General features: G+C 70.8%; 43 protein-coding genes (2 of these 43 running past the window's edge). 22 read left to right on the forward strand and 21 right to left on the reverse strand.

What is annotated here, in order from left to right; genetic code table 11:
* Positions 1-501, forward strand: partial view of a pectate lyase family protein gene (locus ACYVLT_RS15645; RefSeq protein ID WP_461120901.1) — the 3' portion only. 438 nt of this gene lie to the left of the window's left edge; the window shows 501 of its 939 coding nt (coding positions 439-939); its start codon lies off the left edge, out of view; it ends in the stop codon at positions 499-501.
* A 104-nt stretch (positions 502-605) separates the two neighbouring features.
* Here ACYVLT_RS15645 and ACYVLT_RS15650 read toward each other — a convergent pair whose 3' ends face one another.
* From ACYVLT_RS15650 to ACYVLT_RS15670, 5 genes are all read right to left on the reverse strand, one after another.
* Positions 606-1,358, reverse strand: coding sequence for a sulfite exporter TauE/SafE family protein (locus ACYVLT_RS15650; RefSeq protein ID WP_461120902.1), 753 nt, complete (start codon positions 1,356-1,358; stop codon positions 606-608).
* Positions 1,355-2,701 (reverse strand): MBL fold metallo-hydrolase, encoded by a 1,347-nt coding sequence (locus ACYVLT_RS15655; RefSeq protein WP_461121132.1) that lies wholly within the window; start codon positions 2,699-2,701, stop codon positions 1,355-1,357. The genes ACYVLT_RS15650 and ACYVLT_RS15655 overlap by 4 nt, the downstream gene beginning before the upstream one ends.
* 102 nt (positions 2,702-2,803) lie before the next feature.
* Positions 2,804-3,541, reverse strand: coding sequence for a GntR family transcriptional regulator (locus tag ACYVLT_RS15660; RefSeq protein ID WP_461120903.1), 738 nt, complete (start codon positions 3,539-3,541; stop codon positions 2,804-2,806).
* A 286-nt stretch (positions 3,542-3,827) separates the two neighbouring features.
* Positions 3,828-7,649: a galactose-binding domain-containing protein gene (locus ACYVLT_RS15665; RefSeq protein WP_461120904.1), complete on the reverse strand. Its 3,822-nt coding sequence runs from the start codon at positions 7,647-7,649 to the stop codon at positions 3,828-3,830.
* A gap of 209 nt (positions 7,650-7,858) precedes the next feature.
* On the reverse strand, positions 7,859-8,032 hold the full coding sequence (locus ACYVLT_RS15670; RefSeq protein ID WP_461120905.1) for a hypothetical protein: 174 nt from the start codon (positions 8,030-8,032) through the stop codon (positions 7,859-7,861).
* Between the two features lie 155 nt (positions 8,033-8,187).
* Here ACYVLT_RS15670 and ACYVLT_RS15675 point away from each other — a divergent pair, with 155 nt between their 5' ends.
* On the forward strand, positions 8,188-10,617 hold the full coding sequence (locus ACYVLT_RS15675) for a tetratricopeptide repeat protein (RefSeq protein WP_461120906.1): 2,430 nt from the start codon (positions 8,188-8,190) through the stop codon (positions 10,615-10,617).
* Between the two features lie 70 nt (positions 10,618-10,687).
* Here ACYVLT_RS15675 and ACYVLT_RS15680 read toward each other — a convergent pair whose 3' ends face one another.
* From ACYVLT_RS15680 to ACYVLT_RS15700, 5 genes are all read right to left on the reverse strand, one after another.
* The gene (locus ACYVLT_RS15680; RefSeq protein WP_461120907.1) at positions 10,688-10,855 is read right to left on the reverse strand and encodes a hypothetical protein; all 168 of its coding nucleotides are present in this window, start codon (positions 10,853-10,855) and stop codon (positions 10,688-10,690) included.
* 365 nt (positions 10,856-11,220) lie between these two features.
* Complete coding sequence (gene yjfF, locus ACYVLT_RS15685; protein WP_461121133.1) at positions 11,221-12,177, reverse strand: galactofuranose ABC transporter, permease protein YjfF; 957 nt, start codon at positions 12,175-12,177, stop codon at positions 11,221-11,223.
* Positions 12,178-12,242: 65 nt separating this feature from the next.
* Positions 12,243-13,223 (reverse strand): ABC transporter permease, encoded by a 981-nt coding sequence (locus ACYVLT_RS15690; RefSeq protein ID WP_461120908.1) that lies wholly within the window; start codon positions 13,221-13,223, stop codon positions 12,243-12,245.
* The gene (locus tag ACYVLT_RS15695; protein ID WP_461121134.1) at positions 13,220-14,731 is read right to left on the reverse strand and encodes a sugar ABC transporter ATP-binding protein; all 1,512 of its coding nucleotides are present in this window, start codon (positions 14,729-14,731) and stop codon (positions 13,220-13,222) included. Before ACYVLT_RS15695 ends, ACYVLT_RS15690 begins: the two co-directional genes overlap by 4 nt.
* Positions 14,732-14,838: 107 nt before the next feature.
* Complete coding sequence (locus tag ACYVLT_RS15700) at positions 14,839-15,822, reverse strand: ABC transporter substrate-binding protein (RefSeq protein ID WP_360460028.1); 984 nt, start codon at positions 15,820-15,822, stop codon at positions 14,839-14,841.
* Between the two features lie 356 nt (positions 15,823-16,178).
* Between ACYVLT_RS15700 and ACYVLT_RS15705 the strand changes: the two genes are divergently transcribed.
* The 16 genes from ACYVLT_RS15705 to ACYVLT_RS15780 all read left to right on the forward strand — a co-directional run bounded on the left by ACYVLT_RS15705 (position 16,179) and on the right by ACYVLT_RS15780 (position 38,350).
* Complete coding sequence (locus tag ACYVLT_RS15705) at positions 16,179-18,278, forward strand: immunoglobulin-like domain-containing protein (protein WP_461120909.1); 2,100 nt, start codon at positions 16,179-16,181, stop codon at positions 18,276-18,278.
* 30 nt (positions 18,279-18,308) lie between these two features.
* The gene (locus tag ACYVLT_RS15710) at positions 18,309-20,786 is read left to right on the forward strand and encodes an alpha-L-arabinofuranosidase C-terminal domain-containing protein (protein ID WP_461120910.1); all 2,478 of its coding nucleotides are present in this window, start codon (positions 18,309-18,311) and stop codon (positions 20,784-20,786) included.
* A gap of 67 nt (positions 20,787-20,853) precedes the next feature.
* Positions 20,854-22,320, forward strand: a complete 1,467-nt coding sequence (locus ACYVLT_RS15715; RefSeq protein ID WP_461120911.1) for a family 43 glycosylhydrolase — start codon at positions 20,854-20,856, stop codon at positions 22,318-22,320.
* Between the two features lie 161 nt (positions 22,321-22,481).
* Positions 22,482-23,468 (forward strand): LacI family DNA-binding transcriptional regulator, encoded by a 987-nt coding sequence (locus ACYVLT_RS15720; RefSeq protein ID WP_461120912.1) that lies wholly within the window; start codon positions 22,482-22,484, stop codon positions 23,466-23,468.
* A gap of 226 nt (positions 23,469-23,694) precedes the next feature.
* On the forward strand, positions 23,695-25,350 hold the full coding sequence (araB, locus tag ACYVLT_RS15725; RefSeq protein ID WP_461120913.1) for a ribulokinase: 1,656 nt from the start codon (positions 23,695-23,697) through the stop codon (positions 25,348-25,350).
* A gap of 3 nt (positions 25,351-25,353) precedes the next feature.
* Complete coding sequence (locus tag ACYVLT_RS15730; RefSeq protein WP_461120914.1) at positions 25,354-26,028, forward strand: L-ribulose-5-phosphate 4-epimerase; 675 nt, start codon at positions 25,354-25,356, stop codon at positions 26,026-26,028.
* Between the two features lie 20 nt (positions 26,029-26,048).
* A complete protein-coding gene (araA, locus tag ACYVLT_RS15735; RefSeq protein WP_461120915.1) occupies positions 26,049-27,557 on the forward strand; it encodes an L-arabinose isomerase in 1,509 nt (502 codons plus the stop codon).
* A gap of 46 nt (positions 27,558-27,603) precedes the next feature.
* On the forward strand, positions 27,604-28,716 hold the full coding sequence (gene chvE, locus ACYVLT_RS15740; protein ID WP_461120916.1) for a multiple monosaccharide ABC transporter substrate-binding protein: 1,113 nt from the start codon (positions 27,604-27,606) through the stop codon (positions 28,714-28,716).
* 11 nt (positions 28,717-28,727) lie between these two features.
* The gene (gene mmsA / locus ACYVLT_RS15745; RefSeq protein ID WP_461120917.1) at positions 28,728-30,254 is read left to right on the forward strand and encodes a multiple monosaccharide ABC transporter ATP-binding protein; all 1,527 of its coding nucleotides are present in this window, start codon (positions 28,728-28,730) and stop codon (positions 30,252-30,254) included.
* A complete protein-coding gene (mmsB, locus tag ACYVLT_RS15750) occupies positions 30,251-31,471 on the forward strand; it encodes a multiple monosaccharide ABC transporter permease (protein WP_461120918.1) in 1,221 nt (406 codons plus the stop codon). The genes mmsA and mmsB overlap by 4 nt, the downstream gene beginning before the upstream one ends.
* A gap of 232 nt (positions 31,472-31,703) precedes the next feature.
* A complete protein-coding gene (locus ACYVLT_RS15755) occupies positions 31,704-32,828 on the forward strand; it encodes a hypothetical protein (RefSeq protein ID WP_461120919.1) in 1,125 nt (374 codons plus the stop codon).
* A 37-nt stretch (positions 32,829-32,865) separates the two neighbouring features.
* Positions 32,866-34,005, forward strand: a complete 1,140-nt coding sequence (locus ACYVLT_RS15760) for an ROK family protein (RefSeq protein WP_461120920.1) — start codon at positions 32,866-32,868, stop codon at positions 34,003-34,005.
* 235 nt (positions 34,006-34,240) lie between these two features.
* On the forward strand, positions 34,241-35,272 hold the full coding sequence (locus ACYVLT_RS15765) for a LacI family DNA-binding transcriptional regulator (RefSeq protein WP_461120921.1): 1,032 nt from the start codon (positions 34,241-34,243) through the stop codon (positions 35,270-35,272).
* A gap of 44 nt (positions 35,273-35,316) precedes the next feature.
* Entirely contained in the window at positions 35,317-36,558 is a 1,242-nt protein-coding gene (locus ACYVLT_RS15770) for an ABC transporter substrate-binding protein (RefSeq protein WP_461120922.1), read from the forward strand.
* Positions 36,555-37,499 (forward strand): carbohydrate ABC transporter permease, encoded by a 945-nt coding sequence (locus ACYVLT_RS15775; RefSeq protein ID WP_461120923.1) that lies wholly within the window; start codon positions 36,555-36,557, stop codon positions 37,497-37,499. The genes ACYVLT_RS15770 and ACYVLT_RS15775 overlap by 4 nt, the downstream gene beginning before the upstream one ends.
* Positions 37,496-38,350 (forward strand): carbohydrate ABC transporter permease, encoded by an 855-nt coding sequence (locus ACYVLT_RS15780; RefSeq protein ID WP_461120924.1) that lies wholly within the window; start codon positions 37,496-37,498, stop codon positions 38,348-38,350. The genes ACYVLT_RS15775 and ACYVLT_RS15780 overlap by 4 nt, the downstream gene beginning before the upstream one ends.
* A gap of 81 nt (positions 38,351-38,431) precedes the next feature.
* Here the strand turns inward: ACYVLT_RS15780 and ACYVLT_RS15785 are convergent, their stop codons facing one another.
* From ACYVLT_RS15785 to ACYVLT_RS15810, 6 genes are all read right to left on the reverse strand, one after another.
* On the reverse strand, positions 38,432-41,119 hold the full coding sequence (locus ACYVLT_RS15785) for a lectin (protein WP_461120925.1): 2,688 nt from the start codon (positions 41,117-41,119) through the stop codon (positions 38,432-38,434).
* Between the two features lie 199 nt (positions 41,120-41,318).
* Positions 41,319-42,425 carry a pentapeptide repeat-containing protein gene (locus ACYVLT_RS15790; RefSeq protein ID WP_461120926.1) on the reverse strand — a complete coding sequence of 369 codons (1,107 nt, stop codon included), beginning with the start codon at positions 42,423-42,425 and terminating at the stop codon, positions 41,319-41,321.
* Positions 42,426-42,472: 47 nt separating this feature from the next.
* Complete coding sequence (locus ACYVLT_RS15795; RefSeq protein ID WP_461120927.1) at positions 42,473-43,429, reverse strand: TolB family protein; 957 nt, start codon at positions 43,427-43,429, stop codon at positions 42,473-42,475.
* A complete protein-coding gene (locus tag ACYVLT_RS15800; protein ID WP_461120928.1) occupies positions 43,426-44,637 on the reverse strand; it encodes an MFS transporter in 1,212 nt (403 codons plus the stop codon). The genes ACYVLT_RS15795 and ACYVLT_RS15800 overlap by 4 nt, the downstream gene beginning before the upstream one ends.
* Before the next feature lie 67 nt (positions 44,638-44,704).
* Positions 44,705-46,099, reverse strand: coding sequence for a CBM96 family carbohydrate-binding protein (locus tag ACYVLT_RS15805; RefSeq protein ID WP_461120929.1), 1,395 nt, complete (start codon positions 46,097-46,099; stop codon positions 44,705-44,707).
* Between the two features lie 211 nt (positions 46,100-46,310).
* A complete protein-coding gene (locus tag ACYVLT_RS15810; RefSeq protein WP_461121135.1) occupies positions 46,311-47,171 on the reverse strand; it encodes a LysR family transcriptional regulator ArgP in 861 nt (286 codons plus the stop codon).
* Positions 47,172-47,243: 72 nt separating this feature from the next.
* On the opposite strand from ACYVLT_RS15810, the gene ACYVLT_RS15815 reads away from it, so the two are divergent.
* Complete coding sequence (locus ACYVLT_RS15815) at positions 47,244-47,861, forward strand: LysE/ArgO family amino acid transporter (RefSeq protein WP_461121136.1); 618 nt, start codon at positions 47,244-47,246, stop codon at positions 47,859-47,861.
* Positions 47,862-47,865: 4 nt separating this feature from the next.
* Here ACYVLT_RS15815 and ACYVLT_RS15820 read toward each other — a convergent pair whose 3' ends face one another.
* Complete coding sequence (locus ACYVLT_RS15820; RefSeq protein ID WP_461120930.1) at positions 47,866-48,939, reverse strand: epoxide hydrolase family protein; 1,074 nt, start codon at positions 48,937-48,939, stop codon at positions 47,866-47,868.
* 114 nt (positions 48,940-49,053) lie between these two features.
* Between ACYVLT_RS15820 and ACYVLT_RS15825 the strand changes: the two genes are divergently transcribed.
* Complete coding sequence (locus ACYVLT_RS15825) at positions 49,054-49,443, forward strand: MmcQ/YjbR family DNA-binding protein (RefSeq protein ID WP_461120931.1); 390 nt, start codon at positions 49,054-49,056, stop codon at positions 49,441-49,443.
* A gap of 43 nt (positions 49,444-49,486) precedes the next feature.
* Here the strand turns inward: ACYVLT_RS15825 and ACYVLT_RS15830 are convergent, their stop codons facing one another.
* Both ACYVLT_RS15830 and ACYVLT_RS15835 read right to left on the reverse strand, forming a co-directional pair.
* On the reverse strand, positions 49,487-50,683 hold the full coding sequence (locus tag ACYVLT_RS15830) for a hypothetical protein (protein WP_461120932.1): 1,197 nt from the start codon (positions 50,681-50,683) through the stop codon (positions 49,487-49,489).
* Positions 50,684-50,691: 8 nt separating this feature from the next.
* Positions 50,692-52,203 (reverse strand): alkaline phosphatase D family protein, encoded by a 1,512-nt coding sequence (locus ACYVLT_RS15835; RefSeq protein ID WP_461120933.1) that lies wholly within the window; start codon positions 52,201-52,203, stop codon positions 50,692-50,694.
* 381 nt (positions 52,204-52,584) lie between these two features.
* Here ACYVLT_RS15835 and ACYVLT_RS15840 point away from each other — a divergent pair, with 381 nt between their 5' ends.
* Entirely contained in the window at positions 52,585-52,902 is a 318-nt protein-coding gene (locus ACYVLT_RS15840; RefSeq protein WP_461120934.1) for a GYD domain-containing protein, read from the forward strand.
* Here the strand turns inward: ACYVLT_RS15840 and galK are convergent.
* A complete protein-coding gene (gene galK / locus ACYVLT_RS15845; RefSeq protein ID WP_461120935.1) occupies positions 52,899-54,026 on the reverse strand; it encodes a galactokinase in 1,128 nt (375 codons plus the stop codon). The genes ACYVLT_RS15840 and galK overlap by 4 nt on opposite strands.
* Entirely contained in the window at positions 54,023-55,024 is a 1,002-nt protein-coding gene (locus ACYVLT_RS15850) for a LacI family DNA-binding transcriptional regulator (RefSeq protein ID WP_461120936.1), read from the reverse strand. The genes galK and ACYVLT_RS15850 overlap by 4 nt, the downstream gene beginning before the upstream one ends.
* A 146-nt stretch (positions 55,025-55,170) precedes the next feature.
* Between ACYVLT_RS15850 and ACYVLT_RS15855 the strand changes: the two genes are divergently transcribed.
* Positions 55,171-57,671, forward strand: the 5' portion of a protein-coding gene (locus tag ACYVLT_RS15855; RefSeq protein WP_461120937.1) for an AbfB domain-containing protein. 223 nt of this gene lie beyond the right edge of the window; only the first 2,501 of its 2,724 coding nucleotides appear in the window; the start codon lies at positions 55,171-55,173; its stop codon lies beyond the right edge, outside the window.

Below are 57,671 nucleotides of genomic sequence, written 5' to 3' on the forward strand. Positions count from 1 at the left end.
TACGACGGCGCGATCGACATCAAGCGCGCGTCCGACTGCGTGACCGTGTCGTGGAACAAGATCAGCGCCCACGACAAGTCCATGCTGCTGGGCCACAGCGACGACAACGGCAGCGAGGACCGCGGCAAGCTGCGGGTCAGCTACCACCACAACTGGTTCGACGGCACCAACCAGCGCCACCCGCGGGTCCGCTTCGGCAACCCCGTGCACGTCTACAACAACTACTACGGCGGCGTGACGTCGTACGGTGTGGCTTCCACGGAGGAAGCGGGCGTGCTCGTGGAGTGCAACTACTTCGAGAACACCAGGGACCCGTTCCACCGCGGCGAGGGCAGCTCCGACCCCGCCAACCTGGTGGCGCGCAACAACCACATGGTCAACTCGGGTTCGGGTGACCAGGGTGGCAGCGTCAAGGCGATCCCGTACGGCTACGCGCTCGACTCGTGCTCCGGTGTGAAGTCGGTCGTGCAGGGCGGTGCGGGCGTGGGCAAGGTCGGCTGACGTCCTTGCCTGATCGGCGGCGGCCCCTGGTTCCCTCTCCCGGCCAGGGGCCGTCCCCGTGCGTTAGCCGTGCGCCAGCTGGGCGTGCGTCGGCTGGGAGTGCGTCAGTTCAGCGCGTGGCGTACGGCGTCGGTGCCCATGAGTACCGCGATGGCCAGCAGTGCCGCTGCGAACACGCGTTGCAAGGTCGTGGTGCGGACCTTGCCCGCGAGCCGCTTGCCGTCCCAGGCGCCCAGGAGGGCGGTGGCGGCGAACGGGCCGATCAGCGTCCAGTCCAGCAGGGCCAGGTCGCCGAGCCGGGCGGAGAGGGCGGCGCCCGCGTTGACCGTGATCACCAGCAGGCTGGTGCCGACGGCGGCCGTCATCGGGACCGAGAGCACCGCGACCAGTGCGGGCACGGTGAGGAAGCCGCCACCCACGCCCAGGAACCCCGTCATCGCGCCCAGACCCGCACCTACGCCGGCGGCCCGGACCGGGCGCACGTCTCCTGCGGGTGCGCGGGACTTGCGCAGCATCGACGTGGCCGCAGCGGCGGCCACGACGCTGAACGCGCCGGTGACGAAGGCGGCCGGGACGTGTCGCGTGAGCACGCCGGCCGCGACGGCGGGCACCATGCCCGCGGCGGCGAACACCGCGCCGAGCCGCCAGCGGACGGCGCCGGCGCGGGCGTGCGTCGTCAGGGCGGTCAGTGACGTCCCCACGACGACCACCAGGCTCGCGGTGGTGGCGTGCTCCGGGCTGAAGCCCATCAGGTAGATCAACGCGGGGACGGCCAGCACGCTGCCACCGCCGCCGAGCGCGCCGAGCGACAGGCCGACGACGGCGCCGGCTACCAGGGCGAGGATGAGCGCCGTCACGGTGTCGTGATCGGCACGCCCGCGGCGGCGGCGCTGGTCCACTCGTCGTCGAGGTGCACCACCGTGCGGCCGGCCCGGTGCAGCAGGCTGGCCGCGATCCCGGCCCGGTAGCCCGAGGCGCAGTGCACCCAGACCTCGCCGGGCGGCACCTCGTCCAGGCGGCGGATCAGGTCGTGGAGGGGGATGTTGGTGGAGTCGGTGACGTGGCCCGCGTGGTGCTCGTCGGGGCGGCGGACGTCGAGCACGACGGGCTGGGTGGTTCGGCCGGCGAGGTCCGGCCACGTCGCGCGGCGGTAGGCGACCACCGGGTGGCCGGGCGCGATCCCCGTCGGGTCGTCGCCCATCGCGGCGGCGGGGCGGTCGATGCCGATGCGGGACAGGTCGCGGATGGCCGCGCGCACGGCCTCCTTCGAGCCGACCAGCGTGACCGGCTCGTCCCACGGCAGGGTCCAGCCCAGGTACGTGGTGAAGCTGCGGCCGTACTCGACGCTCACCGTGCCGGACAGGTGCCCGGCCGCGAACGCCACCCGGTCGCGCAGGTCGACCACCCACTGGCCGGCCTCGATCCGCGCGGTGAGCTCGTCGGCGCGCAGCGGTTCGGGCACGGACAGGTCGGGCGTGCCCGGTCCGCTCCGGTTCAGCGGCGCCATGTGGGAGTAGTACGACGGGTACGCGGTCAGGTTGGCGATCAGGGTTCGCACGAAGTGGTGCTCGTCGTCGTCGGTGAGCGCGTGGTTGGACCGGCGTTGCTCGGCGATGGTGGACGCGTCGGCCCCGACCGCGGGCCCGGACGAGCAGAAGCTGCCGAACCCGTGCGTCGGGTGGAGGGTCGCGTCGTCGCCGGCGTGGTCGGCCAGCGCGCGAGCGGAGCGGTACTGGGCGTGGGTCAGGTCGGTGGTGAGCTCCGGCGCGACGAGGTCGGTGCGGCCGACCGAGCCGTACAGCAGGTTGCCGCCGGAGAACACGGCCCGTCGCCCGTCGTGCTCGACCACGTAGGCCAGGTGGTGCTCGGTGTGGCCGGGGGTGGCGACGGCGGTGAGCCTCATCGAGCCGACGTCGAACTCGTCGCCGGGGCGCACCGGGTGGCGGTCGAAGGCGACGTCCTCGGCGGCGGCGACGAGGTAGGTGGCGTGGTGCCGCCGGGCCAGCGCGAGGCCGCCGGTGACGTAGTCGTTGTGGATGTGGGTCTCGGCGACGTGGGTGATCCGGACGCCCAGGCGGGAGGCCAGGTCCTCGATCCGGTCGAAGTCGCGTTGAGGGTCGATGACCAGGGCTTTTTCACCGTCGTGCACGAGGTAGCCGCGATCGCCCAGGGCTTCGGTGCTGATCGTCTCGACGTTCATCCGCGCCTCCGTCATTTGTCCGTACATTAGGGCGGACGGTGTGGGGAGGGCAAGGCGGGGTGGGGAGGGCGTGGGGAGGGGAGGGTGTGCGGAGGGTGCGGTTCAGCGGCGGGTGGCCTTTGACTCGGTCGACACCGTGTAGCGGTCGCCGCGCACCATCGTGTGGCGCCACTCCACGGGGCGGCCCTGGGCGCGGCCGAGCCGGTGGATCGACAAGCACGCCACGTCCGGCCCGCAGTGCAGCAGCGCCCGTTCGGCGGCGGTCGGCACCACGGCCTTGATCGTCTCCCGGCTGTGGTCGAGCCGGACCCCGGTCCGCTCGGCCAGCACGGCGTAGAGGCTGGTGCGGGTGAAGTCGGCGCCGAGCAGCGGCGTGGCCAGGTCGGCAGGCAGCCACACCCGGTCGATCGCCAACGGCTCGCCGTCGGCCAGCCGCAGTCGTTCGAGGTGCACCAGCGGTGTGGAGCCCTCCAGGTCGAGCTGGTCGGCGATCACCCCGTCCGCCCGGATGTCGAGCACCCGGACCACGCTGCGCTGCTCCAGCCCGGCCGCCTCGACGGAGGCGAACAGGCTGTAGAGGGTGTCCAGCGGCTGCTCCACGTCGGAGGCCGGGCTCACCCTCGGCTGGCGGCCGCGTTCGGCGACCACCAGGCCGTCGGCGCGCAGCTGGTGGAGGGCTTGGCGGACGGTGTGGCGGCTGACGCGGTAGTCGTCCACGAGGGCGAGCTCGCCGGGGAAACCGGTGTCGAAGTCGCCCGATCGGAGACGGGTGATGAGGTCGTCCTGGAGTTGCCGCCAGAGCGGCGCGTCGGCGGATCGGTCGAGTGGGCGCGCGGCCATGGCACCTCCTGCGGGCTTGGCAGTGTGGCTCGAATGTACGGGGGTGGGGGTGGGATGGGTGGATTAGGTGGAGGGGGTGGGGTGGGCGCTTCCGGCTCGATTTGACATGGGGCCCTTACGGGCACCCCAGGCAGGCCAAAGCCGGGCAGGCCTGGCGGATAAATCGCCCGCCAAGCCTGCCCGGCTTCGTCCAGCCTATGGCACCCGAACCCATGTCAAATCGAGCCTCGGTGGGGGTGCGCCGGGTCCGTTGTGGGTGGGTTAGGGGTGTTGGGGAAGGGGTGGGTCAGGGGTTGATGGTGATGGTGAAGGTCGAGGTGCGGTTGCGGATGTTCTCGGCGTTGTTGCTGAACCTCAGGTTGTTGAAGGTGACCGAGCCGACGGCGGGGCCTTGACCTGCCTCCGGCATCTCGTTGGCCCAGAGGCCGATGCCGGACTTGTGCTCGAACTGGTCACCGCTCAGTCGTGCGCCGGAGATGGAGATGTTGGTCAGGACGGTGTCCTGGATCGGGTTCTCCGGTGTCGACCCGGTGTACTTGGTCTGGAACATGATTCCGGAGTAGGTCGGGTCGATGATGTCGACGTCGTTGACCCGGATCCCCCGGAACGGCTTGGAGGCCGAGAACATCCAGATGCCCGGGAACGTCTGACCGTTCCAGAAGTGGCCGCCGGTGCGCACGAGTGTGAGCCCGCTGAACGTCGTCGGCTCCGGGCCGAAGCCGTTCATCGGGTAGCCGAAGTCCAGCGAGCTGATCGTGACACCGGAGTAGGTCAACGTGTCGGCGACGTAGATGTTGCGGAACGTGTTGAGGAAGCCGCCGTAGACGGCCAGGCCCGCGGCCCGCCAGGTGGTGAGCGACGACAGGTTCTCGTAGACGTTGTTCTTCTCGTCGGCACCGCCCGCGTCGATGGCGGAGAACAGCGCGAAGCTGTCGTCACCGGTCGACCGCGCCTCGATGTTCGCCACCCAGTTGTCCGTGCTGCCGTTGGTCATGTTGATGCCGTCGGCGAACATGTTGCGGATGCGGGAGTCCTTGATGGTCATGAAGTCGGTGTTCGCGCCCCAGTAGAGGCACACCATGTGCTCGGCCCAGATGTTCTCGATGGTGATGTTGGCGACGTTGGCGAAGTCGAACACCTTGCCCGGACCGTCGATGCGGGACGTGTAGTTGCCGAAGAAGGCGAACCCGCTGAACGTCGAGCCGTTCACCGACTGCTCGGCCCGGAAGCCCGCGTCGGTGTTCTCCTGCGTGGTCGGCACGACGAACTTGGTGAACCAAGGTCCCGCGCCGATCACGCGGATGGGTTTGCCGTAGACCTGGAACTTCTGCGAGGTGGTGTAGGTGCCCGACGGCAGGTAGACGCCGAGCAGGTTGCCGCTGGTGTCCATGCGGAACCGGTCGAGTGCGTTCTGCACGTCCTGGTGGCCGAACCCGGTCGGCGTGAGGTACCGGGCCGGGTCGGGGTTGGCCCGGGCGACCGCGTTCTCGAAGTTGACGAAGTCGATGGCGTAGTTGGTGGTGTTCGCCGCGTCCTTCTGGAGCTTGATCTTCGTGCCGGGCGGGAACGTGTTGTTCAGCATCACGTTCGCCTCGTCGTAGATGTGCCGCGGCCCGGCACCGGGGGAGTTGCCCGGTGCGGCTTCGTTGCCGTAGAGCCAGATGTGCCGCGAGTGCAGGTCGATGGCCTTGTGGAACGACCCGTTGACGTAGACGTTCAGCGTGGCGCCGATACCGCCGCCGCCTGGCGAGTCCGGGATGGAGAAGCGGGTGACGAGGGTGTTGGTCGAGCCGTTGGTGGTGAACTCGACCGACGAGCCGGTGCTGTTGAGCGTCACCGCGCGCCGCCCGGACGCCTCGCCGGCGAGGTCGCCGATGGTGCGGTTGGGCCCGATCTTCTGCGCGCCGCCCGCGGTGACGGCGTCCTCGGCCTCGATGTGCTCCCACGGCACGTTCGCGCCTCGGCCGACGAACAGGGACTGGGTGGTGACGTTGTTGCCCTGGCGTGCCGCGATCTCGTTGGCGTCCACCGCCACCGCGGTCCTCAGGGTGTACTTGCCGTTGGCGGCGGGCCAGGTGCCCAAGGTGATCGGCGCGGCCGACTGGCCGGGTTGGATCGTGCCCGTGTGGCTGCCGTTGAACGTGCGCACGGTGGCGCCGGTGGTGGCGTCGACCAACGTGAGCGTGACGCCGTGCGCGCCGCTCGCGGTGGCGATCGAACCCTCGTTGCGCAGCACGACGGTGAAGGTGGTGTTCTGGCCGTTGGCCGGGTTGGTCGGCGACCAGCTCAGCGCGCCGACCAGGTCCGAGCTGGGCACGGGCGTGACGACGAGGGCGCTCGGGTGCAGGCGGGCGTTGTTGGCCTCGTTCTGCTCCACGACCTTCTTCGTCTCGTCCACCTTCGCGGTGTACTGGTAGGAGCCGGAGCCGCGGGGGCCGATGGCCGCGGTGACGGTTGCCGACGCGCCCGCCGCCAGGGCGCCGACCTGTGCGGTGCCCACGGCGTCGTTGCCGAGGAAGAACGTCACGTCGGTCGCGCCCGAGGCGGCCGTGCCCGCGTTCCGGACGGTCGCGGACAGGGTGATCGGGTTGGTCTCCACCGGGCTGGTGGGGGTGAACGAGGTCGCGGTGACGGTCAGGTCCGGGTTCGGCGCGGCCACGCCGAACACCTGCAACTCGGCGACCTGGCCGCCCGGCGCGCCGGTGTTGGCCGTGATGCGCAGCTGCACGTCCGCGACGCGTGCGGTCAGCGGGATGGTCACGGTGTTGCCGGTGGCCGGGTTGAACACGTAGTCGCGCGCGGACACCAGGTTGGTGAAGCCGGCGGCGCTCTGCTCGCGGCCGAGCACCTGGATGTTCTGCGTGCGCGTGCCCCACGCCGACGACGGGTTGAGCTTGAGCACGACCGAGCTGAGGTCGGCGTTGGAGCCGAGCTGCGTGGTCAGCGTGTTCGGGTAGGTCGCGCCCTCCCAGTACGTGTTCACGTCGTCGTCGTTGGCGTTGGTGGCGACGAAGGTGAACGTGTGCGAGGAAGCGGTGATCGGCCTGCCCTTGGCCAGGTTCGTGCCGTTGCCGGGCGAGCCGGGCCGGGTGACGGAGTTGCTGGGCGGCGACTGGTTGCCCGCCGCGTCCCTGGCGATCACGTGGTAGGTGACCGCGACGCCGTCGGGCTGGGAGTCGGTGTAGGCCAGCACGGTGCCCGCGACGCTCGTGCGCAGCGCGCCGTTGGCGTAGACGTCGTAGCCGGTGACGCCGGTGTTGTCGGTGGACGCCGACCAGGTCAGCCGGATCTGGCCGGACTGCGGCGAGCTGTGCGCGAGGTTGGTCGGCGCCGAGGGCGCCTGCGTGTCGCCGGTGGTCGGGCCGTGCAGCTCGAACTCCGAGACCTGCCCCGCGGGCCAGGCTGAGTTGCCGGTGATCAGCAGCCGCACGTACCGCGTGGTCGTCGCGGTGAACTGGATCGTCACCGTGTTGTTCGCGCTCGGGTTGAACGCGTACTGGGCCGACGGGACGAGGTCGCCGAAGTTCTGGCCGTCGGTGCCGTGCTGCACGGCCAACGTCTGCGTGCGCGCGCCCCAGCCCGCCGTCGGCAGCTTGAGCACGACCCGGTCGACCTTGACCGCCGAGCCCAGGTCGGCCCGCAGCCACTGCGGGAACGCGTTGTTGGCGCTCTCCCAGTAGGTGGCCTGGTTGGCGTCGCCCGCGTTGGACGCCTGGTAGACGTCGTTGTGGCTGCTCGCGCTGTAGGCGGCGGCGAGCTTGGCGTCGACGGCCTCGCGGACGTCGATGTCCTCCACCCGCGCGCCGTCCACGCGCACGTAACGCACCAGCGTGGGGTCGAAGTCGAACGTCTGGCGGTCGCCCTTGCGCGGGGCGGACGGCACCAGGGTGGCGAACCCCTTGCCGTCGAGGCTGGTCTGGACGGCGAAGGTGGAGTCGTCGTCCGGCAACGACAGTCTGACCTGGTCGATGCGGGTCGGTGTGCCGAGGTCGAGCACCCCGGCCGAAGGTGCGGCCTGAGCGGCAGGGGGGCTCAGGGTGAACGCCGTGAGGGACAGTGCGAGCAGGGAGGCGGCAAGGCGCGAACGGGCGCGTGTCGTCGTTGACATCGTCGTGCAGGCCCTTCTCTTAGGGCAATTCCAGGGATCTTGTCAGAAAGTTCCGCGTACTTGTCGATTTCTTGCGTAACCGGTTCGCAGCGTTGCAGAGGCCCGTCCGGAAAGTCAACGGTCGGTAGCCCGAGTGGGCCGACCGGCCCAACACGGCGAAGGCCGCCCCTGGCGTGGGGGCGGCCTTCGGTGGGCGGGGCGTCGGAGGTTCAGGACGCCTTGCGCCTGGCGGCGAGCAGGCCGATCAGACCTGCCAGCGCGAGCGGTGCGCCGACCAGCGGCAGCAGCGGCACCCCGGCGACGAGGCCGATGCCGTTCAACAGCACTCCGATGAGCAGCAGCACCCTCCACACCGCCGCGCCGTTCCCGTCCTGCCGTGCCATGTCCGTTCCCTTCGATCGGCTGTGGCGCAAGGTAGCGACGTGCGTACCGGGTCGTCACTTACTTAGGAGCGTTTCGGCAGGTGGGAGGGTGTCGCCGGGGTCCCGTTCCGGGCCGGTGCGGGGCTCTAGACTGCTGATCATCTGGGGAGGTGGCGGTGAGCGACCCGAAAGCGGCGTTCGCGCAGGCGCTGACGCGGTTGCGGCAACGGTTACCCGACGTGTCCGACGAGGCGGTGGCCCGGCGCGCGAGCGCGGTCGTGCTGCCGTCCGGGCGGCGGGTCGCGGTGAACGCACGGCGGCTGGGGGAGTGGGTCGGCGGTCAGTCCGTGCCGCGCGACTTCGACGGCGTGCTGGCCGTCGCGATGGCGACCGGCGGCGTGCCGAAGCTGACCGAGCTGCGCGAGCTGTGGCGGGCCGCGCAGCAGGACCGCCGCGCCACCCCGAAGTCCGGGCGCGTGGTCGTGGGACGGCCGCCCAGCGACGCGGCGGCGTTGCGCGACCGTGCCGACCTGGCCGACGCGGTCGACGCGGCGTTGCGGACGGACGACGTCCGGCAGGTGCTCCTCACCGGCCCCGGCGGGGTGGGCAAGTCGCAGCTGGCCACCGCCGCGTTCCACCGGGCGGGCGCGGACGTGCTGGTGTGGGTGGGGGCGCGGACCAGGCAGTCCGTGCTGGCCGGCTATGCCCGCGCGTGGCGCGTGCTGAAGTCCGCCGCGGTCGCCGACGACGAGGCCCAGGCCGACCTGTTCCTGGCCTGGCTGCGGTCCACCGGCACGTCGTGGCTGGTCGTGCTGGACGACGTGGACGACCCGGCGGAGCTGGCCGGCCTCTGGCCCGCGGGCGACACGGGCCGCAGCCTCGTCACCACCCGCCGCCGCGACGCGTCACTCCTGCGCCCGGACGCCCGCGTGATCGAGGTGGGCATGTTCGACCGGGACGAGGCGACCGCCTACCTGTCCGCCCGGCTGGCCGTCGACCCCAGGCACGACCCCGACCGGCTGGCCGCGCTCGCGGACGCGCTCGGCTGCTTCCCGCTGGCGTTGTCCCAGGCCGCCGCGTTCCTCATCGACACGGGCATCGACGTGACCGCCTACCTGGACCTGCTGGCCGACCGGCGGCAACGGGTGGCCGACCTGTTCCCGCCGTCGTCACCCGCCGACGAGCACCGTGACACGGTCGCCGGTGCCGTGCGGCTCGCGGTGGAACGCGCGCAGTCGTTGGCGCCCAACGCGGTCGACGTGCTCGGGTTGGTCTCGGTGCTCGCGCCGGACGGCATCCCCGAGGCCGTGCTGCTCGACGGCGGGCGCAACCTGCTGGCGCTGCGGGCGTTGCACCGGCTCAACCTCGTCACCCACCACGGCCGGGTGGAAGTGCACGCGCTCGTCCAGCGCGCCGCGCGCGACCTGGTCCCCGACCTGGCCCCGGTAGCCGTCGCCGCCGCCGACGCGATCGAGCGCGAGTGGTCGACGGCCGACCCGGACACCGCGGCGGCGCTGTACCGCAACGCCGAGGTGCTCCGCTCGATCGCCGGCGAGCACCTGTGGACCGGCGGCATGCACCCCGTCCTCCGCCGCCTGGGCCAGCACCTGGCCGGCATCGGCCGCCCCGCCGCCGCCCGGGACGTCGCCACGGCCCTCCTGGCCCACGCGACCGAACCCCGTGACGTGGTCGTGCTGCGCACCCAGGTGGCCAAGGCGATCGGCGACCTCGGCGACCCGGCCACTGCCCTGGCCCAGTTCGCCGAGATTCACGCCGCCGCCGCCGACAACCTCGGCCCTACCGACGTCGACACCCTCTGGTCCCGCTTCTACCAGGCCACCTACCGGTTGGAGACGGGCCTCATCGAGACCGCGCTCGCCGAGCTGAACTCCCTGCTCGACACGTGCGGCCTACCCGCCGCCCACCCGTTGCGGGTATCCGCCGAAGACGACCGCGTGCTCTGCCTGGGCCTCTCCGGCGACACGGAAGGTGCCCGTGCGGCGGCCACCACCTTGGTGGACGTGCTGCGGCGGGAACTCGGCCCCCGACACGCGCAGACGCTGCGTGCGCTGCTGGGCCTGGGCCGGTGGGTCGGAGAGAGCGGCAACGCCCCCGCCGCCGTCGCCGCATACCAGGAAGCCGTCGACGGCCTGGAACAAGCAGCCGGGCGCGGCCACCACGACACGTTCATCGCACGTCACAACCTGGCCTACTGGCGTGCCGTCGCGGGTGACCTGCCCCAAGCCCTCACCGAGTTCGAGACCGCCGCGACCGACGCCGAACGAGCCCTGGGCGAGAACCACCCGACCACCCTGACCTACCGCTCGAACCTGGCGTTCTGGCGAGGAGTCGCCGGCGACCGCACCGCCGCCAGCGCCCTGAGCACCCTGCGCCGCTCGGTGGAGGCCGTATTCGGCACCAACCACCCCCGCGCGCTGCGCATCCGCCAACAACGGGCCCAACTCCTCCACCAGGGCGGCCACCGTGCCGAGGCGATCGCCGAACTGCGCACCGTCCTGGCCGAAATGGTCGACATCCAAGGCGAAAACCACCCCCGCACCCGCGAAGCCGCCGCCCTGCTGACCGGCTGGGAGTCACCCCCCTGACCCCAGCCACACCCAACCGCGCGCAAGCCGCCTGGACGGCTCTGAGAACACCGCAGAACCCTTCAGGCCGCTACTCCGACAAGTCTGCGAGCTTGCGCAGGTCGCCCTTCACCGAGCGGCGCTCGCGCTTCAGCATTCCGTGCAGCATCGAGTGGACTCGACCGGTGAACAGCTGCTCCGGGGCGGCCATCCGGGCCAGGTTGAGTGCGTCGAGTGCCTCGCGGTCCTTCCGTCGCAAGTAATACGCCCATGCGACCGTGATCAGGTGCGACGTCCTACGTCCGGACAACTCCGCGGGCAAATGGAAAAGCCGTGCCCCGCTTCGACACACAGGAGGGGGTAGGCGATATCGAGCGTTGACGGCAACCAACCATGCATCTTGGGCTCCGCGATGATCCCCCGCCCGATTCCCCGCGCGCACGGAGATGGCGTCGCCGGAATGGCCGGCGTCCAGAGGCGATCGACGTAGCGCCGGCCCGGCCGGGTACGTCGACCGGGTCACGTGCTGTACGTGACCGCAGACGTACCCGGCCGGGCCGGTGTTGCCGAGAGCCGTGTTCCCACGACCTACGGGAGGGATCACCCGAACGCGCGCGGGTCCGGTCAGGTGCGGCGGACGATGATTCGTTGCAGGGCGATGAAGGCGAGCAGGAGGGCGCCGATGACGATCTTCGTCCACCACGACGACAGGGTGCCCTCGAACGAGATCAGCGTCTGGATCGTGCCCAGCACGAGCACGCCGACCACCGACCCGATCACGAACCCGACCCCACCCGACAACAGGCTCCCGCCGACCACGACCGCCGCGATGGCGTCCAGCTCCATCCCCACCGCGTGCAGGCTGTACCCGGACAGCATGTAGAGGCTGAACAGCAGCCCGCCGAGCGCCGAGCAGAACCCGCTGATCACGTACACGCCGATCTTCACCCGGGTGGTCGCCAGCCCCATCAACCGCGCCGACGACTCGCTGCCACCCACCGCGTACACGGTGCGCCCGAACCGCGTCAGGTGCAGCACGTACACCGCCGCGAGCACGGTCACCAGCGCGATCACCACGCCGTAGGTGATGGTCACCCCGCCCGGCAGCTCGATGGTCCCGGTCGCCAGGTCCCGGAACGCCGGGTTCTTGATCGACACCGACTCGACGCTGATCACGAAGCACAGCCCGCGCGCCAGGAACATGCCCGCCAACGTCACGATGAACGGCTGCACGCCGAACCGGTGGATCACCCACCCCATCGCCAGGCCCAACCCGGACCCGGCCGCGAGCACGGTGATCACCACCAGCCACGCCGGCCACCCGGCCTGCAACGCCGCCGCCGCGATCATCGTCGACAACGCCACCACCGACCCGACCGACAGGTCGATCCCACCGGTCAGGATCACGAACGTCATCCCGACCGCGAGCACGATCAGGAACGCGTTGTCGATGAACAGGTTCGCCATCACCTGCCCGGACGCGAACCCCTCGTACCGCACCGACCCCACGCCGAACGTGGCCACGAACACCACGAACGTCGCGATCACCGGCAGGAACCGCTTCGGCACGTTCACGGCCAACCCGCGCGGGCGGCGGGCGGTCCCGGACGGTTCCGGACCGACCGGCGTGACAACAGCTGAGCCCTTCACGCTGGCACCCCTTGCTTCCCCCGAACCCGACCACGAACCTGAACCCGAATCGGCGCCTGCACCAGGCACACCGCGATCACCACGATCGCCTTGAACACCAGCGTGATCTCCGGCGCGATGCCGATCGTGTAGACCGTCGTGGTCAACGTCTGGATGATCAACGCCCCGAGCAGCGTCCCGGTCAACGAGTACCGACCGCCCGCCAGCGACGTGCCGCCGATGACCACGGCCAGGATCGCGTCCATCTCGATCCACAACCCGGCGTTGTTGGCGTCCGCCGCGCTCACGTTCGAGCTGATCATCAACCCGGCCACGGCCGCGCACAACGCGGCGAACACGTACACCGTCCAGATGATCGTCCGCGCCCGCACGCCGGCCAGCCGCGACGCCGACGGGTTGACCCCGACCGACTCGATCAGCATCCCCAGCGCGGTCCGCCGCGTCACCAGGGCCACCAGCCCGAGCACCGCCAGGCTGATCAGGATCGCGATCGGCAGCACCAGGAACCCGGCGCCGATCTGCCGGTACGTGGGCGAGTCCACCGTCACGATCTGACCCTCGGTGATCAGCATCGCCACACCGCGACCGGCCGTCATCAGCACCAGCGTCGCGATGATCGGCTGGATACCCAGCACCGACACCAGGAACCCGTTCCACAGCCCCAGCACCGCGCACAGCGCCAGCGCCAGGCCCATGGCGACCCACGGGTTGCCGCCGGAGGCGATGTGCGTGCACGTCACCGCGCCCGCGATGGCCGCCACCGCGCCGACCGACAGGTCGATGCCGCGGGTCGCGATCACCAGCGTCATGCCCAACGCGATCAGCAACGTCGGCGCGCCGTTGCGCAGGATGTCGATCAAGCTGCCGAACAGGTGCCCGTCCTGCAACCGCAACGAGAAGAACGACGGCGTCACCACCACGTTCAGCACGAGCAGCGCGACCAGCGCCAGCACCGGCCAGAGCAGTCGGTTCTTCACGACACCACCGCCTTCTCCACGCCCTTGTCCACGCCGTGGTCGCCGCCGCCCGCGATGAGCGCCATCACGTCGTCCACGCCGACGTCACCGTCCAGCTCGGCGACCTTCTGCCGGTCGCGCATCACGACCACCCGGTCGGACACGCGCACCACCTCCTCCAACTCGGCGGAGATGAACAGCACCGCCATGCCTTCCGCGGCCAAGTCGGCGACCACCTTCTGGATCTGCGCCTTCGCGCCCACGTCGATGCCGCGCGTCGGCTCGTCCAGGATCAACAACTTCGGCTTGGTCACCAGCCACCGCGCCAGCAGCACCTTCTGCTGGTTGCCGCCCGACAGGTTGCCCACCGCCCGGTCCGGGTCGGCGGGCCGGATGTCCAGCAGCTCGATGTACTTGGCGACCAGCTCGTCGGCGAGCTTGCGCGGCACCGGCCTGGCCCAGCCGCGCGCGGCCTGCATCGCCAGGATCAGGTTGTCGCGCACGCTCAGGTCGGCCACGATGCCCTCGGCCTTGCGGTCCTCCGAGGAGAACGCGACACCCGCGTCGATCGCGGCGCGCGGCCCGGTCAGCCGCAGCGGCTTGCCGTCGACCAGCAACCGCCCGGAGTCGGCCTTGTCCGCGCCGAACAGCAACCTCGCCACCTCGGTGCGGCCCGACCCGAGCAACCCGGCCAGCCCGACCACCTCGCCCGCCCTGATCTCCAGGTCGAACGGCGCCACCGAGCCCTTGCGCCCCAGGCCCTCGGCCACCAGCAGCGACTCGCCCGGCGAGCCCGAACGGCGCTCGATCTCCTCCAGCAGGCCCATCTCGCGGCCCAGCATCGCCGACACCAGGTCGATCCGGCTGAACGTCGCGGTGGCGTGCTCGCCGACCAGGCGGCCGTTGCGCAGCACCGTGATCCGGTCGGAGACCTCGTACACCTGCTCCAGGAAGTGCGTCACGAACAGCACCGCGACACCCTCGTCGCGCAGCACCCGGATGATCCGGAACAGCTCCGCGACCTCGTCGACGTCCAAGCTCGACGTCGGCTCGTCCAGCACGAGCACCCGGGCGTCCACCGCCACCGCTCGCGCGATCGCGACCAGCTGCTGCACCGCGATCGGGTGGCTCTCCAGCACCGACCCGGGGTCGATGTGCAGCCCGATGCGTGCCAGCAGCTCCGCGGCACGGGCGCGCATCGCCTTGCCGTCGATGCGGCCGAACTTGCGCGGCTCCCGCCCGAGCAGGATGTTCTCCGCCACGGTCAGGTTCGCGCACAGGTTGACCTCTTGGTACACCGTGCTGATCCCGACGGCCTGCGCCTGCGCGGGACGGTGGAACAACACGGACTCGCCCGCGTAGCGGATCTCGCCCGCCGCGAGCGGGTGCACCCCGGTCAGCGCCTTGATGAGCGTGGACTTGCCGGCCCCGTTCTCACCCATCAACGCGTGGACCTCGCCCGGGAACAGCCGGAAATCCACCTCCTGCAACGCTTTCACGCCGGGGAACTCCACCGAGATGCCCCGCATGTCCACGACCGGCTCGGTCACCGGACAACTCCCCTCACACGCTGGGTGCGGCCCCCGCCACCGCACTCGGGTGGCGGGGGCCGCAGTCTGTGATCAGTGCCCGCGGCTCAGTACTTGCGGTTGGGCAGCTCGGTCTTGGCCTGCTCGGTGGTGAAGGTGCCCTCCACGGTCACGACCCGCGCCGGCACCTCCTCGCCCGCCACGACCTTCTTGGCGAGCTCCATCAGCTGCTTGCCCAGCAGCGGGTTGCACTCGACGATGAAGTTGATCTCGCCGGCGGCCAGCGCGGTCATGCCGTCCTTCACCGCGTCCACGGTGATGATCTTGATGTCCTTGCCGGGCACCTTGCCCGCGGCCTTGATGGCCTCGATCGCGCCCAGGCCCATGTCGTCGTTGTGCGCGTAGACCACGTCGATCTGCGGCTGCGCCTTCAGGAACGCCTCCATGACCTGCTTGCCGCCCGACCGCGTGAAGTCACCGGTCTGGGTGGCCACGATCTTCAGGTCGGTGCCCTTGATGGCGTCCTCGAAGCCCTTCTTGCGGTCGATCGCCGGCGCCGCGCCGGTCGTGCCCTGGAGCTCGACCACGTTCTTCGCGCCCGCCGCGTTGGCCTTCAGCCACTCGCCGGCCTTCTTGCCCTCCTCGACGAAGTCGGAACCGAGGAACGTCTTGTACAGCGACGTGTCGTCCGAGTCGATCGCGCGGTCGGTCAGGATCACCGGGATGTTCGCGCGCTTGGCCTCCAGCAGCACGGTGTCCCAGCCGGTCTCCACCACCGGGCTGAAGGCGATGACGTCCACCTTCTGCTGGATGTAGGACCGGATCGCCTTGATCTGGTTCTCCTGCTTCTGCTGCGCGTCGGAGAACTTCAGCTCGACCCCGGCGGCGGTCGCCTCCTCCTGGATCGACTTGGTGTTCGCGGTGCGCCAGCCGCTCTCGGCGCCCACCTGGGCGAAGCCCATCGTGATCTTGCCGTCGTCGTTGGCCTTGGGAGCGCCCGACGATCCCGCGTCCCCGGATCCACCGGACCCGCACGCGGTCAACGCGGCCAACAAGACCGCGGCGGCGGCGGTCGTGATCTTCTTCAACACTGGTCTTCCTCCGTGTGAACCCGAGACACTGACGGGACGGCGAACCGCGTGACGGTGGTCACCTGGGGCACAAGAGTGAACGCTCACAATCGGCTCGTCAACCCCCCGGAAACGTCAACTTTGCATCCTTGACACGTTTGTTAGGGCGGTCGTATGTTAGCGCTCACTTTTGTGACCCAGCCCACCTGCACCCTTCGGACGCCCTGTTCACCCGCGGCCCCGCGCCGCGCGCCAGACGAGAGCGACGCCCCATGGTCACCCTTCGTCATCGCCCACGCACCTTCGTCGCGACCCTCGTCGCAGCGCTGGCCGCGACGGCTTTGAGCGCCTCGCCCGCTTCCGCCGCCGATGGCCTCGTGCTGCACTATCCCCTCACCGAAACCGACGGCGCCGTCGTGGCCGATACCTCGGGCGGTGGTCGCAACGGAACCGTTATCGGCGACGCCACCCCCGGCGGGGCCGAGGGCCTCCGGCTGGGCGGCGTCGACGGCCACGTGAAGCTGCCCGACCACGTCTTGCGAGGCCTGACCGAGGTCAGCGTCTCACTCCAGGTGCGCATCGCGCAGGATCAGGCGGCGCCGTACTTCATCTACGGTCTGGGTAACTCCTCGGGCACGTTCGGTGACGGCTACCTGTTCACCACCGGCAACGCGTACCGGTCGTCCATCGCCACCGGCAACTGGTCCACGGAGCAGACCGTGACGGCCGGGCGCGATCTTGCCAGGGGCGTGTGGAAAACGCTTACCTACACGCTCGGCGGCGGTACCGCCGTGCTGTACGAGGACGGCGTCGAGGTCGCGCGCAAGACCGGTGTCACGATCACCCCGGCCATGATCGGCGGTGGCTCCACGACGGCGAACTACATCGGCCGCTCGGTGTACAGCGGCGACCGGTACCTCAAGGGCGCGGTCCGCGACTTCCGCCTCTACGACCGGGCGCTCACCGCCGCCGAGGCGCACGAACTCGGTTTCGTCCCCGACGACGAGAAGGGCCGCCGGGACTTGGCCGCCATCGACCTCGGCGACACCTCCGCCGTGACGGAGAACCTCGCCCTCCCGACCACCGGCCCGTACGGCTCCACGATCACCTGGCGGTCCGGTGACCCCGCCGTCGTGTCCACCACGGGCGTCGTCACCCGTCCCGCGCCGGGCAGCGCGCCCGCGACCGTCACGCTCACCGCGACCGCGTTCGACCAGACCCGCGCCTTCCAGGTCACCGTGCGGCCGGAGCTCACCGACGACGAGAAGGTCGCCGAGGCCGACGCCGCGCTGGTGGTGTGGGACGCCGAGGGCGTCCGCGGCAACATCACCCTGCCCGCGACCGGCCTGCACGGCACCGCGATCACGTGGAAGAGCAACAAGCCGGAGGTGATCACGCCCACCGGCGAGGTCACCCGGCCCGCGGCCGGCGGGAAGCCGGTCAAGGTGCAGCTCACCGCGGAGATCCGCGCGGGCGAGGAGACCACCCGCAAGAAGTTCAAGGTCACCGTGCTCCCGCTGCCCGAGCGGCAGGCCTACGAGGGTTACCTGTTCGGCTACTTCACCGGCGAGGGCACGGCCACCGGCGAGCAGGTCTACCTCGCCGCCAGCCGCGGCAACGACGCGCTCCGGTGGGACGAGCTCAACCAGGGCAAACCCGTGCTCACGTCGTCGCTCGGCGACAAGGGCGTGCGCGACCCGTTCATCATCCGGTCGCCGGAGGGCGACAAGTTCTACCTCATCGCCACCGACCTGAAGATGAACGGCAACGGCAACTGGGATCTGGTGCAGCGCAAGGGCAGCCTGCACATCGAGGTGTGGGAGTCCACCGACCTGGTCAACTGGTCCGAGCAGCGCCACGTGCCGGTCTCGCCGGAGACGGCGGGCAACACGTGGGCGCCGGAGGCGTACTACGACGACTCGATCGGCGCGTACGTCGTGTTCTGGGCCTCGAAGGTCTACGCCGAGGACGACCCGGAGCACACGGGCAACACCTACAACAAGATGCTGTACGCGACCACGCGCGACTTCCGCACGTTCAGCGAGCCGCGGGTGTGGGTCGACCCGGGGTACTCGGTCATCGACTCGACCGTGATCAAGCACGGCGACGAGTACTACCGGTTCACCAAGGACGAGCGGAACAACACCTCCACCACGCCGTGCAGCAAGTTCATCCTCGCGGAGAAGTCGGCGCAACTGCGCGACACCTCATACGACTTCGTCGCCGACTGCATCGGCAAGGGTTCGGTCAACCAGGGCGAGGGCCCGACGGTGTTCAAGTCCAACACCGAGGACCGCTGGTACCTGTTCATCGACGAGTTCGGCGGCCGCGGCTACGTGCCGTTCGAGACCACCGACCTCTCCTCCGGCCGGTGGACCCTCGCCACCGGCTACCAGCTGCCCAGCCGACCCCGGCACGGCACCGTGCTGCCCGTCACCAAGGCCGAACTCGACCGCGTACGCGCCGCCTTCCCCTGACCTCCCCCGCATCGGAGCACTGGAGGACGCATGTCCCGCGTTGTGATGGCCGCGGCGCTCGCCGCGAGCCTGCTCGTCGCGGTGCCCGCATCGGGCACGGCCGCGGACACCGACTACACCCTCTCGATCGACCCCACCGCCAAGGGCGCGGCGATCGACGACACCATGTACGGCGTCTTCTTCGAGGACATCAACCGCGCCGCCGACGGCGGCCTGTACGCCGAGCTGGTGCAGAACCGGTCGTTCGAGTACAGCACCGCCGACAACGCCGCCTACACGCCGCTGACCGGGTGGGCGCCGACCGGCGGCACGCTCGACGTCGTGGACGACGACGCCCGCATGAACGAGCGCAACCGCAACCACCTGCGCCTCGGCCTGCCTGCGGGTGTGATCAACTCCGGCTACAACTCGGGCGTCAACGTGGTGAAGGGCCAGCGTTACGACTTCTCCGCCTGGGCGCGCACCGACCAGCCCGGCGGCACCCCGGTGCACGTCGGCCTGACCGACCCGGCGGGCAAGGACCTCGCGCCGCCGCTGGAGGTCGAGGTCACCGGCGACGGCTGGACGAAGTACACCGGCACGTTCACCGCGCGCGAGTCGTCCACCACCGGTCGACTGCTGCTCAACGCGGGTGGCTCCGGCACGTTGCGGCTGGACATGGTGTCCCTGTTCCCCCAGGACACCTCCAAGGGCCACGGCCTGCGCAAGGACCTGGCGGAGAAGATCGCCGCGCTCGAACCGGGCTTCGTCCGCTTCCCCGGCGGGTGCCTGGTCAACACCGGCAGCCACCACGGCTACGAGGCGCCCGCCTTCGAGCGGCGCCGCTCCTTCCAGTGGAAGGACACCATCGGCCCGGTCGAGCAACGCGCCACCAACTGGAACTTCTGGGGCTACAACCAGTCCTACGGCCTGGGCTACCACGAGTACTTCCAGTTCTCCGAGGACGTCGGCGCGATGCCGCTGCCCGTGGTGCCCGCGCTGGTCACCGGCTGCGGCCAGAACCGCGCCACCGACGACCCGGCGCTGCTCCAGCGGCACATCCAGGACACGCTCGACCTGATCGAGTACGCCAACGGCCCCGCGGACTCCACCTGGGGCCGCAAGCGGGCCGAGATGGGCCACCCCGAGCCGTTCGGGCTCACGCACATCGCCGTGGGCAACGAGGAGAACCTGGCGGAGGAGTTCTTCAGCCGGTTCAGCCGGTTCCGCGCCGCCATCGAGGCGAGGTACCCGGACATCACGGTCGTGAGCAACTCCGGCCCGGACGACACCGGCGCCAACTTCGACCGGCTCTGGCAGCTCAACCGCGACGCGGGCGTCGACATGGTGGACGAGCACTACTACAACAGCCCGAGCTGGTTCCTGGAGAACAACGACCGGTACGACAGCTACGACCGCAACGGGCCCAAGGTGTTCCTGGGCGAGTACGCCTCGCAGGACAACCGGTACGCCAACGCGCTGGCCGAGGCCGCGTTCATGACCGGCCTGGAGCGCAACGCGGACGTCGTGAAGCTGGCCTCCTACGCGCCGCTGCTGTCCAACGAGGACTACGTGCAGTGGCGGCCGGACATGATCTGGTTCAACAACCACGCGTCGTGGGGCTCGACCTCCTACGAGGTGCAGAAGCTGTTCATGACCAACGTGGGCGACCACGTCGTCAAGAGCACCGCGTCCGGCACGCCGTGGAGCCCCACGCCGATCACCGGCGCCATCGGGCTCTCCTCCTGGGCCACCTCCGTGGCCTACGACGACGTGAAGGTCACCTCCGCCGACGGTCGGGAGCTGTTCTCCGACGACTTCTCCGTCGACTCGGGCGACTGGACGGGCAACGGCGCGGGCAACTGGGGCGTGGTGGACGGCCGCTTCGTGCAGTCCGACACCGCCGCGACCAACCCCCTGATGACCGCGGGCGACCCGACGTGGCACAACTTCACGGTCAGCGTCAAGGCCACCAAGCTGTCCGGCAGCGAGGGCTTCCTGATCCCGTTCGCGGTGAACGGCGCGGGCAACCCGTTCTGGTGGAACCTCGGCGGCTGGAACAACACCCGGTCCGCCGTGGACGGCGGCAACTCGTCGCGCGTGTTCCACGCCGACGACACGAAGATCGAGACCGGCCGCACGTACGACCTGCGGATCGAGGTGCGCGACCGCACCGTGAAGCTGTTCGTCGACGGTCGGGTGTGGGCCCAGTTCACCGACGAGGCGAACAAGAACCCCGAGCCGTTCCGCCAGGTCGTCACCAGGGACGAGGCGACCGGCGAGCTGATCGTCAAGGTGGTCAACGCGCAGTCGAACGCGGCCCGCACGAAGGTCGACCTGGGCAGCGGCACCTGGGTGGTGCCCACCGCCAGGGCCACCGTGCTGGAGGGCCTGCCGGACGACGTGAACACCGAGTTCACCCAGCCGGTCAAGGCCAGGCAGACGCAGGTGCGGGTGTCGAGCTCGTTCACCCACACGTTCCCGCCGAACTCGGTCACCTTCCTGCGCATCAAGGACCGCCGCCGATGACCCCGCCGACCTCGATGACCCCGATGACCCCGATGACCCGCCCGGCACGTCCGCGATTGGAGCTCCCGTGACCGTCGACCGCAGAAGCCTGTTCCGCGCGGGCGGCGCGCTGGCCGTGGTGGGCGGCCTGTCCGCCTCCCCGTCGGCCGTCTCCGCGCAGGGCGAGCCCGAGGCCGCCGCGGCCGCCGCGGGCGGGCTGCCCACCCGCAACCCGCTGGTCGAGCAGCGCGCCGACCCGTTCATCACCCGCCCGGTGAACGGCATGTACTACCTCACCGGCTCGGTGCCCGAGTACGACCGGGTGGTGATCCGGGGCGCGGCCACCCTGGACGGCCTCGCCGACGCCCGTGAGCGCACGATTTGGCGACGGCCGTCGTCCGGGAAGATGGGCGGCTACATCTGGGCGCCGGAGCTGCACCGCATCGACGGCAAGTGGTACGTCTACTTCGCCGCGGGCGACTCCGACGACCCGTTCCGGATCCGCACCTACGTGCTGGAGTCGGCCAAGGACGACCCGCGCGAGGGCGGCTGGGAGCTCAAGGGCCAGGTGGTCACCGCCCGGGAGACGTTCACCCTCGACGCGACCACGTTCGAGCACCGCGGCAAGCGGTACTTCCTGTGGGCGCAGCACGAGCCGGGCATCGACACCAACACCAACCTCTACATCGCCGAGATGGCCTCGCCCCTGGCGCTGAAGACCACGCCGGTGCGCATCGCCACGCCCACGCTGGACTGGGAGGTCCAGGGCTTCCGGGTCAACGAGGGCGCGGCGGTGCTCATCCGCAACGGCCGGGTCTTCGTGACCTTCTCCGCCAGCGCCACCGACGCCCGCTACTGCATGGGGCTGCTCACCGCGGACGAGAACGCCAACCTGCTCGACGCGCGGTCGTGGACCAAGACGCCCACGCCGATCTTCACCACGAACGACGCCACCAGGCAGTACGGTCCGGGGCACAACTCGTTCACCACGGTCGGCGACCAGGACGTGCTGGTCTACCACGCGCGGGACTACCGGGCCATCACCGGCGACCCGCTGTTCGACCCGAACCGGCACACCAGGGTGCAGAAGCTGTACTGGAACGCCGACGGCACGCCCAGCTTCGGCGTGCCGGTGGGCAAGGGCGGGCCGGTGGTGCGGCTGTCGCCCGCGGACGCGCCGCAGCTGGTCGTGCGGCACTTCGAGTACAGGCTGCGGGTGGACGGCAACGTGCGCGACCTGGCCGACTCGCAGTTCCGGCTCGTGCCCGGCTTCCTCGGCGCGGGCACGGTGGCGGTGCGGTCGGTCAACTTCCCGGACCGCTACGCGCGGGTCGACGGCGGTGTGGTCCGGATCGACCCGTACGAGGACGCCGACGCCTACGGGCGGGCCGCGTCGTTCGTCCGGGTGCCGGGCCTGACCGACCGCGACGCGGTGTCGCTGCGGCTGGTCGCCGACCCGGACGCCTACCTCGCGCACGACACCGGTCGGCTGGTGGTGGCCAGGCCGGGCGGCGACCGGCGCGCCCGGGAGCGTGCGACTTTTCGGCTGGGATGACGCGTCCCTGCGCAGGTGGGAACGGTCTCTGGTGGACAATGGACCCGGAACGCCTGGCGGTGATCGCGTCGTGTTATCGCTAACATCCAGGTTTGCAGGCTTGCAGTGTCAACAGGGGAGATGGGGCGGTAGTGGAGCACAGGACCTCGCGCGATCCCGCGATGACGGATGTCGCCCGGCTCGCCGGGGTCTCGCACCAGACGGTGTCGAGGGTGCTCAACGGGCACCCCAACGTCCGGGAGCAGACCCGGCTGCGCGTGCGCGCGGCCATCGCGGAGTTGGGCTACCGGCCCAACAAGGCGGCCCGCGCGCTGGTCACCGGCCGGTCCCAGCTGATCGGGGTGGTGGCGCAGAACTCGACGCTCTACGGCCCCGCGTCGCTGCTCGCGGCGTTCGAGACGGCGGCGGCCGAGGCGGGGTTCGCGGTGAGCGTGGGCCGGGTCAACGTGCTGGACCGCAACTCGATCTCCGACGCCGTGGAGCGCCACCGGGACCAGCGGGTCGCCGGAATAGTGGTCATCGCGCCGACCGCGTCGGCCAACGACGCGGTCGGCGCCGTGTCCGCGGGCATCCCGCTGGTCACGGTGGACGGCGACCCGGAGCGCTCCACCCCGCTGGTCACCGTCGACCAGGCGGCGGGCGCGTTCGCGGCGACCACCCACCTGCTCGACGCGGGCCACCGCACGGTGTGGCACGTCTCGGGCCCGTCGGACTGGTTCGACAGCCTCGGCCGCATAAGGGGTTGGCGGTCGGCGCTGGAGGCGGCCGGCCTGGAGGTGCCGCCGGTCGTGCCCGCGGACTGGAGCGCGGCCTCCGGCTACCGCGCGGGCCAGATGCTGGCCCGCATGCCGGAGGTGACCGCCATCTTCGCCGCGAACGACCACCTGGCGCTGGGCATCCTGCGCGCGATGAGCGAGCGCGGTCGCCGGGTGCCGCACGACGTGAGCGTCGTCGGCTTCGACGACGTGCCGGAGGCGGCGTACTTCATCCCGCCGCTGACGACCATCCGCCCGGACTTCCACGCCGTCGCCAAGGAGACCCTGGAGCTGCTGCTGGCCCAGGTCGGTGACGGCGACGTGGGCGCGCCGCAGCGCACCGTCGCGCCGGCGCTGGTGAAGCGGGACAGCGTGGCCCCGCCCGTGCAGTGACGTCGTCCGGCTCGTGAGCCGGGTCCCGCCGGCACCGCAACATTTTCGTACCGTCTCCGTCTGTCAGCGGCTCCGCGCGGGGCCCGATCACCCCTAGGCTGTGGTCGGGCCGCGGGCCGGGCGCCCCGGCCGCCGAACATCACGATTGTGCACGCTCACCTGGTCTTTAAGGCCACGTTGCGGGCAGGTCTTGACGTGATGAATGTTAGCGATAACACTCCTCACCATGGCGAGCGATCCATTGGTGGTGGGTGTCGACTTCGGCACGTTGTCCGGCCGCGCGGTGGTCGTGCGGGTGCGCGACGGCCTCGAACTCGGCACCGCGGTGCACGACTACCGGCACGGGGTGCTGGACCGCGCCCTGCCCGACGGGCGCCCGTTGCCCCCGGACTGGGCGTTGCAGGTGCCGCAGGACTACGTGGACGTGCTCAAGCACGCCGTGCCCGCGGCCATCGCGGACGCGGGGGTGGACCCGGCCGACGTGATCGGCATCGGCACCGACTTCACCGCGTGCACGATGGTCCCGGTCAAGGCCGACGGCACGCCGCTCAACGAGCTGCCCGAGTTCGCCGACAACCCGCACGCGTACGTGAAGCTGTGGAAGCACCACGCGGCCCAGCCGCAGGCCGACCGGATCAACCACCTGGCCGAGCAGCGCGGTGAGGGCTGGCTGCCCCGCTACGGCGGCCTGATCTCCTCCGAGTGGGAGTTCGCCAAGGGCCTGCAGCTGCTCGAAGAGGCGCCCGAGGTCTACGCGGCGATGGACCACTGGGTCGAGGCCGCCGACTGGATCGTCTGGCAGCTCGCCGGCGCCTACGTGCGCAACGCCTGCACCGCCGGCTACAAGGGCATCTACCAGGACGGTTACCCGTCCGTCGAGTTCCTGGCCGCGCTCAACCCCGACTTCGCGGGCTTCGTCACCGACAAGCTGGAGCACCCGCTCGGCCAGCTCGGCGACCGGGCGGGCGGGCTCACCGAGCAGGCCGCCGAGTGGACCGGCCTCAAGCCCGGCATCGCGGTGGCCGTGGGCAACGTCGACGCGCACGTGACCGCGCCCGCCGCGCGGGCCGTCGAGCCCGGCCAGATGGTCGCGATCATGGGCACCTCCACGTGCCACGTGATGAACGCCGACGTGCTGGCCGACGTGCCGGGCATGTGCGGCGTGGTCGAGGGCGGGATCGTGCCCGGCCTGTGGGGCTACGAGTCCGGGCAGAGCGGCGTGGGCGACATCTTCGGCTGGTTCGTGGACCACAACGTGCCGCCGGAGTACCACGAGCAGGCGCGGGCGCGGGGCATCTCGGTGCACGAGCTGCTGACCGAGCTGGCCGCGCAGCAGCGCATCGGCGAGCACGGCCTGATCGCGCTGGACTGGCACAGCGGCAACCGCTCGGTGCTGGTGGACCACGAGCTGTCGGGCGTGGTGGTCGGGCAGACGCTGGCCACCCGCGCCGAGGACACCTACCGGGCGCTGCTGGAGGCCACCGCGTTCGGCACGCGCGTGATCGTGGACTCCTACACCGACGCGGGCATCCCGGTGACCGAGCTGGTGATCGCGGGCGGCCTGCTGCGCAACCCGCTGCTGATGCAGATCTACGCCGACGTGACGAACCTGCCCCTGTCGGTGATCGGCTCCGAGCAGGGCCCCGCGCTCGGCTCGGCGATGCACGCGGCCGTGGCGGCGAAGGCCTACGAGGACATCCGCGAGGCGGCCCAGTCGATGGGTTCGATCAAGCGCGGTGCGTACCTGCCGATCCCGGACAACGTCGAGGCCTACGAGCGGATGTTCGTGGAGTACCAGGAGCTGCACGACTACTTCGGTCGTGGCGTGAACGAGGTCATGCACCGGCTCAAGGCCCGGCGCCGCGCCGCGAAGGGGGAATAGCCGATGTCCGCCGTTGCCGACGTGCAGCGCACCGTTGCCGACCTGCGGCGCACGGTCGCCGACCTGCACCGCGAGCTGACCCGCTACGAGCTGGTCATCTGGACCGCGGGCAACGTCTCGGCCCGCGTGCCGGGCCAGGACCTGATGGTCATCAAGCCGTCCGGGGTGTCCTACGACGAGCTGACCCCCGAGGCCATGGTCGTCACCGACCTGCACGGCGAGCTGGTGGAGGGCGACCGCTCGCCGTCCTCCGACACCGCCGCGCACGCCTACGTGTACCGGCACATGCCCGAGGTCGGGGGAGTGGTGCACACGCACTCCCCGTACGCCACGGCGTGGGCGGCGCGCGGCGAGCCGATCCCGTGCGTGCTCACCATGATCGCCGACGAGTTCGGCGGTGACATCCCGGTCGGCCCGTTCGCGCTGATCGGCGACGACTCGATCGGCCAGGGCATCGTGGAGACGCTGCGCGACAGCCGCTCGCCCGCGGTGCTGATGCGCAACCACGGCCCGTTCACCATCGGCAAGGACGCCCGTGCGGCGGTGAAGGCCGCGGTGATGCTGGAGGACGTGGCGCGCACCGTCCACTTCGCACACCAGCTGGGCACGCCGAAGCCGATCGAGCAGCACCACATCGACAGCCTTCACGCGCGCTACCAGAACGTCTACGGGCAATGAGCCCACGAGGGGAGCCCCGCATGTCGCCTGCTGGGAAGCCGCAGGTCTGGTTCCTGACCGGGAGCCAGCACCTCTACGGCCCGGACACGCTAGAGCAGGTTGCCCAGCAGTCACAGCAGATCCAGCGGATGCTCACCGAGTCGGGGAGGATCACCGCGGAGGTGGTGTGGCAGCCGGTGCTGACCGACACCGCCGCCATCCGCAACGTGATGCTCGCGGCGAACGCCGACCCGTCGTGCATCGGCGTGATCGCGTGGATGCACACGTTCTCGCCCGCCAAGATGTGGATCACCGGGCTGGACGCGCTGCGCAAGCCGCTGCTGCACCTGCACACGCAGCTCAACGAGGCGCTACCGTGGTCGACCATCGACATGGACTTCATGAACCTCAACCAGGCCGCCCACGGCGACCGCGAGTTCGGGTTCATCCAGACCAGGATCGGCGTGCCGCGCAAGACCGTGGCAGGCCACGCCAGCGACCCGCTGCTGGCCGAGCGGATCGACGGCTGGGTCCGCGCCGCCACCGGCTACAGCCACCTGAACGGGATGAAGTTGGCCCGGTTCGGCGACAACATGCGTGGCGTCGCGGTGACCGAGGGTGACAAGGTGGAGGCCGAACTGCGCTTCGGCGTGTCGGTGAACACCTATGGCGTGAACGACCTGGTCGAGCTGGTGGACGCGGTCGACGAGGACGAGATCGACCTGCTGGTCGCCGAGTACGCCGACACCTACCGGCTCGCGCCGGAGCTGGACAAGGGCGCGGATCGGCACGACTCGCTGCGCTACGCGGCCCGCATCGAGGCCGGGCTGCGCCGGTTCCTCACCGACGGTGGGTTCGGCGCGTTCACCACGAACTTCGAGGACCTGGGCGGGCTGCGGCAGCTGCCGGGCCTGGCCGTGCAGCGGCTGATGGCCGACGGTTACGGCTTCGGCGGCGAGGGTGACTGGAAGACCTCGGCGCTGCTGGCCGCGGTCAAGGCGATGGGTGCCGGCACGGGCCGCGGCACGTCGTTCATGGAGGACTACACCTACCACTTCGGGCCGGGCGAGCCGAAGATCCTGGGCGCGCACATGCTGGAGGTCTGCCCCACCATCGCGGCCGACCAGCCCTCGTGCGAGGTCCACGCGCTGGGCATCGGCGGCCGCGAGGACCCGGTGCGGCTGGTGTTCGACGCGGCCTCGGGTCCGGCCGTCGTCGTGGGCCTGGCCGACCTGGGGGAGCGGTTCCGGTTGGTGGCCAACGAGGTCGAGGTCGTGCCGCCGGACGAGCCGCTGCCGAACCTGCCGGTGGCCCGCGCGGTGTGGAAGCCCGCACCGTCACTGTCCACTTCGGCCGAGTCGTGGCTGACCGCAGGCGGTCCGCACCACACCGTGATGACGCAGGCGGTGGGCGCCGAAGTCCTGCGTGACTTCGCGAACATGGTGGCCACCGAACTGGTCGTCATCGACAAGGATACGACGACCTCGTCGTTCAGCGACCGCCTGCGCTGGAACCAGGCGTACTTCCGACTCGCACAGGGCCTGCGATAGCAGCTCCTGGGCACGCACCACCGCCACCCCCGAGGAGATAGAAACAATGAAGTTTCCACGGTTCGCCGCCGTCACCGTGGCGGCAGCCCTCACGCTGTCGGCCTGCGGTTCGGCCGAGAAGACCGGTGACCAGCAGTCCGGGTCCACCGAGGGCGCCCTGGTCGGCGTGACCATGCCGACCCGTTCGTCGGAGCGCTGGATCCACGACGGCGACAACATCAAGAAGGCGTTGGAGGAGAAGGGTTACAAGGTCGACCTCCAGTACGCCGAGAACGACATCCCGACGCAGGCCAACCAGCTCGAGAACCAGATCACCAAGGGCGCGAAGCTGCTCATCGTGGCCTCGATCGACGGCACCGCGATCACGTCGCAGCTGCAGCAGGCGCAGGACGCCAACATCCCGGTCATCGCCTACGACCGGTTGCTGCGCAACACCGACAGCGTCGACTACTACGCCACGTTCGACAACTTCAAGGTCGGCGTGCAGCAGGCGACGTCGCTGCTGACCGGGCTGAAGGTGCTCAAGGCCGACGGCACCCCCGGTGACGCGAAGGGCCCGCTGAACATCGAGCTGTTCGCCGGTTCGCCGGACGACAACAACGCCACGTTCTTCTTCAACGGCGCGATGTCGGTCCTCCAGCCGCACATCGACAAGGGCACGCTGGTGGTCAAGAGCGGCCAGACCGACTTCAAGACGGTCGCCATCCTGCGCTGGGACCCGGCCACGGCCCAGAAGCGCATGGAGGACCTGCTGACCTCCACCTACGGTGGTGCGCAGGTGCACGGCGTGCTGTCCCCGTACGACGGCCTGTCCATCGGCATCCTGTCCGCGCTCAAGAGCAGCGGCTACGGCACCGGCGGCAACCCGTACCCGATCGTCACCGGCCAGGACGCCGAGGTCGCCTCGGTGAAGTCGATCATCGGCGGCGAGCAGTACTCGACCATCTACAAGGACACCCGCGAGCTCGCGGCGACCACCGTGAAGATGGCCGACGCCGTGCTCAAGGGCGGCAAGCCCGAGGTCAACAACGAGAAGGACTACGACAACGGCAAGAAGGTCGTGCCGTCGTACCTGCTCGAATCGGTGATCGTGGACAAGGGCAACTACCAGAAGGTGCTCGTCGACAGCGGCTACTACACCGCGGATCAGCTGAAGTAGGTTTGCACACCATGTCCGACGAAATCCTGGTGATGCGCGGCATCACCAAGCGGTTCGCCGGGGTCACCGCGCTGCACGACGTCACGCTCGCCGTGCGGCGCGGTGAGATCCACGCGATCTGCGGTGAGAACGGCGCGGGCAAGTCCACGCTGATGAAGGTGCTCTCCGGCGTGCACCCGCACGGGTCGTACGAGGGCGAGATCGTCTTCGAGGGCGAGCCCTGCTCGTTCGGCGGCGTCCGTGACAGCGAGCGGCGCGGCATCGTGATCATCCACCAGGAACTGGCGCTGTGCGGTCAGCTGTCCGTCGCGGAGAACCTGTTCCTCGGCAACGAGCGGGCCAAGCGCGGGTTCATCGACTGGAACCGCACCAACCACGCGGCGGGCGCCCTGCTCGCCCGCGTGGGCCTGCGGGAGAACCCGACGACGCCCGTGCACGACCTCGGCGTCGGCAAGCAGCAGTTGGTGGAGATCGCCAAGGCGCTGGCCAAGGACGTGAAGCTGCTGATCCTGGACGAGCCGACCGCGGCGTTGAACGACGACGACTCCGCGCACCTGCTCGACCTGCTCGACGGGCTGCGCGACGAGGGCATCACCTCGGTGATCATCTCGCACAAGCTCAACGAGGTGACCCGGATCGCCGACAGCATCACGATCCTGCGCGACGGTCGCACGATCGAGACGCTGCCCGCGAAGGACGTGACCGAGGACCGGATCATCTCCGGCATGGTCGGTCGCGACCTGGAGCACCGCTTCCCGCCGCGCACGCCCAAGATCGGCGACGAGGCGCTGCGGATCGAGGGCTGGACCGTGCACAGCCCGTCCCAGCCCGACCGGGTGGTCGTCGACAACGCCACCCTCGTGCTGCGGCGCGGTGAGATCGTCGGTCTCGCCGGCCTCATGGGCGCGGGCCGCACCGAACTCGCGATGAGCGTGTTCGGGCGGACCTACGGCGTCGGCATCTCCGGCCGGGTCGTCAAGGACGGCCGCGAGATCGACACGCGCACCGTCCGCAAGGCCATCGAGCACGGCCTGGCCTACGTCAGCGAGGACCGCAAGCGGTACGGGCTGAACCTGATCCAGGACGTCAAGCTCAACGTGTCCGCGGCCGGGTTGGACAAGCTCGCGCCGAGGGGCTGGGTGAACGAGAACGAGGAGCACTCGGTCGCCGAGAAGTACCGCCGCTCGATGAACATCAAGACGCCCAGCGTCGCCACCCCGACCTCCTCGCTGTCGGGCGGCAACCAGCAGAAGGTCGTGCTGGCGAAGTGGATGTTCACCGACCCGGACGTGCTGATCCTCGACGAGCCGACCCGCGGCATCGACGTCGGCGCGAAGTACGAGATCTACTCGATCATCAACGACCTGGCCGACCAGGGCCGCGCGGTCCTGGTGATCTCCTCCGAGCTGCCGGAGCTGCTCGGCCTGTGCGACCGGGTGTACGCCCTGTCCGAGGGTCGCATCACCGGTGAGCTCGACCGCGCGGACGCGACCCAGGAACGCTTGATGCACCACATGACCCAGGGACAGACCTCATGACCACCAAGACCGCGGCCACGCCGGCGGCGAAGCAGGCCGGGCCGCAGCGCAGGTTCACGATCAACCTGCGCCAGTCCGGCATCTACATCGCGTTCGCGCTGATCGTGGTGCTCTTCACGGTGCTGACCGACGGTGCTCTGCTGACGCCGCAGAACATCTCCAACATCATCGTGCAGAACTCGTACGTGCTGATCCTGGCCATCGGGATGATCCTGGTGATCATCGGTGGGCACATCGACCTGTCCGTGGGCTCGGTGGTCGCGCTGACCGGCGCGATCTGCGCGGTGCTGACCGTGCAGATGGGTCTGCCGTGGCCGCTCGCGGTGCTGATCACGCTGCTCGCGGGCGCGGTGATCGGCGCGGCGCAGGGCTACTGGGTGGCGTTCTTCGGCATCCCGGCGTTCATCGTGACGCTGGCGGGCATGCTCGTGTTCCGCGCGCTGACCCTGACGGTGCTGGGCAACCAGGGCATCGGGCCGTTCCCGGACCAGATCCGCACCCTGGCCAACGGCTTCACCGAGGGCTACCTCGGCAACGTCGGCCTCGGGGCGCTGGGCGGCGCGGACCTGGTCAGCCTGCTGGTCGGCGTCGCGGTGGTGGCCGGGTTCGCGTTCAACCAGTGGCGCAACCGCAAGGCGCGGCTGAGCTACGGGCAGGTCGTCGACCCGTTCCCGATCTTCGTGGCGAAGATCGCGCTGGCGGCGGCGGTCATCCTGGCCGTGGTCGTGCAGCTGGCCCGGTTCCGCAACCTGCCGTGGGTGCTCGTGCTGCTCGCGGTGCTGGCGCTGGGCTACTCGGTGATGGCGAACAAGTCGGTGTTCGGCCGCCACATCTACGCCATCGGTGGCAACCTCCAGGCGGCCACGCTGTCCGGCGTGAAGGTCAAGCAGGTCACGTTCTGGGTGTTCGTGAACATGGGCCTGCTGTCCGCGCTGGCGGGCGTGATCTTCGCCGGTCGGCTCAACCAGGCGGGCCCCACCGCGGGCAACGCGTTCGAGCTGGACGCGATCGCGGCGGCATTCATCGGCGGCGCGGCGGTCCAGGGCGGCGTGGGCCGGGTGGTCGGCGCGATCACCGGCGGCCTGATCATGGGCGTGATCAACAACGGCATGTCGCTGATCGGCGCGCCCAGTGAACAGGTGATGCTGGTCAAGGGCCTGGTGCTGTTGGCGGCCGTCGCCTACGACGTGTGGACCAAGCGCCGCGGGCGCGCCTGACCCGCTGTACCGATCAAGGGCCTGCCTCACACCTGTGCGGCAGGCCCTTGACGTAGGTCGGTCACTTCGGATTCACTACCGGACAGGTCTGGGAACGCTCCCAGCTCCGACTCGGGCGGCGGCCCGTCACGTCCCTCGGCGGGCCGCCACCGTCCACCCCTCCCGGCAGATGACCAGCACGATCTCCGCCGCCAAGTAGGAAAGCGCTTACCAAGCCCTAGGAGATCCCCACATGAAAGCACTACTCGCCGTGTCAGCGTTGACAGCGGCGCTACTCCAGGTCACCACCGCCCCGGAGGCCCAGGCCGCCTGCGGCGACGGCTCCTACCACGCCGAGGTGACCGGGTCCGGCAGCAGCTTCACCGCCCGTCGCGGCGGCAGCACGGTCTACACCGGCAGCAGCCTGCGCGCCGCGATGCAGGCGGCCAACGACAGCCTCACCGCGAACCGCACCTCCAAGGAGCGGATCGTGGTCCGGGCGTCCGGCTCCATCCCCGCGGGCGAGCGGTACTCGATGCGCAGCTACACCACGATCGACCTGTGCGGCACCATCAACGTCACCGGAACCGGCTCGGGCGACTACGCACCGGTGTACGCGCGCGGCGTGCGTGACATCGAGGTCCAGAACCTCACCCTCACCGGCACCCCGCTGTACGGCATCTTCATGCGCAACGTCACCAACGTGGTGATCGGCAACGTGAACATGCGCCTGTCCAGGGGTCTGGGCGTGCGCATCGACAACCGCGGCGACACCAGCCAGTGGACCCGCAACGTCCGGATCGACTACGCCTACGTGCAGGGCGCCAGCTCGCACGCCGTGGAGACCTACGGCGTGGACGGCCTGACCATCGGCACGGTGGTGGCGCGCGGCGTCGGCGAGTCGGGCCTGCTGCTCAACCAGACGATCAACGCCACCGTGGGCACGGTCGACGCCGAGAACGCGGGCACCGGCACCGGCTACGCCGCGTTCCGCACCGCCAACCGCAACGGCCGGATCGGCAGCAGCTACCCGATCAACGTCCGGGTCGGGCAGGTCATCGCCCGCGGCGGCGGCCGGGGCATCTTCTGCGTCTCGGAGAGCGGCGGTCTCCAGGTCGACCGGATCACCATCTCCAACACCGGCAACAACTCGATCCTGATCGAGAACTGCTACAACGTGAACATCGCCGCCCAGGGCGGCAGCGTCACCGGCGGGGGTGAGATCCGCCTGGCCGCCCGCAGCGAGTTCCCGGTGACCAGGGACATCCTCATCCAGAACCTGACCGTCACCAACTCGGCCATCACCGAGAGCCCGTGCGGCACGAACACGACGTTCCGCAACAACACGCTGGTCAACAGCAGGCAGAACATCTGCTAGCGATCCGGCCGGGACGGGGCCCGGGTATGTTCGGTCGGTGACCTCGGGAACCGACCCTCGCACCGCCCCGTCCTGGCCGGACCTGCCCGAGGTCGCCCGCGACGTGCTGCTGGAGGTGCTGATCCACGGCGCCATGCCCAGGGCCGAGATCGCCGCCCGCCTCCACCTGTCCCGCCCCACCCTCACCAGGGTGACCCGCACCCTCGTGCTGCACGGCCTGCTCGTCGAGGGCGAGACCCAACTGCGGTCGTCCACCGGCAGGCCGTCGGAGATGCTCCACGTGCGCGGCGAGTCGCACCACTTCCTGGGCGTGAAGCTGACCGCGGACCGGCTGTTCGCCGCGGTCACCGACCTCACCGCGACGGTGGTCGAGACCGTCGACCAACCGCTGCGCTCCGCGGACCCCGCCGACGTGGTCGAGCAGGTCGCCGAGGTCGCGGCGGCGTTCCCGGGCCTGACCGCGATCGGCGTGACGCTCGGCGGCATCGTGCGCGACGGCGTGGTGGTCGAGGCCGGGTTCCTCGGCTGGGCGGACGTGGCGCTGGGCGAGCAGGTCGCCGCCGCGACCGGCGTGCCGACCGCCGTGGACAACGACGTGCAGGCGTTGACCTCGGCCGAGCACTGGTTCGGCGCGGGCGCGGGCCTGGAGTCGATGGTGCTGATCACGATCGGCGCGGGTGTCGGCTTCGGCCTGATCGTGGACGGCCGGCTGGTGCGCGGCGCGCACGGCCTGCCGCCCCGGATGGCGCACATCCTGGTCGACCCGAGCGGGCCGCTGTGCGGTTACGGTCACCGCGGCTGCGCGTCGAGCTACCTGATGACGCACGTGATGCTGCGCCAGCTCGACGGCGGACCGACCTACGACGAGGCCGTGGCCCGGGCGCTGGCCGGCGACCCGGACGCCAAGCGGGTCTTCGACAACGCGGGCTACGCGCTGGGCGTGCTCATCGGCACCGCCGCGAACTTCATCGACCCGCGGAAGGTGCTGCTCACCGGCGACGGCCTGCCGCTGTACGAGGTGTCCGAGCAACGCGTGGCCGAGGGGATCGCGGCCGCCTACGAGGCCGACCCGGCCCTCATCGACCTGGACGTCCAGCCCTTCGACTTCGACGAGTGGGCCCGTTCGGGCGCCGCGCTGGCCATCCGCGCCACGCTGACCAGCCGAACGCGCCCCTGAACGCGAAAGTTATTTCCGGTAAAGCGCCCCTGAACGCGAAAGAGTTGCGTTCCGGTCACGCGACCGTCCCACTCCTTGACACGATGGTGTGGCCCGCGACACAGTACCGCCCGTTTTGAGCGGTCAAACGGCCGTCGAAGTGTCCGGACGAGTGCGCTCCGTAACGACCGCGACTTGAGCACGAAACAGCGCCGATGAGCACCGAACCAGTCGAACCGGGGGAGGGGAGCAGGCCATGGCGCGTCCCGGCGGTCCGGCGACGATCCGCCAGGTGGCGCTGCACGCCGGTGTCTCCCGCCAGACCGTGTCCAACGTGCTCAACGCGCCGCACCGGGTCGACCCGGTCACCCGGGAGCGCGTCGGCACGGCGATCGAGGCGCTCGGCTACCGGCCCAACCGCAACGCGCGCAACCTCGCGGCCCGCCGCGCCGGGCTCATCGGCTACCGCGTGCCGGTCCAGGACACCCCCAACTCGTTCATGGACCGGTTCCTGCACCTGCTCACCGCCGAGGTCGAGCGCTCCGGACGGCACGTCATGCTGTTCACCGGCGCCGGCGTGGACGTCTACGCGGACCTGGTCGCCCAACGCGCCGTCGACGCGTTCGTGCTCGCCGACACCGTCGAGCACGACCCGCGCCACCGGTGGCTGGCCGACCACGACGTGCCGTTCGTGTCCTTCGGCCGCACGTGGTCCGGGTGCCAACCCGGCTCGTGGGTCGACCTCGACGGCGCCGCCGTCTGCCACCGGTTGGTCGACCTGCTGCACGACCTGGGCCGCAGTCGCATCGCGTTCGTCGGCAGGCGTGGTGTCCCCGGTCAGTTCCTGGACCGGTTGCGCGGCTGGAGAGCCGGTTGCACCGCCCTCGACCTGCCCTCGGACCGGCTCGCGTTCGCCGAGGCCGACACCGTCGAGGCGGGCGGCGCGGCGATGCGCGACCTGCTGGACTCCGAAGTCCCTCCGGACGCGGTGATCGCGGTGAGCGACCCGCTTGCTGTAGGTGTGCACCGTGAAGTGCGCCGCCAGGGGCTCCGGCCGGGGACGGACGTCGCGGTGACGGGTTTCGACGACTCACCGATGGCGTCCGTTGTGGACGGCGGTCTCACCTCGGTGCGGCAACCCGTCGAGAGGTTCGCCCGCACCGCGGTCGGCCTGCTGGACAGCGCGAACGGCGATCGGGGTGTGTTGCTGCCGGGGCGGATCGTCAGCCGCGGCAGTGCCCCGGTCCGCTTGACAGAGCAAGACGTGAACGAAGGGGAGTCTGGGTAATGGGTGTTCGGACAACGGCGTGGCGGGCAACTGCGGCGCTGGGTGTGGCAGTACTCCTGGCTTCGTGCGGCAGCGAAGGCGACGGGGGCGGCGCGCAGCCCGGCGGTGCGCTCGAAGGCCGGGGCGAGGTCACCTTCGCCACCGGCAAGGACACGTCCGGCAACATGCAGAAGCTCGTCGACGAGTGGAACGCCTCGCACGCGAGCGAGCAGGTCCGGATCATCGAACTGCCCGAGTCCGCCGACGCCCAGCGCCAGCAGATGGTGCAGAACGCGCAGGTCAAGTCCGACGCCTACACGATCCTCAACCTCGACGTGGTGTGGACGGCCGAGTTCGCCGCCAACCGCTGGGTCGTGGAGCTGCCCGCGGACCAGTTCGACCTGGGCAAGTTCCTCCAGCCCGCGGTGAAGACCGCGCAGTACCGCGACAAGCTCTACGCCGCGCCGGTGTACTCCGACGGCGGCCTGCTCTACTACCGCAAGGACCTCCTCGACGCGGCGGGCGTGCAGCCGCCGAAGACCTGGGCCGAGCTCACCGCCGCCTGCCAGGCGGTCAAGGCGACCCAGCCCGCGATCGGCTGCTACGCCGGTCAGTTCGAGAAGTACGAGGGCCTGACGGTCAACTTCGACGAGGCCGTGCACTCCGCCGGCGGCGAGGTGGTCGACTCCGCCGGCAAGCCGGTGGTCGACTCGCCCGAGGCGAAGGCCGGGCTGGACACCCTGGTCACCGGCTTCCAGCAGGGCATCATCCCGGAGAAGGCCATCACCTACAAGGAGGAGGAGGGTCGCCGCGCGTTCCAGGCGGGCGAGCTCCTGTTCCACCGCCAGTGGCCCTACCAGTGGAACCTGGCCGGCAAGACCGACGGCTCCTCGCAGGTCGCGGGCAAGTTCGACGTCGCTCCCCTGCCCGGCGTCAAGGGACCCGGCAGCTCCACCCTCGGCGGCCACAACTTCGCCATCTCCGCGTTCGGCAAGAACAAGGCCACCGCGCTGGACTTCATCAAGTTCTTCACCGCCGAGTCCGCGCAGCGGTCCAACCTGCTGGCCACCTCGCAGGCGCCGACCCTGGCGAGCCTGTACGACGACGCCGAGCTGATCAAGCAGTTCCCGTACCTGCCGACGCTGAAGGAGTCGATCCTGTCGGCCAAGCCGCGCCCGCAGGCGGTCCGCTACGGCGACGTCACCCAGGCGATCCAGGAGGCCGCCTACGCCGCGTTGACCGGCGAGAAGACCAGCGACGTGGCGCTCAAGGACCTGCAGGCGAAGTTGCAGGAGCTGCTGAAGTGACGGCGGTCGCCCATCGCGCCCGAGGCCGCGCCGGGAGCGCGACCTCGGGCGCGGGGCGACTCGCCGCGGCGCTGCTGTCACCGACGTTCGTGGTGCTCGGACTCGTGGTCGGGTACCCGCTGGTGGCCGCGCTGCGCGAGTCGGTGTTCCGGGACGGCACCGACCTCGACGAGAGCGGGTTCGTCGTCGAGGGCGCGCGGTTCGTCGGCGTCGACAACTACACCGCGATCTTCGTCGGCGAGTCGGCCGCCCGGTTCTGGAACGCGTTCGGCAACACCACCGTGTTCACCGTCATCACGGTGACCCTGGAGGTCCTGATCGGCGTCGCCATGGCGCTGGTGATGCACCACGCGATCCGCTGGCGCGGCGTCGTGCGGGCCAGCATCCTCGTGCCGTGGGCGGTGCCCACCGCCGTGTCGGCGCTGCTGTGGCGCTGGATCTTCCAGGCCGACGGCGTGGCGAACGCGATGATCGGCCAGCAGATCCTGTGGACCACCGAGGGCTGGCAGGCGAAGTTCGCGGTCATCCTCGCGGACGTGTGGAAGACCGCGCCGTTCGTCGGCCTGCTGGTGCTCGCCGGGCTCCAGATCATCCCGAACGACGTCTACGAGGCGGCCCGCGTCGACGGCGCGTCGCCGTGGCGGCAGTTCTGGCAGATCACGCTCCCGCTGGTCAAGCCGGCCCTGCTGGTGGCCGTGCTGTTCCGGGTGCTCGACGCGCTGCGCATGTTCGACCTGCCGTTCGTGCTCATCGGCAGCCGCAAGGAATCGGTGGAGACGCTGTCCATGGTGGCCTTCGACGAGGCGGCGAGCCTGAGGTTCGGACCCGCGGCCGCGTACGCGACGATATTGTTCGTCTACGTGGCCGTCACGGCCCTGGTGTTCGTGCGGTTGCTCGGCGCGGATGTCATCGGCGCCGCCAGGGAAAGGGCGCGCAGATGACCGCCACGACCCCGACCACCGGCAACGGCACGCCGTGGAAGCGGGTGCTGACCTTCGGCGGGCTCGGGCTGATCCTGGTCTACTGCCTGGCGCCGTTCTACTGGATGGCGGTGTCGGCGTTCCGCCGCCCGTCCGACCAGTTCGAGCTCACGGTGCTGCCCGCGCCGTTCTCGCTGGACAACCTGACCGCGGTGTTCGCGCCCGGCGTCGGCTTCGGCCGGTCGCTGCTCAACAGCCTCGTGGTCGCCGGCGTCACCACGATCCTCACGCTGGTCATCGGCGTGTCCGCGGCGTACGCGCTGGCCCGGTTGCACTTCCGGTTCAAGAACGCGGTCGCGGCGCTCATCATCGCCACCTCGATGTTCCCCGGCATCTCCCTGCTGGTGCCGCTGCTGGCGCTGTTCACCGACATCGGCTGGATCAACACCTACCAGTCGATGATCGTGCCCAGCCTGTCGTTCGCGCTGCCGCTGGCGGTGTGGAACCTGACGGCGTTCTTCCGGCAGATGCCCGAGGAGCTGGAGCAGGCGGCGATGATCGACGGCTGCACGCGCGGCCAGGCGTTCCGCAAGGTGATCCTGCCGCTGGCCGCGCCGGGCATCTTCACCACCGCGATCATCACGTTCATCGCGGCGTGGAACGAGTTCATCATCGCTTTGTCGATGGTCAACGACAGCACGATGCAAACTGCTACCGTCGCCATCTCCCGGTTCACCGGGGCGTACGGTTTCGACCAGCCGTTCGGCACCCAGATGGCCGCCGGTGTGATCGTGACCGTGCCGCTGGTCGTCGTGGTGCTGCTGTTCCAGCGAAGGATCATCGCAGGCTTGACCGCAGGTGGCGTCAAGTAGCCGCCTCGCGGTGTCAACGGCCGGTCGTCACGTGTTGGGAGAGCCGTGGCGACCGGCCAATCAACTCCTCCGCCAGTCCACTCAGGGCAGGCGCCACACCTGGGCGCCGGTGCCGTTGCAGTCGTGGACCTGGAGCTGGACGCCGTTCGCGGTGGTGCTGTTGGGGACGTCCAGGCACTTGCCGGACGGCGGGTTCACCAGGGTCGTCCCCTTCGGCCACCACTGCTGCGCGCCCGTGCCGTTGCACGTCCACAGCTGCACCTTGGTGCCGTTGACGCGCGCGCTGCCGTTGACGTCCAGGCACCGGCCCAGCGCCCGCAGCGTGCCGTCCGAGGCCACCGTCCACTGCTGTGCGGCCGACCCGTTGCAGTCCCACAGCCGGACCACCGCGCCGTCGGCGTTGGGACCGGGGTCGCCGTCCAGGCACTTGCCCGCCAGGCCGCCGACGGGACCGGTCCGCGCCGGGGTCGGACCCACGTCGAACGACGGCGGCGCGTCGGCGGCCGCCGTGCCCCAAGTGGACGGCGTGGCGCCGAGGGTGAAGTCGAGCGTGCCGCCCTGCGCGGTGAACGACGCGGGCAGCCACGGCCTGCCGGACGTGGCGCCGTTGACGCGCAACGACTGGACGTACTTGACGGTGTCGGAGGCGTTCGGCGCGGTGATCGTGATGGTGGCGCCGTTGCCGCGCCTGACCGTCGTGGTGGGGAACTGGGGACTGGCCAGCACCAGCTCGGCGCGACCGGGCGCCTGCGGGTACAGGCCCAGCGCCGCCCACACCGCCCACGACGACATCTCGCCCAGGTCGTCGTTGCCGACCAGGCCCTCCGGCGTCGGTGGGAAGAGCGACGTCAACGCCCGCCGCACGACGTCCTGCGTCTTGTGCGGCGCGCCGGCGTAGGCGTACGCCCACGGTGTGTTGAGCGTCGGTTCGTTGCCGAGGTAGGCGTAGGGCTTCTTCGGCCCGGCGTTGAGCTCGGTGAAGAAGGTGTCGAGGCGCGCGGTGACCGCGGTGTTGCCGCCCATCGCGTCGAACAGGCCCCGGTGGTTGTAGGGCACCATCCACGTGTACTGGGCGGCGTTGCCCTCGACGTACTCGTTCTCCTGCGTCGGGCTGAACCCCGGCCAGGTCAGGTTGGTGTTGCGCGGTTGCAGGTACTTGCCGCCCGAGTGGAACAGGTTGCGCCAGTTCTGCGCGCGGCGCAGGAAGTTCTCCGCCGTGGCGGCGTCGTCCAGCCTGGCCGCGAACTGGGAGATGGCGAAGTCGGCGCTGGTGTACTCCAGCGTGGTCGCGGCCGAGCCCCACACGTCGCCAAGACCGGTCGGCACGTACCCGTAGTCGTTGTACTGCAACCAACCGGGGCGCTGGCGGATGTCGTTGACGCCGGAGACCATGCGGCGCAACGCGTCGGCGGTGTCGAAGTCCGTGCCGCCGAACGCGTGCGCGGTGGCCACGATGATCGCCATCGGGTCGCCGTTCATCACGCCCGTGCCGCCGTTGGCGACCGTCCAGCGGTCGAAGTAGCCGCCCTGGGCGGCCTGGTTCACCGCGGACTGCGCGATGTCGGCGGCCTCGCGTGGTCCCAGCAGGGCGATCAGCGCGATCTGCGAGCGGTAGACGTCCCAGCCGGAGAAGTTCGCGTACTGGGTCCTCGTGGTGGTGTGGGTCTGCCGGTCGAAGCCCGCGTACTGCCCGTTGACGTCGCTGAACACGTTGGGGTGCAGCAGGGAGTGGTACAGCGCGGTGTAGAGGGTGCGGAGCTGGGTCGCGGTGCCGCCGGTGACGTCGATGCGGCCGAGCCACCCGTTCCACGCGGCGCGGGCGGCGGTGCGGACCTCGTCGAAGGACCGCGTGCCGGTTTCCGCGGCCAAGTTGGCCCTGGCGTTGTCGAGGCTGACGAACGAGATGCCGACCCGCGCGGTGACGGTGGTGGCGTTGAAGGACACGAACGCCGACGCGGCGAACGGCTGCACGTCCTCGGTGGTGGCCGAGGGCGTGGGCAGCTGTTGCGTCTGGGCCGTCTTGGGTGCGGGCGCGACGCCGCCCCGACTGGAGCCCTCGACCGCGCGGCCGCCCGGCGTCACCCGGCCGTCGGCGATGGTGGCGGTGGAGGCGAACGGCTGGTCGAAGGTGACGTGGAAGTGCAGCCGGTAGCGGTTGCCCGTGCCGCAGAACCCGCCGCTGTCGGTGAAGCCGGACAGGCTGTCGGTCCCGATGGTGATCGAGCCGCTCGCGGCGTTGAAGGCGCGGCCGGCGTCGACGGTGAGCGAGGCGCGTTGACCCGCGGGGTAGGTGAAGCGGGCGACGCCGGAGCGCTGGTTGGCGGTGAGCTCGGTGCGGATGCCGTTGTCGAAGCGGACCGAGTAGTAGCCGGGGGAGGCCTGCTCGGCCGCGTGGGTGAAGGTCGAGTGGGACGCGGGTGTGGTGCCGAGGGACGGCATGAACGGCACGGTGCCGAAGTCGCTGCACCCCGGGCCCGACAGGTGGGTGAGGCTGAAGCCGCGGATGCGGTTGTCGTCGTGGTGGTAGCCGCCGTGCTGGTGGGTCACCGTGTCGGGGCTCCACTGGAGCATGCCGAACGGTGCGACGGCGCCGGGGAAGGTGTTGCCCGCGCCACCGCCGTGACCGAAGTCCGGGCCGCCCGGCTTGGTGCCGACGAACGGGTTGACGTGCTGGGCGGGATCGGTGATGGCGTGTGCCGTGCCGGTCTGGAGCGGGACGGCGAGCGCGACGAACGTGAGTGCGGCGACAGCCGCGGAGCGGAGACGCATCTGAACCTCCGGCAGGGGTAGGAGGCCTGACAACGTTGTCAGATGACCATTCTCCCACCGGACGCGCAGGTCAGGAACCCGCTGCGCGGAGGAACGGTGTTGGGCCGGTGATGTCCGGTGGACAACGCGGTACTTTGTATGCAGTATCCTCTATACCTTCAGTGTAGACAGAATACAATTCGATCGGCGATCGGACCGCTCAAGCGGCGGTGGAGGGCAGCCGCAATCCGGCGGGCACGGGCGTTCCGGTCGGCCAGAGCTCGGCCACGGGCGGCGGCTGCCCCGCGTCGACCCTCGACAGGTCGACGACACCGCCCTTGAACCTGGCGCCGTCGAAGGACACCGCGCCGCCGACGAACCGGGCGCCGTCGAACGACACGATCCCGCCGGCGAACGTGGCGCCCGCGAACGACAGGCGGCCGGTGATCGTGGCTCCGGCGAAGGTGACGGTGCCCGCGTCGGTGAACGTGGCGCCGGTGAAGTCGCCGCCGTCGAACACGGCGCCGGAGAAGTCGAAGTCGTGGCCGCGCCAGCTGCGGGGGTCGTGCGCGGGCAGGTGGAGGTTGTCCCGGACGAGTCGGATGACGGTCAGCCGGACCTGCCTCTCCTGACCGTCCGACCGGGGCTCGTAGGGCTGGCGCAGGTAGGCGCACAGCACGTCGATGCAGCCCTGGCGTGCTTCGGGCGCGTCGTTGGCCAGCGCGGCGAACGCGTACACGCCCGCGGTGCGGACCGAGGCATCGGGCGCGCCGAGCAGCTCGGCCGCTTTGCCGTAGCGGTCGAGCAGCACCTTGCTGTCCTCGCGGTAGGAGTCCACCTCGTTGAGGTGCTGCCGGCGGTAGGCGACGGTCAACGCCACCACGGCGCCGATGCCCCCGACGACGGTCAGCACGACCTTCACCGCGTCGAGCCGGTCCTGGACGCTCCACGTCGGTCCGGCCGGTCGGCCGAGCACGCCCCACAGGACCACGCCCAAGCCCACCGCGACCGCCGCGGCCAGCGCCAGCAGCAGCGTCACGTGCGCGACCAGCGGCATCGCGGGCGTGCGCGGTCGGCGGCCCAGTGCCATCGCCGTCGTGCGTCGCCGACCGCCGGCCAGCAGCGCCACGCCGGCCAGCGCCAGGACCACCACCGGCCAGGACCGACCGGCCCAGCGTCCGGCCGCCATCGTCGCCTGCCACCACCATTGGGGCGTCAGGCTGACCACGGCGGCGATCAGTAACCCCGCCGCCACCACCTGACGCACCCGCGGCCTGCGGGGGAAGCCCAGGACGGCACGGCTCACCTGCACTGGCTGCTCGCTCATGCCGACATAGTGGCCGAGGCGCCCGGTGCCGGTGGCGGGAACGCCGCTCAGTCCATCGGTGCGGGCGAGTTGGCTTCGGGCACGAGCAGGACCGGTGTGCCGGAGCCGTCCGCGGGCACCGCCCAGACGTCGTTGACGCCGTCGCTGCGCTGGATGCCGTAGGCGATCGTCCGTGCGTCGACCCAGGCCGGTTGGTCGTCCACGCTGCGCGTCTCCGCGAGCGGCGTGACCGCGAGGGTCGCGAGGTCGAGTGTCGACAACCGCCACCCCTGCCCCGGGTCGCCGTTGATCGCCGCCTTGTAGGCGATGGACCGCCCATCGGGTGACAGGGAGGGGCACTCCACGTTGTCCGCGATCGACCGCAGCGTGCGAGCCGCGAAGTCGCCCTCCACCAGGTAGCGGTGCCCGCCGGTGGACATGGTGGCGTAGAAGCGGTTGTCGTCGGCGGTGAAGGTGACGCCCCAGAAGTTCCGGTCCGCGGCGGTGGTCACCGCACCGTCTACTGTGGACGTGAACTCCTCCAGCGAGGTGACCAGGGCGCCGGTTCTCGCATCCAGGATGCCGGTGCTGGTGGAGAAGCCGTTGGCGGCGTAGGAGTGACCGTCGACGAACAAGGTCCACGCCACCATCCGGCCGCTCGCCGACACGCGCGTCCGGTTCGGGAAGCCGGTCAGCGGCACGGTCCGCACCTCGCGCAGTCGGGCGTCCAGCACGGCCAGCTCGCCCGCCTTGAACGCGCCGACCGGCCGCAGGCAGGACGTGGTGCCGCCGGCGGTGTACACGCGGTCGCAGTGCTCGGACGTCACCTCGCGCGGCCCGTCGGGGTCGGACCGCGACACCGTCGAGAGCCGGCCGTTGCTCAGCACCATCAACCGCGGCCCGCTGACCGCGGCCGTCGCGACCTCGTCCGGCTCGGACTTCGACAAGGCGGTGTACGTCACCGCGACCCCGCCGAGCAGCACGGCGACGAGTGCGGTGATCAGGAGGCGGGTGCGGGTGGTCATGAGCGGCGTCCCAGGAGTGCGACGGTGGCGGCCAGCGTGAGCGCGACGCCCGCGGCGGCCAGGCGGGTGGCGGCCTCCGGGCCCCAGAACTGCCAGGCGAGGCCGAACAACACGGACGAGCCCAGGTACGCCAGGGCCTGTCCGCTCTGGATCAGCGCGATGCCGGTCGTGCGCATCCGCTCGGGCAGCAGCGGCCCGGCCAACGCCATCAGCACGCCGTCGGTCGCCGCGTAGAAAACCCCGTACAGCGCCACCACCACGACGACCAGCGCCCACCCGCCCAGCGGCCCGAACAGCAGCAGGTACGCCGCACCCAGCGCCACGTAGCCGCCGAGCATGACCGGCAGTCGGCCGACCCGGTCGGCCAGCGCGCCCAGCGGTGCGGCCAGCAGCAGGTAGACCAGGCTGGTGCCGACCGCGAGCAGCGGGAACCACCCGATCGACAGGCCCTCGCGCTTCTGCAGCAGCAGGTACACGAACCCGTCGCCGATCGTGGCCAACCCCAGCAGCGACGCCGCCAGCACCACGCGCCGCACCCCGCGGTCACGCCACAGGCCGCCGATCGCCTTGACCCGCACGGGTTCGGACGGCACGGGTGAGCGGTGGTCGCGCACGAACAGCACCAGGATCACCACGCCGAGCGCGGCGATGCAGAAGCTGGTCATGAACACCGAGTCGAACGACCCGCCGGCCAGGGCGAGCACGGCCAGCGCCACGAGCGGCCCGGCGAACGCGCCCATGCCGTCCATCGCCCGGTGCACGCCGAACGCCCGGCCGAGGTCGCCGGCCGGGGTGGACAACGTGATCAGCGCGTCGCGCGGTGCGGTGCGCAGGCCCTTGCCCGCCCGGTCGAGGGTGATCACCGCGCCGAGCGCGGCGGTGGAGCTGCCGGCCAGCAGGAGGCCCACCTTGGCGACGGCGGACAGGGCGTAGCCGAGGCCGGCCACGCGCTTGCGCCGGTCGGTCCGGTCGGCGAGGTAGCCGCCGACGAGCCGGAGCAGGGTGGTGGCGCCGGTGTAGACGCCGTCGATGACGCCGTAGGCGGCGGGGCTGAGCTGGAGTCCGACGACGAGGTAGAGCGGCAGGACCGCGGTGACCATCTCGGACGAGACGTCGGTGACGAGGCTGACCGCGCCGAGCGCGAAGACGTTGGCGCCGATCCCCTTCCAGCCGGCGGTCTTGGGACGGGTGATCGTGGACAGGTACACGGCGCACCTCCGAAGCGGGCGGGCGCCGCGCCCGGCCGGGGGACGACCGGGCGCGGCGGTCATCGGGTCAGTGACAGGCGGTGGTGCCGCTGTCGGTGAAGGTCTGGCCCGCCACGGGCACGAACTGCCAGTCGAAGCTGTTGCTGTGCAGGGTCAGCTTGAGCACGCCGTAGGCGGTGCTGTTGCGGACCTCGCTGTTGGGTCGGATGGTGCCGAAGCCGTAGTGGCTCGCGCCGCCCATGCCGGCGACGAACGTGCGGATGCCGCGGGTGGTGTCGAGGCCGCCGTTGGGGTTCTGCGGCGCGAACCGCTCGTACTGGTGGTTGTGGCCGAACAGCACCACGTCGGCGTTGTGGTCGTACAGCGCCTGGAACAGCGGGCGCGTCGAGGTGGAGGGGGAGTGGTTGGCGCCGGAGGTGAACAGCGGGTGGTGCCAGTACGCCGCCGTGCACGGCTTGGTGCTGGCGGCCAGGTCGGCGCGCAGCCACTGCTCCTGCGCGGAACCGGCGGCCATGCTGATGTTGGAGTTCAGCGACACGACGTGCCAGTTGCCGAGGTCGTAGGAGTAGTAGCCGCGACCGGACGGGCCGGCCTGCGCGCCGAAGTAGTTGTAGTAGCCGGTCGCGCCGCTGGTGCCGTAGTCGTGGTTGCCCGGCGACGGGCGGGTGCGGGCCTTGTGCCTGCCCCAGGTCGGGTCGTAGTAGTTGGCGAACTCGGTGGCGGTGCCGCTGTTGTAGACGTTGTCGCCGGTGGTGAAGACGGTGCCGGGGATGCCGTCGAGCAGGGCGGCGGTGGCGGTGTCGCCCGAGCCGGAGTTCGAGATGTCGCCCACGCCGACGAGCACGGGGTCGCCGCTGGGCGGTGGCGTGGTGGTGGTCGTGGTGGTGCCGGTGGTGACCACGAGCTGCGGCGCGGTGGCGCCGGTCTCGCGGGAGTCGTAGTCGGCGCCGTCGGTGCTGGTGGAGGTGACGCCGAAGCTGACCGTGCCGTTGGCCCGCACGTGCGGGGTCACGTCGACCTCGTACCAGGCGTTGCGGGCGACGGAGCCGAGCGTGCCGAGGGTGGCGCCGTCGATGGCGGGCTGGTTGTTCCAGGTCACGGCGGTCTCGGACCAGGTGGTGTCGGTCATGGCGCGGAACGTGCCGCCGGCCGGGCTGTTGGAGCCCGAGACGTCGTCGGTGTGCACGCGCAGCTTGGCGCTGCCGACGGTGCCGGAGACGCCGGAGACGGTGAACTTGAGGAACATCCGCTTGGTCGGCGAGCCGTCCACGCCGAGTTGGCCGGAGGTGCCGTGGTTGGTGCCGGTGGCGGAGTTGTCGACGTGGGTGTCGGCGGTCGGGGTGAAGGTGGTGGTGGCGGCCGTGGCTGCCGGCACGTGCCCGGAGGAGGCGATGGCGGTGAGGGTGGCGGCGGTGACGACGCCGATGGCGAGCAGGGCTATGGGTGCTCTGCGTGCTGACATGCGAAACCCTTCGTCTTGGAACGACGGCAGTGAGGGCTTGGCAGACAGTAGGGACGTTCGAACACTGCGTGGTGATGGTCGGGCGGCCGGGCGGTGAACGACCGGCGAACCGCTCACACGTACATCACTGATGGGTGTATCCGGCCTCGATGCGAGGACTGCTCGGTGCGGTTCGGGCTGCGGCGGGTTGTCCGACCGGGCCTGAGTGCGTTCAGTGCAGTTCCGCCGCCGCGGCGCGGAACACGGCGTCGGCGACGCGGGCCAGTGGCGGCGAGTCGAGCTTCCACTGCTGCCAGTGCAGCAGCACGTCCACGGGCTGGTCGGGCGCGAGGTGCACCAGCCTGCGGTGCGCGGCGATCTGGTGCTCGGTGAGCAGCGCCCAGCCCGCGCCCGCGACCACGGCGTCCTCGAACACGTGCCCGTCGGGCAGGTGGTGGCGGCGGGCGGAGGCGTTGTGGCCGGAGAGCTCGCGGCAGAACCGGTCCTGGAGGTCGTCCTTCTCGTCGAACACGATCACCGGCGCTTCGTGCAGCGGTCGGCCGTCGGCCAGCCACCGCCGGGTGAACCGCTTGGTGGCCACGGCGTGGTACCGGATGCTCCCGAGTGGACGGACGACGCAGCCCTGCACCGGCTGCGGTGTCGACGTGACCGCGCCGACCACGAGGCCTTGGCGCAGGAGTTCGGCGGTGTGGTCCTGGTCGTCGCGCCGCACGCTCAGGACCAGGCCCTCGTCGGTGGCCAGTTCCCGGACCACGCGGCGGAACCAGGTGGCCAGCGAGTCGGCGTTGACCGCGACCGGGATGGGGGTCGGGTCCTCGACCAGGCCGAGCGCCTCGCGCGCGTCGCGGTCCAGCAGGGCCTGCTGCCGCCCGTACCGGGCGATCACCGCACCGGAGTCGGTGAGCCGCGCGGGTTTCGAGCGGACCAGCAGCACCCGGCCGGTCCGCTGTTCCAGCAGCTTGATCCGCTGGCTCACCGCCGACGGCGTGACGTGCAGCGCTTTGGCGGCGGCGTCGAACGTGCCCTCGTCGACGACGGCCAGCAGGGTGCGCACGCACTCCGGATCGAGCATCACGAGTGCTAATGATACGTAAGAAACCGTAGCTGGTCTTATGCCCGGGTGCTTCCTAACGTCGACGGTGTGATGTACGCGCTGTTGGCCGGGCTCGGCACCGGACTGTCCCTCATCGTCGTGATCGGCGCCCAGAACGCCTTGGTGCTGCGCCAGGGCGTGCTGCGCCGACAGGTGCCCGCGATCGTGGCCATCTGCGCCGGTTCGGACGCGCTGCTGATCGCGCTCGGCGTCGGGGGAGTCGGTGCGGCGCTCACCTCGTGGCCGTCGGCCTTGACGGTGGTGCGGTGGGTCGGCGCGGTGTTCCTGGTCGGCTACGGCGTCCTGGCGGCACGGCGGGTGCTGCGCCCGGCCGCGCTGGACCCGGGCGGCCCGACCCCCGGTGCGGCGGGCGGGGTCGCGGCGGGCGCGGGCGCGGCGGTGATCGTCACCTGCCTGGCGCTGACCTGGCTCAACCCGCACGTGTACCTGGACACCGTGCTGCTGCTGGGCACCGCGTCCACCGGGTTCGGCGGCGACCGGTGGTGGTTCGGGGCGGGCGCGATCGCGGGCAGCGTGCTGTGGTTCAGCGCGCTCGGTTTCGGCGCGCGGTGGCTGACGGGTGCGTTCACGCGGCCCTCGGCGTGGCGGGTGCTGGACGCCGCGGTCGCCGTGGTGGTCACGGCGACCGGCGTCTCCCTCGTGGTGTAGACCGCTACGAGCGGCCCGCGAAGAAGGTCCGGATGTCCTCGGCGAGCAGGTCCGGCGCCTCCATCGCGGCGAAGTGGCCGCCCCTCCCGAACTCGCTCCAGTGCTCGATCCGGTACACCGGCTCTGCCAACGGCCGCACGGGCAGCACGATGTCGTGCGGGAACACGGCCACACCGAGCGGCGCGGGGCAGTCGTTCGAGCCGATGCCGGACTCGCGGGTCAGCCGGGCCGACGAGCCGGCCGTGCCGGTGAGCCAGTACAGCATCACGTGGGTCAGCACCCGGTCCACGTCGATCTCGGCGTCCGGGTCGGTCCACTCGGTGAACTTCTCCGCGATCCAGGCCAGCTGCCCGACCGGCGAGTCGGTCAGCGCGTAGGAGATCGTCTGCGGCCGGGTCGCCTGCAGGATCTGGTAGCCGGGCCGGTTGCGGATCATGGCCCTGGTCCGGTCCAGCCGCCGCTCGTCCTCGGCGGACAGCTCGACGCCCTCGACCGGCGCGGTGGGCAGGAAGTTCACGTGCACGGCCACCACGTGGTCGGGCGCGGCGGCGGCCATCGCCCGGGCGATGCCGGAACCCCAGTCGCCGCCCTGCGTGCCGTAGCGCCGGTAGCCCAGCCGGTCCATCAGCTCGGTGAACGCCCGCGCCACCCGGTGGACGTCCCAGCCGCGCGAGGTCGTCGGGCCGGACAGGCCGAAGCCGGGGATGGACGGGATGACCAGGTGGAAGTCCCGCGACAGCGGCTCGACGACGTCCAGGAACTCCAGCACCGACCCCGGCCAGCCGTGCACCAGCACCAACGGCAGCGCGTCGGCCTTGGCCGAGCGGACGTGCAGGAAGTGCACCCGCTGGTCGTCGATCACGGTGGTGAACTGCGGCAGTGCGTTCAGCTCCGCCTCGTGCCGCCGCCAGTCGTAGGCGTCGACCCAGTGGTCGACCAGCGCGCGGACCTCGGCGAGGGGGAAGCCGTAGTCGAACCCGGCGTCGGGCAACTCCTCGGGCCACCGGGTGCGCGCCAACCGGTCGGCGAGGTCGTCCAGGTCGGCCTGGGGGACGTCGAGGGTGAAGGGCGTGATCATGGTCCACAGCTCCGTTGGTCTCGCCAATGTTGGTAAGGCCAACGGTACAGCATAGACGTTGGTGTCGCCAACGATCCGGTGCGATGTCGGACCCCGGGCCTATCGTCTGGAGCCATGGCTGACTGGGATGACGTGCACCGCATCGCCGCCGCGCTGCCCGAGGTCACCGAACGCCCGTCCTACGACGACCGGCCCGCGTGGCGGGTGAAGGACAAGGCGTTCGCGTGGGACCGACCGCTGCGCAAGGCCGACCTGGCCGCGCTGGGTCCGACCGCGCCGGACGGCCCGGTGCTCGCGGCGAGCGTGCCGGACCTGGGCGCGAAGGAGGCGCTGCTCGCCGACGACCCGTCGGTCTACTTCACCACCCCGCACTTCGACGGCTACGCCGCGGTGCTGGTGCGGCTGGACGCGATCGACGTGGACGAGCTGGAGGAGCTGCTGACCGAGGCGTGGCTGTGCCGCGCGCCGAAGCGGCTCGCCAAGCAGTTCGAGGCCGACCGCTGACACCCGCGGCGCGCCCCGAGCAAGGGGGCGCGCCGCAGGTGGCTCACCAGGTGCTGTTGACCAGCCCGGTGCCCAGGTAGACCTGGTCGAACCCGTTTCCGTCGTTGTCGTCGGTGTAGACGACGGTGAGCTGACCCCAGGCGTCCACACCCAGCGCGGGCTCGTCCTGCCGGCCCGTCGCGGTCGACACCGTCGGTTGGCGGGGCAACCTGCCGGTGACCGTGCCGTCCGGGTTGAGGCCCTGCGACACCACGTCCTGCGCCTCCACCGACGACACCACGACGTTCAGCTGGTCGTCGATGCCGATCTGCGGGTCGGCGCCCGGCAGCACCACGTCGGCGGCGGTCCGGGCCGCGCCGCCCGCGGCGAACGACCGCACGCCCACCTGCGCCGTGCCGGTGTGGTCGGTCTCCCAGGCCACCGCGTGGTCGCCGTTGAAGTTCGCCGCCACCACCGGCCGCCGCTGCTGGCCGTCACCGCTCGCGTTGGCCACGCCCTGCGCCAGCTTCACCCCGCCGGACGGGGTGAGGATCTTGCGGCCGACGTTGAAGAACCCGTTGCCGTCACCGTCCTCGTCCCACACCACGATCGCGTTGCCCGCCGCGCCCATGGCCACGTCCGGCCGCTGGTGCGTGCCGCCGGTCGTGTGCACCTGCGCCTCGTACGTCTTCGACGTCACCGACGCGAACCCGGCGACCCGCACGGTCGCGTTGGTGGTGGTCTGCTTGTCCTCCCACACCACGGCGAAACCGGCGGTGTCGGGGTCGGCGGCCACCGCGGGGTTCAGCTGCTGCCCGGCGGTGTCGGCGTTGGCCCGCGCGGACCCGGTGACCGTGCCGCTGGTGTTCAGCACCCGCACCTGGATGTTGTAGAAGCCGTTGCCCTCGCCGTCGTCGGCCCACACGACGACCGCGGTGCCGTCGTCGTGCACCGCCACGTCCGGCTGCACGTGCCGCCAGTTGCCCGTGCCACCTGCGGACAGCTTCTTCTCGTAGCGCGACACGCCGTCCTTGAAAAGGCGGACCCACACGTCGCTGTGCACGGGGTCGGTGGGCGTGGCGTCGTCGCGGTCGTCCTCCCACACCACGGCGGTCCAGCCGTTGCGCACCGCGGCCACGGCGGCGTTGTCCTGGTCGCCGGTGGCGGTGCTGTTCGCGGCGGTCCACGTGACCGCCGCCGAGGCGGTGCCGGCGCCCAGCAGCATGAGCGCCGCGATCATCGGCGCCGCGGTCATCGTCATCGGCTTCTTCACGGCGCCTGCAATCCCGGGTTGCCCGCCTGGACGACGTAGCTCTGCAACGTCCGGACCGGGTAGTCCCGCGTGGTGACCCGGTCCAGGAACCGGAAGTCGACGTTCATCTGGGTGGGTGAGGTGACGGTGCGGACGTACCCGCGCAGGTTCTTGAAGAACTTCACGTGCGGGTTGAGGCTCGACAGGCCGGTGTCCGCGGCGCTGCCGTCGCCTCCCGAGGTGACCGACGTGGTCACCAGCTCGGTGCCGACCACCCGGTCCTGCGCGCGGTAGTCGTTCATCAGGTTGCCCGCCCACGACCGGTGCACGTCACCGGTCAGCACCACGGTGTTGCGCAGGCCCGCCGCGTCCCAGCCGCGCTGCAACCGGCCGCGGTTGGCGCTGTAGCCGTCCCACGAGTCCATCGACTTCGCGCCGTCGGCCGAGGCCAGCTTCTGCGCGAAGAACACCTGCTGGCCCAGGAAGTCCCAGGTGCCCAGCTTCTGACGCATCCCGTCGAGCAGCCACGCCTCCTGGGCGTTGCCGAGCAGGGTGCGTGCCGGGTCGTCGGCCTCCGCGCACACCTTCGTGCCGTCGCCGCACGCCTGGTCGTCGCGGTACTGGCGGGTGTCGAGCATGTGGAACGTGGCCAGCCCGCCCCAGCGGACCCGGCGGTAGAGCTGCATGTTCTCCGCGACCGGCGCCTGCGCGGCGCGCAGCGGCATGTGCTCGTAGTAGGCCTTGTACGCCGCCGCACGCCGCACCTTGAAGTCACCGGCGGGGGAGGTGTTGCCACGCACCAGGTTCGCGTAGTTGTTCTCCACCTCGTGGTCGTCCCACACGACCAGCCACGGCGCGGCGGCGTGCGCGGCCTGGAGGTCCACGTCGGTCTTGTACTGCGCGTGCCGCACCCGGTAGTCGGCCAGGTTCGAGATCTCCACCGCCGGGGCGTGCTTGCGCACCGAGGTGGTCGACGCGGCGCCCTCGTAGATGTAGTCGCCCAGGTGCAGGATCAGGTGCGGGTTCTCCTCGGCCATCCGCCGGTACGCGGTGAAGTACCCGGCCTCGAAGTGCGAGCACGAGGTGAACAGCATCGTCAGCGACGGGCTGGTGCCCGCCGCGGGCGCGGTGACGCCGCGGCCGACGGGGGAGATGTGCCCGCCGGCGCGGAACCGGTAGAAGTACTCGCGACCGGGCAGCAAGCCCGCCACCTCGACGTGCACGCTGTGCGCCCACGACTGCGCCGCGGTCGCCGTGCCGCTGCGCGCGATCTCGGTGAACCGCCGGTCCGTCGCGACCTGCCACTCGACCGCGACGGAGGCGCTGCCCATGCCGCCGAGGCCGTCGGCGTTGAGCGGGCTGGGCGCGAGGCGCGTCCAGATGACGAAACCGTCCGCGGCGGGCTCACCGGAGGCGACGCCCAACGTGAACGGGTAGGAGATGGCGTTCGCGGTGGTGGGCGCGAGGACCGTCACGCCGGCGCTCGCGATGCCGCCCGCGATGAGCGTTCGTCGGGTCAATGGGGACATCGGCTCTCCTTCGGTGCAGGGCCGGGAAGAACGCGTTCCGGTACTGCGTACACGCCGAAGGTGATCAGCGGCCATCCCCGACGTGTACGCCCGGTGGAGTGCGGGAGGCCTGCGGCGGGGGTGCGATGACGGCCCTCGCCGGGCGTCGCCCGAACGTCCCTGGTGAACGCCTGCCCAACTGTAGGACGTATTGGTGAGCGATGAACTTCCCGAATGGGGTCGAGCGTCGCTGATGTGGAAGTCCCATGCGGTGGCTTCGGCCCGGCACTTCGACCGGGTGACCCGGAGGGCGGGTGCCGCGGTCGAGTGGTGGTCACTCGACTGCGGACCTACCTTGGCGGTGGGGGAGCACCCGACTACTTCTGATCGACGAGGTGCACCATGGCGAAATTTCTGATTCACGCCAAATACACACCGGTGGGCTTCCAAGGTGTGGTCAAAGAGGGCTTCGCCGTGCGTGAGGCCTACGTCCGCACCCTCGCGGAGTCCATCGGTGGGAAGGTCGAGGCGTTCTACTTCGCCTACGGTCCGGACGACGTGGTCATCGTCGTCGACGCCGAGCCCGCCGCGGCCGCCGCACTGTCGCTCGTGGTCAACCAGAGCGGCAGCGTCCAGCTCAGCACGACCCCGCTGCTGACCTCGGCGGAGATGGACGAGGCGCGGACCAGGATCCCGGACTACCGGGCACCCGGCGCCTAGGCGGTCGCCACTCGACGGCTGCCCGACGCTGCGGGGAGGTGGTCAGCCCGGCGTGCCCCGGCCGCCGCGGTCGCGGTCCAGCAGTCGGGGGTGGCGAAACCGTGTTCGGCGAACGCCGTGCGGACGGCCGTGGCACAGGCTTCGACCGCGGCCTCCTCCACCAGTGAGATGACGCAGCCGCCGAAGCCGCCGCCGGTCATCCGGGCGCCCAGCGCCCCCGCCGCCAGCAACGCCTCCACCGCCACGTCCAGCTCCGGCACGGTCACGTCGTAGTCGTCCCGCAGTGACGCGTGCGAGGCGGTCAGCAGCGGGCCGATGTCGCGGACGCGGTCGGCGCGGAGCAGTTCCGCCACCTCCAGCACCCGCTGGTTCTCGCCGACCACGTGCCGCACCCGGCGGGCGAGGCGGTCGGGCAGGTCGTGCTCGGCGCGGTCGAGGTCCCGCAGCGCGGGCACGTCCAGCAGCTCCGCCGCGCGGTGGCAGTCGCGCCGCCGCGCCGCGTACTCGCCGTCCACCAGCCGGTGCGGCGCCTTCGTGTCCACCACCAGCAGCGTGAGCCCGGCCGGCGCCAGGTCGAACGGGATGTGCTCGGTCGCCATCGTGCGCGTGTCGAGCAGCAACGCGTGCCGTTCGCGGGCCAGCAGTGACGCCGACTGGTCCATGATCCCGCACGGCATGCCGACGAACTCGTTCTCCGCGCGCTGCGCGATCCGCGCGAGCGTGCGGCGGTCCAACGGGACACCGGACAGCTCGGTCACCGCCAGCGCGGTGGCGCTCTCCAACGCCGCCGACGACGACAACCCGGCGCCCAGCGGCACCCGGCCGTCCACCAGCAGGCCGAACCCGCCGATCCGGTGCCCCTCCTCGCGCAACGCCCACACCACACCCGCCACGTAGGCCGCCCACCCGGTCACCACACCCGGCGCGAGGTCGACCACGCGCAGCTCGGCCACGCCGCTCGCCTGGCGCGACGCCACCCGCAGCACGCCGTCGTCCCGACGGGCGGCGGTGATCCGCACGACGTGCGGCAACGCGATCGGCAGCACGAAACCGTAGTTGTAGTCGGTGTGCTCGCCGATCAGGTTGATCCGACCCGGCGCCTCGAAGACCCCGTCACGCGTCATCCGTCACCCCTCGTGCTCTCCCGGACCCGCAACGAGAACGGCGTCCGCAAGTGCTCCGGCGGCCGCTCCGGGTCGTCCACGCGCTCGCGCAGCAGGTCCACCGCGGCCCGCGCGATCGCGACCTTGTCCGGCGCGACCGTGGTCAGCGAGGGCAGGCTGTACGCCCCCTCCTCGGTGTTGTCGAACCCGACGACCGCCACGTCGGCGGGCACGCGCACACCGCGCTCCACCGCGGCGCGCACCGCGCCGACCGCCAGCAGGTCGTTGAAGCAGAACACCGCGTCCGGCGGCTCGTGCGCGGCCAGCAACCGCGTCATCGCCTCCGCGCCGTCCCGCCGGTGGTAGTTCAACGCCGTCGCCACCAGCTCGTCGCGCACCGGCAGGCCCGCCTCCGCCAGCGCGCGCCGGTAGCCCTCCAGGCGTTGCGCCGCCGTGCCCCGGTGCGGGTGCGCGCCGATCGCCGCGATCCGGGTGCGGCCCAGGCCGACCAGGTGCGCCACGGCCACCCGCGCCGCCTCCACGTTGTCGATGCCGACGTGGTCCATCGGCAGGTCCACCGAGTGCTCGCCGAGCATCACCACCGGGATGCCCGGCGCCAGCTCGTCGAAGTCCCGCGCCTGCAACGCCTCCGGGCTCACGATCGCGCCGTCGATCATGTGCGGGCCGAGCGAGGCCAACGTGTCCCGCTCACCCTCGCGGGTGCCCAGGGTCTGCTCGATCAGCACGTTCCACTCGTGCTCCTGCGCCGCGTCGAGCACCAGCCCGGCCAGCTCCGCGAAGTACGGCACGACCAGCTCCGGCAGCACCAGCGCCAGGAAGCCGGTCCGGCCGCGGCGCAGGTTGCGCGCGCCCAGGTTGGGCCGGTAGCCGGTGGTGCGCAGCGCTTCCTCGACCCGGCGGCGGTTCTCCGGCTTCACGAACGCGTAGCCGTTGACCACGTTCGACACCGTCTTCACCGACACGCCCGCGAGCGCGGCGACGTCCTTGAGCGTGGCCAAGCGGCGCCTCCGATTCTCGGTAACGACCGGGATGGTAGCCGGCCCGCGCAGACCTTTACAACGTTGTATCAACGATGTAAGAACGGGAAGTGACCCAGGTCACCGAGCACCCACGTCACCAGCATCCTGCCGACCGTGGAGCCACCATGCGCAAGCTGTTGTCCGGTCTGACCGGACTCCTGGTCCTGAGCACCCTCGTCATCGCGCTGCCCGGCACCGCCTCCGCGGCGGTCTGGCAGCCCAAACCGGCGCCCCTCACCACACCGTGGACGGGTCAGGTGTCGCCGACCAACGCGTTGCCCGAGTACCCGCGCCCGCAGCTGGTCCGGTCGGACTGGCTCAACCTCAACGGCGTCTGGGAGTTCGCCGGCGCGCCCAACCTGTCCTCGCCGCCGTTCGGCCGCACCCTCGCCGAGGGTGTCCTGGTGCCCTACCCGATCGAGTCCGCGCTGTCGGGGATCAAGCGGCACGAGGACCACATGTTCTACCGCCGCACGTTCACCACGCCGGCCGGCTGGCACGGCCGCCGGGTGAAGCTCAACTTCGGCGCGGTCACCTGGGAGACCCGCGTCTGGGTGAACGGTGTCGGCGTCGGCACCCACACCGGTGGCTTCGACGCGTTCTCGTTCGACATCACCGACGCCCTGCGGGCTGGCGCCAACGAGGTCATCGTCGGCGTGCGGTCGACCGTCGACGGCAGCCTGTACCCGATCGGCAAGCAGCGCCGCAGCCCGAGCGGCATCTTCTACACCGCCGCGTCCGGTATCTGGCAGACGGTGTGGCTCGAACCGGTCGCCGCGAACCACGTCACCCGCCTCGACACCACGCCGGACGTGCCCGCGGGCGTGCTCGACCTGGTCGTGCAGGGCACCGCCGGCCAACAGGTGCGGGCCGAGGTGCTCACCGCCGGCCGGGTGGTCGGCACGGCTACCGGCGCGGTCGGCGCGCACCTGCGCGTGCCCGTGCCCGACGCCAGGCTGTGGTCGCCGGACGACCCGTTCCTCTACGACCTGCGCGTCACCCTGGGCAGCGATGTCGTCACCGGCTACTTCGGCATGAGGTCGCTGGGCAAGGCGATGGTCGGCGGCGTGATGCGCCCGCTGCTCAACGGCAAGTTCGTGTTCCAGCTCGGCACCCTCGACCAGGGCTACTGGCCCGACGGCATCTACACCGCGCCCACCGACGCCGCGCTGAGGTTCGACCTGGAGCGGCAGAAGGCGTTGGGCTTCAACATGGTGCGCAAGCACATCAAGGTCGAGCCCGCCCGCTGGTTCTACCACGCCGACCGGCTCGGGCTGATGGTGTGGCAGGACATGCCGTCGCTGGACGCGATCGACGACGTGCCCAACGGTCGCGCGCACTTCGAGTCCGAGCTGCGCCGGATGGTCGAGCAGCTCAAGGGCATCACGTCGATCGTGCAGTGGGTGCCGTTCAACGAGGGCTGGGGCGAGTACGACGCCGGCCGGATCGTCAACCTCGTCCGGTCGATCGACAACACCCGGCCGATCAACCACAACTCGGGCTCCAACTGCTGCGTCTCCGACCCCGACCCGGGCAACGGCGACGTCATCGACGACCACGCCTACCAGATGTCCGGCGCCACCAGGCTGCCCGACGCCAACCGCATCGCGGTGCTCGGCGAGTTCGGCGGGCTGGGTCGGCGCGTCGTCGGCCACGAGTGGCAGCCCGGCGCGGGCTTCGCCTACGGCGAGCTGTTCCCCGACGAGACGTCGCTGACCGGCCGGTACGTGGAGATCACCAAGGAGGTCGGCCGGTTCGTGCACGCGCGCGGGCTGTCCGCGTCGGTCTACACCGAGCCCTACGACGTGGAGAACGAGGTCAACGGCTTCTACACCTACGACCGCCAGGTGCTGAAGATGACCGAGGCGCGGGTGCGCGAGGTCAACCGGCGGGTGCTGGCGATCGCGAGCGGCACGGAGGTCGGGCGTGGCGAGGCGATCTCGCTGAAGGTCACCACCACCGGCTTCACCGACCGGCACCTGCGGCACCGCGACGCGCTGGCGCGCACCGACGTGATCGGCGACGACACCGGCCGGTTGGACGCCACGTTCTGGGCCCGGCCGGGGTTGTCCGACGCGGCGTGCCTGTCGTTCGAGTCGCGCAACTTCCCGGGACGGTTCCTGCGGCACTCGGCGTCCCGGGTGCGGTCGGACGCCAACGACGGGTCGGCCGGGTTCGCCGGTGACGCCACGTTCTGCGCGCGATCCGGCCACGGCGGCACGGTGCTGGAGTCGCGCAACCTGCCCGGTCACTTCATCCGGCACTACCAGGAGGGCGTGTACCTGGCGCGGTCGGGCGGGACGAACCCCTGGGACAGCCCGACGAGCTTCGCCGCGGACACGACGTGGGCGGCGGTCGTCCCGCTCTGGCGCAGCGGCGCGGACCTGCCGCTGGACCAGGCGCGGTCGTTCCGGGTGACCACGCCCGGCTTCACCGACCGGTATCTGCGGCACCGCGACGCGCTGGCGCGCACCGACGTGGTGGGCGCGGGCAGCGACGGGTTGCTCAAGGCCGACGCGACGTTCATCGTGCGGCGTGGCCTTTCGGAGCCGTCGTGCTACTCGTTCGAGTCGCGCAACCACCCGGGCCAGTACCTGCGGCACGCGGCGTTCCGGGTGCGGTTGGG

It is taken from the genome of Saccharothrix stipae, from assembly GCF_054781895.1.

What these genes read in the sequence shown, in the direction of transcription:
- ACYVLT_RS15665 (WP_461120904.1), bottom strand. Translation starts at nt 7,649, where the DNA reads ATGTCAACGACGACACGCGCCCGTTCGCGCCTTGCCGCCTCCCTGCTC.
- ACYVLT_RS15830 (WP_461120932.1), bottom strand. Translation starts at nt 50,683, where the DNA reads ATGACGATGACCGCGGCGCCGATGATCGCGGCGCTCATGCTGCTGGGC.
- ACYVLT_RS15710 (WP_461120910.1), top strand. Translation starts at nt 18,309, where the DNA reads ATGTCCCGCGTTGTGATGGCCGCGGCGCTCGCCGCGAGCCTGCTCGTC.
- ACYVLT_RS15840 (WP_461120934.1), top strand. Translation starts at nt 52,585, where the DNA reads ATGGCGAAATTTCTGATTCACGCCAAATACACACCGGTGGGCTTCCAA.
- ACYVLT_RS15785 (WP_461120925.1), bottom strand. Translation starts at nt 41,119, where the DNA reads ATGCGTCTCCGCTCCGCGGCTGTCGCCGCACTCACGTTCGTCGCGCTC.
- ACYVLT_RS15795 (WP_461120927.1), bottom strand. Translation starts at nt 43,429, where the DNA reads ATGACCACCCGCACCCGCCTCCTGATCACCGCACTCGTCGCCGTGCTG.
- mmsA (WP_461120917.1), top strand. Translation starts at nt 28,728, where the DNA reads ATGTCCGACGAAATCCTGGTGATGCGCGGCATCACCAAGCGGTTCGCC.
- ACYVLT_RS15655 (WP_461121132.1), bottom strand. Translation starts at nt 2,701, where the DNA reads ATGAACGTCGAGACGATCAGCACCGAAGCCCTGGGCGATCGCGGCTAC.
- chvE (WP_461120916.1), top strand. Translation starts at nt 27,604, where the DNA reads ATGAAGTTTCCACGGTTCGCCGCCGTCACCGTGGCGGCAGCCCTCACG.
- ACYVLT_RS15765 (WP_461120921.1), top strand. Translation starts at nt 34,241, where the DNA reads ATGGCGCGTCCCGGCGGTCCGGCGACGATCCGCCAGGTGGCGCTGCAC.
- ACYVLT_RS15730 (WP_461120914.1), top strand. Translation starts at nt 25,354, where the DNA reads ATGTCCGCCGTTGCCGACGTGCAGCGCACCGTTGCCGACCTGCGGCGC.
- ACYVLT_RS15820 (WP_461120930.1), bottom strand. Translation starts at nt 48,939, where the DNA reads ATGATCACGCCCTTCACCCTCGACGTCCCCCAGGCCGACCTGGACGAC.
- ACYVLT_RS15660 (WP_461120903.1), bottom strand. Translation starts at nt 3,541, where the DNA reads ATGGCCGCGCGCCCACTCGACCGATCCGCCGACGCGCCGCTCTGGCGG.
- ACYVLT_RS15810 (WP_461121135.1), bottom strand. Translation starts at nt 47,171, where the DNA reads ATGCTCGATCCGGAGTGCGTGCGCACCCTGCTGGCCGTCGTCGACGAG.
- ACYVLT_RS15695 (WP_461121134.1), bottom strand. Translation starts at nt 14,731, where the DNA reads ATGCGGGGCATCTCGGTGGAGTTCCCCGGCGTGAAAGCGTTGCAGGAG.
- araA (WP_461120915.1), top strand. Translation starts at nt 26,049, where the DNA reads ATGTCGCCTGCTGGGAAGCCGCAGGTCTGGTTCCTGACCGGGAGCCAG.
- ACYVLT_RS15790 (WP_461120926.1), bottom strand. Translation starts at nt 42,425, where the DNA reads ATGAGCGAGCAGCCAGTGCAGGTGAGCCGTGCCGTCCTGGGCTTCCCC.
- galK (WP_461120935.1), bottom strand. Translation starts at nt 54,026, where the DNA reads ATGACGCGTGACGGGGTCTTCGAGGCGCCGGGTCGGATCAACCTGATC.
- ACYVLT_RS15805 (WP_461120929.1), bottom strand. Translation starts at nt 46,099, where the DNA reads ATGTCAGCACGCAGAGCACCCATAGCCCTGCTCGCCATCGGCGTCGTC.
- ACYVLT_RS15670 (WP_461120905.1), bottom strand. Translation starts at nt 8,032, where the DNA reads ATGGCACGGCAGGACGGGAACGGCGCGGCGGTGTGGAGGGTGCTGCTG.
- mmsB (WP_461120918.1), top strand. Translation starts at nt 30,251, where the DNA reads ATGACCACCAAGACCGCGGCCACGCCGGCGGCGAAGCAGGCCGGGCCG.
- araB (WP_461120913.1), top strand. Translation starts at nt 23,695, where the DNA reads ATGGCGAGCGATCCATTGGTGGTGGGTGTCGACTTCGGCACGTTGTCC.
- ACYVLT_RS15720 (WP_461120912.1), top strand. Translation starts at nt 22,482, where the DNA reads ATGACGGATGTCGCCCGGCTCGCCGGGGTCTCGCACCAGACGGTGTCG.
- ACYVLT_RS15815 (WP_461121136.1), top strand. Translation starts at nt 47,244, where the DNA reads ATGTACGCGCTGTTGGCCGGGCTCGGCACCGGACTGTCCCTCATCGTC.
- ACYVLT_RS15835 (WP_461120933.1), bottom strand. Translation starts at nt 52,203, where the DNA reads ATGTCCCCATTGACCCGACGAACGCTCATCGCGGGCGGCATCGCGAGC.
- ACYVLT_RS15755 (WP_461120919.1), top strand. Translation starts at nt 31,704, where the DNA reads ATGAAAGCACTACTCGCCGTGTCAGCGTTGACAGCGGCGCTACTCCAG.
- ACYVLT_RS15780 (WP_461120924.1), top strand. Translation starts at nt 37,496, where the DNA reads ATGACCGCCACGACCCCGACCACCGGCAACGGCACGCCGTGGAAGCGG.
- ACYVLT_RS15825 (WP_461120931.1), top strand. Translation starts at nt 49,054, where the DNA reads ATGGCTGACTGGGATGACGTGCACCGCATCGCCGCCGCGCTGCCCGAG.